Raw genomic sequence first — 57671 nt, forward strand, 5'->3', positions numbered from 1 at the left:
ACGAGATAAAATATCTCTTGTTTGATTTTGCGAACAAAATCAATTTACTCACTCGTTGTTCAGTTTTCAAAGATCAATCATTTCCGGCCATATCAACGCCCGGATTAATAATATATCATACTTCGACGATTCATGCTACTGGTAAATAATACCTCGTAGGTAATCCTTTGAATTTTTGAAGTCCATCTAACTATTACATCACAGCCTATCTTACGGCCGGATACATAATATATCATTTAAATTTGCTGATTACTACAGGTAAATTACACCAATTAATAACCAAGTTATCAAAATCAGTTCTATTACTGTACTGCTTATACTTTCGAATTTGTTTTTCTTCATTAAGGGTACCGTGAATCTTTGACCATATCTACTGCATCCGATAAATGCTTTTCATGAATAGCAGTTAGATATCTTGTGACGACTTTTTGGGCATCATGCTCTTGATCAACAGTAGCGTCGAAAGTAGCCTGGTATTTGGCCGACCGACACACAAACATAAGCCATATCTACTATATGATGCATCCCCTTTCCATTAATACTGAAACGTTCCAATAATTATTTATACACATTTGGGGACGTGAAATAGACTAATTCATTCTCGTTCCTATAAGCATGCTTTTAGGAACGAGAATGAATTGTAATTTTTTACATTATTGAGGTATCGCCAGCAAACACGGTTTTCAACGTTAAGGAGCCTTATATGAATTTCGTGAATCCGCCTTTAATAATGGATACTAACCCACATCATTTAAGGCAGATTTATTGATCCAATCGGCCTCAGCTGCTAAGTTGGTCCTACTAGACCTAACATAAAATAAAAAAGGCTGCCACGGCAACCTTTTTGTTTCAACTAATGTACCCGTTAGCGTATCAGTGCGCATTTTAAAATTATTTGAAATACCTTTTAATAGCATTCGAATAAAAGATTTTATCCGTAGCTTTTTCATCAAACAAACGCTGAAATCAATTGGTTGTTCGCACATACTCAAAAAGTCTTTTCGCTCTTGAATATTATTCTAAGATATCTGCTCCATCATAAACACTCACTATTCCACTCTATAAGGCTTGTAGAAGGTACGAATTTCTTGGGCTAAAAGCTCTGGCTCTTCCATGGCCGTAAAATGTCCACCACGAGCCATGGTAGTCCAGCGAGTTATATTTAAATTACGTACTGCCCAGTCTTTTGGTGGTAATACTATATCTGCTGGGAATAATGCAACCCCAGTTGGTACTTTTATATAGCCTAATGACGGCAGAGAATGTGAATTTTCGTAATACATCTGCGTTGACGATCCGATTGTGTTAGTAAGCCAATAAACCATGATATGCGTAATGAGTTCATCTTCGCTAAATCTTTGACGGAGGTCACCTCCACAATCACTCCAAGCTCGGAATTTTTCAATAATCCAACCGGCTAAGCCTGCTGGTGAATCAGAAAGTCCATACGCAAGAGTCTGTGGACGTGTCGATTGTATCGACATGTACCCTCCCTCTAGAGAAAGCCATTCTAATGCTCTTTTCTTGTATTGAAGTTCTTCCTCTGAAAGTTTTACCTGCTCATGGGACGTAAGTAGATCTCTTATGATACCAATATCTGTTAGGTGAATCCCGAATAAAAGTTCAGGATGATTCGATGCCAGATATCTCGTAACTCCGGAACCTATATCCCCACCTGCTGCAGCAAACTTATCGTATCCTAATTCTTTTGTCATTAATTTAGCCCACATCTCGGAAACCTGATAATTGTTGACACCAGGATGGTCAGGAGAGCTAGAGAACGCAAAACCAGGTAATGAAGGGACAATGACATCGAAAGAATCCTTAGGATCACCTCCATAGCTAGCTGGATCTGTAAGAAGAGGAATAATCTTCTGATATCTAAGGTAACTATCTGGCCATCCGTGGGTTAGAATAATGGGCATGGGATTGGGACCCTTTCCGTACTCATGAACAAAGTGCACATCAATTCCATTGATGTTGCAGCGAAACTGGGAAAAACGGTTTAACTGAGATTCTTGTTCGCGCCAATCATACTGTTCTCGCCAATACGAAACAAGGGATTTTAAATAAGTTAAATCAACACCTCGATCCCAGCCTGAGTTTTCCAATTGATCCGGCCAGCGGATGTGGTGTAATCTTCTTTTCAAATCATCAAGGACTTCATCTGCAATGTGAATATGAAAACGTTCAACGGACATTATATTTCTCCTCCTTTTTTGCGCACATCTTAATGATATCCCTTGAACTGCTGTGGTACTATGCTAAAAATCGGGCATCTTTTTCGCCGTGGAGGACTTTAGTAACCTTCCTTATCCTCAACGTTTTACAATTATCTTAATTACTTCATCCTTTTGTTATGGTTTCCAATTTCTCAACACCATATCACTTTCCGAAGCGCAAGGTTATTTTCCAACTGGTCCGAGAATACAAACAGGTCTTTCGCTGTTTCAACGCGATCCTCTCTTTTTAAGCGTTCCCCATGTAACCGAAAAAGCATATCCAATTTTATTTGAATGGTTTTTAGACTAATGCAAATGGCATCCGATTTTCTGAATCAGCTGTGCCTCTATTTATTTATCGAGATTACTTCGTCACGCTATCTTGCCTTTAGTACAACATGGTCGATCCATGCCGGTAGCCGTGTCTTAGTTGTTTATTAAGCTATCGTGTCCCGTTAGATCAATTCAAATTTTGCCCGGACCAGACTTACCCGGGCTTATCACTAAGGGAGGCATGTTTTGGGTTAATGAATGGACAAATCGGAAATAATTCACTCATACCGTCTAAAGGAGGGAACAAATTCATGAATTTTAATGATAATCTATCAGAGCAGAATGCATATTTGAAAGAGCTGAATGCCTTATTTATCCCATTGGACGGAATGGAGAATCTAGACCGCATAGTTAAGGCCATCGGAGATGCAGATATTGTGCTGCTTGGCGAGGCGAGCCATGGGACGTCTGATTTTTACCGAGTTCGGGCCGAGCTTTCGAAGAAGCTAATTGCAAGCAAGGGATTTAACATTATCGGCGTGGAAGGAGACTGGCCCTCTGCTTATCGATTGAACCGGTATGTTAAAGGAATGAAGGGGGCCGATTCTTCGGCAACCGATGCACTGGGTGATTTTACTCGCTGGCCGACCTGGATGTGGGCGAATACGGATATTCGTGATTTCGCTGAGTGGCTGAAGGATTACAATGAGGTGAATCAAGGGGGCGGCAGTGGCTGTCCCAAGGTTGGATTTTATGGCATCGATATGTACTCGTTATGGGAATCGATGGAGGCAATCATCGGTTATTTGGAGGAGACCAAGTCTCCCCAGCTGGAACAGGCCCGCAGGACATATGCCTGTTTTGATCCATATAGCAGGGACCATCAAACCTATGGCATTGCGGCAGGATTGCTCTCGGAGAGCTGTGAGAAAGAAGTGGTTGAGCTACTGAAGCAGATTCAGAGCCGGCGCATGGCGTATCCGGGAAGTGAGGAAGAGCTGAATGCGGAGGTGAACATGCTCGTCACTTCCAGTTCGGAGGCCTATTATCGTACGATGGTCCAGGGAGGCCCGCAGTCCTGGAATATACGGGACAGGCATATGGTTGAATCACTGAAGCGAATCATGTCCTATTACGGCGCCTCGGCAAAGGCCATTGTCTGGGAGCATAATACGCATATCGGTGATGCGCGGGCAACGGATATGATGGCTGATGGCATGGTCAATGTGGGTCAGCTGCTGCGGGAGGATCCAGAACATCGTGTGTTTGCCGTTGGCTTCGGGACCTATCAGGGCGAGGTACTGGCCGGAAGAGCTTGGGGAGCTCCGGTTGAGAAAATGACCGTGCCGCCCGGACAGCCAGGAAGCTGGGAGTATTGCATGCACCGGGCGGGAGGCGGCCGGAATGGCGTGGTAATGCTCTCCGATGCATCTTCCATGCTGCATACGGTCATTGGCCACCGTGCCATCGGTGTTGTATATGAGCCTGCTCATGAGCGATTCGGCAATTACGTGCCTTCCAGCATGGCGGATCGTTATGATGCGTTTGTTCATCTCGACCGGACCATCTCCCTTCAGCCACTGCCTATCCTTCAGCCGGTTGCAACGGATGCTTTATTTTCAGAATAACAGCTCGCAAGAACCGTCTGTGGGAGGCAGGGTAGCTGGGTATAGTTTACCGTCAGGCTCCGGATTATAATTATAAAACTGGCTCCAATATAAAACAGCGGCAGGCTCGGACTTTGTTTTTATCAGTCTGAGCCTTGGTGAAAAACGTTATCTTCTTTTGATGGACGGTACGTCAATTCAACTGCTCCCGAATGTAAGGTCTTGGTATAGACGTGCTTAAGGGACATCGTGTTGATGTTATCTGTAAACAAACGCTTTCCACTCACCCATATAAACGGAAAGATCATGATCCGAATCTCGTCGACGAGATCATGCTTCATCAGCTTCCTAACTAACTCGCCGCTTCCAAGCACCAAGATGTTACTTCCGGGTTGCTCTTTGAGGTTCAAAACTTCTTCCTTGAGATCCCCTTGAGACGAGGGTTGTGTTCCAATTCATCTGGTGTTGCGTTTTCCTTCTTTAAAATGATTCGAGCAAAGAATCCAGTTTCAGAAGTGAAAACTTCTTATCACCCCATTATAATACTTTGATTCAAGAGATACCCAATTTATTCACGTATGGTTCCTGTGACAAAACTGTCGGATACTAGTTGCTAGTTCTTCCGCATGAGTAAGGACAAGCATATGATCAGCTCCTTTGATTTCGGCAAACCTAATCTCAGGTACACGCTTGAAGTGCTCGGCGATATTATACATATCCGGCCATTCTATGGTTCCTTGTATAAATAACGTACTCGCTGCAATGTTCTCTAAACGTTCAATCAAAGGCGGCTCTGGCCAAAGGACATCAAAGCTCCTCCACTCGGTAAATACCCTTGTCATGTAGTGAGTATGCATTTCACTCAGAAATCTCCGGTGGGGGCTAGCCATCGTAGCCCGATAGATCGGTCCGGCTAAAGACAACTCTACAAGTTTTGAAATATCGGGAGCGGCCGCATTCACCGATGCTATATAATTGGTAAATTCTTGCGAATATGCAAATCCCGTTAATGAAGGGGCAATCACCACTAGCCGCTCAAGCATAGAAGGATATGATAACGCAAAATCAGTCGCGACTTGCCCACCGATGGAATGACCAACAAGTGTGACAAGATCCAGTCCGAGATATTCGAGAAGTTTGCGCAAATCCTCCACAAGTGAAGTCGGCTCTTGCATAGCAGGCGAGCGGCCGGTTCCTCGACCATCGAAGGTAATGACCTTGAATGATTTTGCCAATTCAGGCACCATATATCTCCATACCCTTGAGTCGACACCTCCCGAGTGAATCATGACTATAGGGACTCCATTCCCTTCGATTTCGTAAAAAAGTTCCACCTTGTTCCCCTCCCCAGTGAGGTAATATTTTCTTGATTAGCATTTTAATCATGACTGAACATACAGTCTATATTAAAAAAGATATCCACATCGAAAAAAATAATATCTCATTGAATGCCGCGTGATTTGCGGCTTGGAGAGCTACTTTGCGTAAATCAAAAGTTCTTAAACACCAAAATCCTTGAGCGGGTAAAACTTACATTGATATGAAGTCACTTTGAATAACTGCCTTTTAGTTGAATAGCGGCGGATATCAAAAGCGAATTCTTCGCTATTACGTGCTAAAAAAATCGGTGATAAAGTTCTCTTTTCTGTAATGTACTCCAGTACTAGTTAATCTATCATTATTTTATATGACAATAACATCAACTTTATAAATGCTTCTTTTGATTTTTATGCTTAGTAATTGAGTTGAAGATACATATTTCCTGTCTTGATGATTAATACAAGTACATCACATTTACAAAGGACAAAAGACAGACAGAAGATTATAAATTCACTAACAATTTAGGGTAAACGTAACCTAATTGAAACCGCCCATCCAATAACCGGATGGGCGGTTTTTACATACTACTTTCCTGCTCCTTTATCACCTGCTCAACCCCCAACAGAATCAGCTTCAATCCGAACTCAAACGCTCCGTCGGTCCCCATCAGCTCGAACAGCCCGTTCGTGAACATCCTCCGGAATAGTCCCACTTCTGTCTCGCTCATGGAATTCAGAAGGTGAATCATCTCCTCACCCGGAAGCGCTCCCTGGTCCTTGAGGATAGCGGAGACATTACGCTCATGCTGATAATCGTCTAGGACGAAGTAGGAGACATAGTTCACAAGTGTAGTAACCACTTGTATTTTCTGCTCTTGCTCAAGCGGCGTCGACTCCACGCAGAGCAGCATACGGTTGGTGAACCGGATGATGTCCGGTTCGTGGGGCAGCGTCATCATCATGAGCTGCGTGGAGCAGGGGTACCGGTAGAGCACACTCCGCATCGTTACCGCAAGCCCCGTCAGCTGCTCCTTCCAGTCCCCCTCGGAATGAAACTCCTCCAGAATAATTTTCGATACCTGGTTGGCCAAGCGCTGATAGAGATTCTGCTTGCTCTTGAAGTACCAGTACAAAGAGGGAGCCTGAATCCCTAGCCGGTCGGCCAATCGTCTCATACTGAATTTCTCGATACCCTCCTCTCCAAGAAGCTCCCACGAGGCTTCCAAAATCTTATCCTCCGAAATTTGAGGCTGCTTTTTTTTCATCGGTATCCGCCCTTTTATCTAACAGTGTAAGTTTATGCTTTACAGGTTCATAGGTTCATGATATCATCTAACACTGTAAGGCACAACCTAACACTGTTAGACTGAAGGACAAAATAAATAAAGAAAGTAGTGACTCGCATGGATGCAGAAAACCTCCATTACTTTGAAAAAGCACCGGTCGCAAAAGCCGTAGCTCACTTCGCTGTACCGATGATGCTAGGTACGTCAATGAATGTCATCTATTCCATCTTAAATGCCTATTTCCTTGGTACACTGGGCAATACTGCCATGTTAACCGCACTCGCACTAACCTTGCCGTTATTCGCGATCATTATGGCACTAGGCAACTTGATAGGCATGGGTAGTGGCACATTCATCTCCCGTTTGCTGGGAGAAAAAAAATATGACGATGTGAAGCATGTGTCTTCATTCGCCTTTTACAGCAGTTTAGTTCTCGGTCTTATCGTGATGGCGGTCGGTCTCCCGTTGATCGATCCAATCGTTCATGGCCTCGGGGCAACAACTAGCTCCTTCGGATTCACGAAGGACTATGTCACGATTATGCTTATTGGTTCACCATTCGTCGTATTATTCTTCACGCTGGAGAATATTGTGCGCTCCGAGGGTGCAGCAATCACGTCGATGATCGGTATGATTCTCAGTGTTGTCGTGAATATTATTCTCGACGCGCTAGTCATCTTCGTCTTCCATTGGGGCGTGATCGGCGTTGCGTCTGCTACGGTCATCTCTAACTTGGTTGCGAGTGCATTCTACGCCTTCTATATGGGATATAAGAGCCAATTCTTAACTGTCTCCGTAAAATGGTTTAAAGCTACCGCGGATATTCTGAGCAATGTATTCAAAATCGGAGTTCCCGTCTTTGTTATGAGTATCTTCTTGGGTGCAATGTCGCTCATCTTTAACCATTTTCTTGTCGATTATGGGGATCAGGCCGTAGCGGCTTACGGAATTTCATCACGCCTATTGCAATTTCCTGAGTTTATTCTGATGGGCTTATGCGAGGGAGTTGTGCCATTGATTGCCTTCTCTTTTACAGCAAATAAATTACGCATGAAACATACCATTGGATTTACAATCAAAGCTATTGTGACGTTAGCAATCGTGTTCGGTGTTATCGTCTATCTGATTTCCGACCACTTAATTGGTTTATTTACGAGTGACCCACAATTAATTGAAATGGGTAGCTACATTCTACATGTGACGTTCTTATCCTTATTCATTACAGGAATGACCTCGCTGTTTACCGGTATCTTTCAAGCAACAGCGCAAGGAACCGCCGCGTTTATTATGTCAGTTATTCAAGGAGTTACTCTGATTCCTGTGTTGTATATTGCTAATCGAATGAACGGATTCCACGGGGTGGTCTGGTCGCTTGTCATTTCGGATGCCGTTGCGTTCCTTGTTGGTGCCATCATGCTGTATGTTCTGCGGACCAAATTGCAGCCGGATTTGGATAATTTAGTACAGTAGAAAACATATAACATGCAAGAAGGCAGGATAAGGACACTCCCCGACCTTGTCTTCTCGGTGGGGTAGAACTGTATTAACCTAAACTGCCCGTTAGTTTAACCTTCATTTGTAGTGCCTTATTCCGACTATTCTCTACGAGCTATACGAAACCCTTGATCGGGACCAAAGCCATTCGCATCGAACTTACCTCGGAAAGATATCTCGTTGTTGCTGACGTTGCCGGACATATCGTAAATTCCTAACTCGTTGGGTTTCCGGGTACCGATCGATTTTGTATTATTATTGTTGCTCTCTATGATAGGCCAGTTCCAGTCTCCAGATAAGTATTTGTCTCCGACGTTTTTCCAATACCATGCGACCTCGTCGGCATTATTGCTTCCGCTGTATGTGTAGCCCTTGCTCGCCTGACCTCTGCCTGCTGCATATTCCCACTTTACTTCTGTAGGCAATCCGTAACTATCAGCCCCCTCGTTGATCGTTACTGTCCATTTTATATTATCGTTATCATTCTTATTGTCGCTATTAAAATAAACATTAATAGCTTTCTCATGGATAGATATCCTTTAAGCTGATAGGAAAAATAGTAGGCCGTGATGGCCTGCAACTCGCTTCCGGGCAATGTCAAAGGTCGTTTTGTCTGATGGGAAACGACCTTTGACGTATCCGGATTAACGATAGAACTGAAGGGGAACGTCCTTCCGTTTGCCTCCAGTGTTTAGGGACCAATGTTTCCTCTATAATCGATTCATTTAAACCCTATCTATCAGACAGCTCTCAAAACCCGCTTATCCCGTGAGACAGTCCCAACCGCGCCTGTTCGTTGAACAGCTTGCAGTTGAGTGGTTACCACACCGTTACGTTAGAGCTCCCGCTACTCTGATACCCCTCTGTCGCCAACACCTGGTAAGACCAGTTACTTCCCAGATTCATTCCTTTGCTCGCCCATGCTTTCACGTGGTTGCTGAAAGTGATTGTGGAGTTGCCCCCGGTCGGTCTCTTCGACTGTCGAACACTCCAGTACTGAATAAACGTCGTTTTTTCGCCTTCAATGGAAGGTGCGTCGTATCGCATTGTTGTGTAGATATCATATGTGCCCCCATCACTGGTCACCGTACCTTTATACGTTCCGGTAGGTCGATAAGTACCCCAGCTATCAACGACGTAATATTCGATGAGTGAGTTTCTCGTCCACCCGTAGAGAGCCAAATATCCATTACCGGACGGCGCCCAGACACCGGCATTGTAGTTGATCGTTCTGTTTGGCGATCCAGTAGTCCAGCCTTTGCCGACAACAAAATTCCCGGTATCCTTCCATGTTACGCTGTAATTACCGCCCGATCCATTAACAGCATTGACCGTCCCACCGCCATCGGTCCAATTTTGCCAATAGTCTGTCGCTGCACTTGAGGTTGTTGCAAACAACCCAAAACTCATGGAAGCTGCAAGAACTACCGTCATCATTTTCTTACTAAAATTAAACATACTCTACCTCCTAAAATTTTGTGTTTGTCCCATACACTTGCTTGTTGGTTGATTCTCTTTGCAGTATATCACCTATGCGTTCCATATTCCGTATTTTTTTACTTTAACCTCCTTTCTGAGTGAGATTATAAAATAATAGCGTTTGCATATAAACCTAGCAAATTAAAGCTTTAACTCTATTATGTTTAGCTTTCTTTGAATTTTATAGAATAATTCCAGTATTACAGCGATGTGAAGCAACACCCGGCAGCGTAGTGGCGCCTCATGTACATTTTCAACTCAGCTTATATACTAAAAAAACTTTATGCAAATAACGCATAAATATCAATATGCATCCATCACATGCTGTAAAATGTGCTTGGGTGATTAGCAGTGCATAATGGGAATTCTCGATTCACGTGAGGACAAACACTTAACTTTTCATAGGAGGTATGATAAAAAATGATTTTGGAGGATATGTATTATGGGAATTGGCGTCCTAGTGAACAGATAAATTCAACCGACCCTGAATCTCAAAAAGTGAATCAAAAAATTAGTGATCTCATGGAGATGTTGAAAAGCAAATTACCAGCAGCATTCATTCACGGGTATCGGGCGGGGGCATTAACGATGATTGAAGTATTTAGCGAGGACAAAGAAATTGTTGATCGTAATAGATAGATAATGGAGGAGTTATGGTGGTGAGCCCGCTACGCATGCAGATTGTTCTTCCGATCGCTGTTATCCCTAGATTTCTCCTCAGTAGAATATAAACTTAAAGGTAAAATCCAGGGATAGCTGAACGAATGGAGGGGCTGCCTAGCCTCTTCCTGCGCCCAGCGCATTCATCAAGAACTCATAAATTTCCAGTTCGTTGATTTTATCGCCATCTGTCACTATGTTATGCTGAACTTGCAGTCCGTTCTTGAACACGGTGAACATCCGAGCTGTCCTGTCCGCATCGATTGAAACAGGGATAGCTCCATTCTGCTGTCCGACTTCGATCCACGTTTTGGCAGTGAGGATAGATGCTTCGTGATAACGTTTCAGAATGCCAGCCACGGCGGGCTTATCCTGTTGGCTGAGTAGATAAATAAAAATCAGGCTAGCAGCGCTGTCCCCACTACCGATGTTACGAAGCCGTTCGGTTAAGGTGTTAAGCGGGGATTTGATTCCTTCTGGTCCTGCGGGAGTCCGGGCGACAGATTCAAAAAAGCGCTGATTGGTTTTTTCCATTCCCGCCTCCAGAATCATACCGAACAATTCATCTTTGCTTTTGACATAATGGTAAATGGCTCCTTTAGTCAGTCCGCTGCGATCCGCAATATCCTGTAGTGTCGTCGCCCGACAGCCTTTCTCCATAATCATCTTTTCGGCAATCTCAAGCAGCTTTTTTAGACTGTCATTCATCGCTTTGTCTTGCATAATCTCTTACCTCCCGTTTGTCTGTCTTTTTATTCGTTTAATGAAACCTATATTCCACCAGATCGTCAAACCAATAAGCCCGTAGGTGAAGAACGGCGATACGACCAGAAAGGTCGGTATGGACAGCGAATATACCAGCACTACTTTGATGAAGGCTTCCAGCAGCAGGCTGAGTCCCCACACCGCCGTTATTAGGCGGAAGTTAAAGCGATAGCGCGGAAGTTTCTCCCATTTATCGTTCATCTGAGGATTATGGCCTGTGAATCTTTCGGCAAAATAATAAATTAATGGTCGACCAAAGAGCAGCGAACCTAGAAACACCAACCCCATAATACCGGTCACATAAGACTCCCGTAGCAGAATGAAGCGTTCGTCACCGCCCAAGAGAACGGCCACGACGCCAAGAATCAGACCAAGAAAGATAAAGCCAGAGAACACATCTGCTTTGCGCGTCCTTATAAGATTGTAGAGCGAGTCGCATAGTGGTACAAGAGCAGCGATAGACAGAGCCACCACACTGCTCGTATGCGGAATTAGCAGGCGATAAGCCAAATAAGGCAATACGATATTAATGATTAGCGTAAAGATGATTTCGTTGCGAGATTTATTCATGATCGACTCTTCCTCTCATCATTCAAAACCTACCTTCGGTAGGTATCTTTCATTCTACATACCTTCGGTAGGTATGTAAAGATTAAAAATAATAATCTGTATACGAACCTCAATCTACATATTGCCCAAATGTGGCTACACAGTTCGCATACTCTATAACTACAAAAAGGAGATGGCGTTTGCCATCTCCCTTGCTTTTATTCTTCCCTCATACTTCCTGCTTAAAAACATATTGCTCACGGACACACACTCTAACAAGCAACTATATTTTTAATCCCCCACCCGATTCAAAAACACCTTCGTCCGCTCCAGCTGAGGATTGCCAAAAATCTGCTCTGGTGTACCGGATTCTGCAATTTCGCCATTATCCATAAAAATGACACGATCCGCCACATCTCTCGCAAAGTTCATCTCGTGGGTCACGATGACCATCGTCATATGTTCCTCAGCCAGCTTTTTGATAACTCGCAGCACCTCACCCGTCAGCTCGGGATCAAGGGCCGAGGTCGGCTCATCAAACAGTAAAATATCAGGGTTCATCATCATTGCCCGGGCAATCGCCACGCGCTGCTTCTGCCCTCCCGACAGTCGGGATGGATACGCATCTGCTTTATCTGCCAAACCGACTTTAGCCAGCAACTCAGCGCTTTGGCGACGTAGCTCAGCCTTGCTCACCTTCTTCACCAGCTTCGGAGCCAGCTCCAGATTATCCTGCACCGTCAAGTGAGGGAACAGATTAAAATGCTGGAACACCATGCCCATACCGGTGGTAATGCCCTTAATGTCACCTGCCGGAGCGTACTGACCGTTTTCCACCAGTGCTTTATCATGAATGCGGATCGTCCCGCCCGTCACATCTTCCAAGTGTACCAAACTACGGAGCATGGTACTTTTTCCTGAACCTGAAGGACCGATGACGGCTACAACCTCGCCCGCTTTAACGTTAAAGCTCACTCTTTTCAGAACGTCGAGCTTGCCGAACGATTTTTTCAAATCGGTTACTTCTATTGCATTAGTATTCATATCCCGACATTCCTTTTACTCGAATTTAAAACGTTTTTCCAGCGCCCTGAAGAATAGCGTCAGCACCAAAGCTAACAACAAATAAATAACCGCCGCTACAACGTAAGGTACAATCGAGAAATCACGGTTTACAGCCGTATTGGCAAAATGCAGCAGTTCCGGTACCGCTACTGCATACAGTAGTGCCGTATCTTTTACCAGTGTTGTCGCTTCATTGGTCACCGCAGGCAAAGCAATCCGTACCATTTGCGGCACAATGACTCTAATCAGCGTCTGCGACTTGCTCAAGCCCAGCACTTGCGAAGCCTCGTATTGCCCTTTATCAATCGACAACATTCCGCCTCTAAAAATTTCTGCAAAATAAGCCGCATAATTCAGTACAAATGCCAGTACCGCAGCCGTTGTCCGGTCCAAGACCAGATACTCCCCAATGACAGGCAACATCGGCAGACCAAAACAAAAGAACAATAATTGCAGCAATAGCGGCGTACCACGTATAACATAAATGTACGTATGCATCAGCCAGGCGATTGGCTTAATCCGGCTTTTGGCCAGCAACGTAACGATAAAACCCAATGGAATAGACAAGATGAGCGTGATGAAAAATAAAATAACCGTCATCTGTGCCCCTTCAAACATAGGCTTCATAATTCGTAAAATATATTCCATACTCATGACCTTCGACTCCTAAACCCTTAGTTCAATACACTACATATTAATTTAATACTTTATCTTCACCAAACCACTTTTTCGAAATTTCAGCAGCTTTTCCGTTCTTGTGCAGCTCATCCAAAGCAGATTGCAGCTGCGTCAACAGCTCTTCATTTCCTTTTTTCACGCCGATGCCGTATTCCTCAGGGGCCAATGATTCATCAAGCAGCTTATACGTCCCTTGTTCCTTCGACATATAATACTTGGCAACGACTTCATCAATGACAACCGCATCCAGACGTCCGGTTTTCAAGTCCGTCAAAGCCAGAACATTATCCGGGTACTCGGACACAGGCTTCAATTTACTTTTGATCGGATTCGCATCCAATGCATCGGCTGCTGAAGACAGCGTCTGGAGTCCGACCGTTTTGCCCGTCAGATCAGCCAGCTTGGAAAGACTGGAAGTAGCCGGAATGACAATCACCTGACTGTTTTTCAGATATGGCTTTGTGAACAGCACTTTTTCCTTACGCTCATCCGTAATGGTGTATCCATTCCAAATGAGATCAATACGTCCGCTGTTCAGCTCGGATTCTTTGGCAGACCAGTCAATCGGCTGAAATTCCACCTGTTTACCCATTTGTTCCCCGGCCGCTTTCGCATAATCAATATCAAAGCCGGTCAGCTCGTTATTTTCATCTCTAAAGCCCATCGGGGCGAATTTATCATCAATTCCAATAATCAATTTACTGTCATCCTTACCGCCGGAACATCCGGCCAACACGATCATCATCAATCCAATCAACATCGTAAACATGGCTGCTTTTCTCATCTTATTCCCCTCCAACAATGGTGACCCCCGTATCCAAGAACAGGTGGCAAACGCTTTAGTTCGTTAACACGTTATCAGAGTATCATCATAACATACCGCAGGATACTCGTCGAGAGGAATAAGCGGAATCTTAGCCTTATATAAATGGAAAACCTGTGACGAAAATTTGACCTGTGTTCTATAATGTAAAACCTTACCTTGACATGTCACCTAAACCGTCTTATCATTTCCTAGTATTCTTATACACTTTTATTTATTTAAAATTTTCAGCAGCAATAGTATGTAAATCAGCTCGACAGACAGGAGAAATAAAGCCCCATGTACATTTTAAAACGTCTCTTTACGATGTTCATTACGTTGTGGATTATCGTCACTTTAACGTTTATCATCATGCATATCATTCCGGGTGATCCGTTCTCGAACGATTCCAAAACCATTCCGGAAGCGGTATTGCAAAACATGCGTGCCAGATACAATCTGGACAAGCCGCTCGCTGTGCAGTATGTGTTGTATCTCAAAAATCTGCTAGTGCTGGACATGGGCCCGTCTATTCAATCGAAAACGACGGACGTCAATATGCTCATTGCCCGAGGTTTTCCACCTTCTGCATTGCTGGGTATTCAATCCATCGTGGTCGCAATTATTGCCGGTATTTCGCTCGGAACGCTGGCTGCTCTACACCATAATCGACCACTGGATTATATCTCGATGTTTATCGCGATTGTTGGTATTTCCGTACCCAGCTTCATATTGGCACCGCTGTTAATCAAGTATGTTGCCGTCCAATGGCATCTGCTTCCGGTCGCCTCATGGGGAACCTGGCAGCATACGGTGCTCCCGTCGCTGGCTCTCGCTGTTTCACCGCTTGCTGTTATCGCCCGCTTTATGCGAACGAGTATGCTGGAGGTCATGCATGAGGAGTACATACGCACTGCCAAAGCGAAAGGGTTGTCCTCTTGGGCAGTAGTCCTTCGTCACGGATTACGTAATGCGTTGATTCCGGTGCTTTCCTTTATCGGACCGCTATTCGCTTCCGTCATTACAGGTACCTTTGTCGTTGAAAAAATATTCGCCATTCCCGGCATCGGTAAATACTTCGTAGATAGTATCTTTAACCGGGATTATCCTGTGATTATGGGGACGACCATTTTCTACAGTGCCATTCTAGTCGTCACTTTATTTTTAATTGATATATCCTATCGCCTTGTCGATCCACGAATCAAATTAGTCAGCAAAGGAGATTAACATGAAAGCAGCATCTACTGTCGAAAAGGACAGCCTGTTCAGTCTTGTAGATCGTAGCCAGATCCCCACCCCCACGTTGACCAGACCCAAAGAATCACCCTGGCGAGATCGGCTACGCAGACTTTTTAACAACAAGCTTGCTCTGTTGGGGCTTTCCCTACTAATCATGATTATTGTGCTGGCGATTGTGGGACCTTCCATGGTTCCCTATGCACCCAGTGATCAATCCCTTTTGAAAACGAATCTCTCTCCTTCGAAAGAGCATTGGTTTGGCACGGATGATCTGGGGAGGGACGTATGGGCACGGACATGGGCCGGAGCTAGAATTTCACTCATGATCGGCTTTGCCGCTGCCGCCATTGATTTGGTACTTGGTATTCTCGTCGGCTGCATTGCTGGCTATTGTGCTGGGCACGGCAAAACAGGCGACAGGATCGACAGCATTCTCATGCGTATTATTGAAATTTTGTATAGCATTCCTTATCTGCTGGTCATCATTCTGCTGCTCGTCATTATGAAGCCGGGACTGCTAACGATGATTATTGCATTATCCATTACTGGCTGGGTCGGTATGGCCCGTGTAGTGCGTGGGCAAATCTTACAGCTGAAGCAGCAAGAATATGTGTTAGCAGCCCGTAGCTTGGGGACATCTCATTCACGTATTATCTTCAGGCATTTGCTACCAAACGCAGCGGCAATCATTATCGTAAATTTGACGTTTACTATTCCGTCGGCTATTTTTGCCGAATCATTCCTGAGCTTTCTCGGTCTGGGGATTCAGTCTCCTTCGGCCAGCTGGGGGACGATGGCTAACGATTCACTTGGCGTTATTTTAAGCGGTCAATGGTGGCGCCTATTTTTCCCCGGGCTGATGATATCGCTCACCATGCTGGCGTTCAATACACTTGGAGACGGGCTTCAGGATGCACTTGACCCGCGCTCACAACATTAACAATGTAGAGATCGAAATTGGACAAGGAGGGGTGTCACCATGATCCGCAGCTTCTTGCCTAACCGCAGGAAAAACGGCAATTCCTTTATCGAAGTGCGCACACGCGGCATACCTGCGGGAAAGGAGGATGAATAACCCCCGGTACGGTGTACCTTATTTTTGGCATAACTAATCACAGTAATGGAGGAAAACCACAATGAAAAAAATGCATTGGATGACGATTATCTTACTTTTGGCCGTAACGGCTTTGGCTGGATGCTCTGGCACTACGGACAAAACAGCAAGCAACGACCCGTCCGCTGCGCCTCAAGCAGATATCCCGCAAGAAATTACTGCCAATCTGGCAGGTGGAGAGCCTTATACGCTAGACCCTGCTTTCGCATCAGATACAACGTCCTACTTTGTGATTGATAACTTGTACGAAGGGCTGTATACATACGATAAGGCCGGTAAAATCGTAGAAGGCGCTGCCAGCAAAGTAGACGTATCTCCTGACGGTAAAACCTACACCTTTACGATCCGTGACGGCGCAAAATGGTCGAATGGTGACCCACTGACAGCTAAGGATTTTGAATACTCCTGGAAACGGGTACTGAATCCGAAAACAGCTGCCTACGATCCTTCTGCCCTCTACTACATCAAAGGTGCCGAAGCGTACAACACAGGCAAAGGTAAAATTGAAGACGTGGGTGTTACAGCCAAAGATGATAAAACTCTGGTAGTTGAACTGAAATCACCGCTGAGCTTCTTCCCAACGATCGCAGTGGGTCATGCCTATCTGCCAGTAAACCAATCGGTTGTTGAGAAAAATGACAAATGGGCAGCAGAAGCGGGCACAATGGTCGGCAACGGTGCATATGTAGCCAAGGAATGGAAACATAACGAGCAGATTACGCTGGCGAAAAATGATCAATTCTGGAACAAAGGTGCCATTACAATGGCAACGATTAATTTTAAAATGGTTCAAGACTCCACAACTTATTATCAAATGTACAAAACGGGCGATCTGGATCTGATTTTGAGTCTTCCCGTAGATACCCTGGATCAGGAAAAGAGCAACAAGGAATTCCTGTCGCATCCATCTTTCAGTGTGTATACCTATTCTTTTAACGTAAAACAAAAGCCGTTTGACAATAAAAAAATCAGACAGGCCATTGCCTACGCGATTGACCGCGAAGCACTGGCTACCAGCGTAACCAAAGGTGGCGAAACTCCGGCTTACGGTTATGTTCCATACGGAACAACAACGCCATCCGGCAAGGACTTCCGTGATGAAGCACCGAAAAAATACTATGAGTTTGACGCTGCGAAAGCGAAACAATTGCTGGCCGAAGGTCTGAAAGAAGAAGGTTTGACCCAGCTGCCACCGATCACCTTTAAATACAACACTTCGGACAAGCATAAAAAAGTAGCTGAAGCGATTCAGGAAATGCTGAAAACGAACCTGGGCGTTGCAGTGACGCTGGAGAATCAGGAATGGAAAACGTACATTGATACCTTTAAACAGAAGAACTTCCAGATCGCTCGTATGGGCTGGGAAGGAAACTTCCTGGATCCACTCGGCGTATTGGGGCATTATACTTCCAAAAATTCGAACAACTTTACCAACTGGAGCAACCCGGAGTATGACAAACTGATTGAATCCTCAACCTTTGAGCTTGATCCGGCAAAACGCTTTGAACAGCTCCACCAGGCAGAAGACGTATTGATGGAAGATCTGCCGATTATTCCGATCCAGTTCTCTGCGGACACCGCATTAATCAGTCCTAAGATTCAAGGTATCGTATTTGATGCTCGTTCGAACCCAGACCTGCGCTTTGCGAAACGGGTCGAAAAATAATGATTTTACGTTTCGGGCTCACTGCCCTGATTGTCGGTACTTTAGGATTTCTGTACGCCATCCCCCATCTCTTGTATGGTCGTGAAAACATGGCTACTGCAAATCTGCTATTCCTGTTGGGGTTGCTGGGCTTGGTGATCGGTGCAATCTTCCACGTTCTGCAAAGCGGTTTTCTAACCCTCTTCCTGCGGGGATTTGCAGACATCAGACAGTTGTTCATTCGTCAATCCAAGGCATTACGGGAGGAAAATGAACGTTTGCGTTCCGATGAATCTCTGTCAGCCTGGAAAACATCCATGTTCCGCCACCTCAAGGTATATACTTCGGGGTGCGGGGCGGGGCTTATCCTTTGCTCGATGATATTAATGGGGATAAGTTAGGGTGGTATGAGAAGCTTTCTTGCGGTTGATGGGCGCTACGCGTGCAGATTGTTCTTCCGATCGCTTCGCTTCTTCAGAACAATTCTGCCCGCTCCGCTGGCAACCGCCGTAGAGCTTCTATACGTTTTAGAGGTGTGTAAAGAAAAGAGAGAGTTTCGCAAAGCGTTTGCTAGCGGAACTCTCTCTTTTTGCATTTTTTATATATTAAGCTTTGAGAAGGGCTCATAGTACAACACTTAGTAGCCTTAATAAATCTGCTTTTCCTTCGCTTCCTGTAACCATGATGGGAACTCGTTAAGCAATAGTTCGTACAATTCATTGTCTTCCATAGATTCGATATCTTGAATTTGGAAGAAGTTAGCGTTATCTACCACACGGCCCTCTATATTGTCCAGCTTCTTTAATACGCCAAAATCGGATTCACCCACACCGATAAATTGCCAGAAAATCGGCTCTCCTGACGAATCAATGACTGCGTTGTCGATATTATCTCCTTTTCCACGCTTCACACCGCCATCATTAATAAAAATAACAAAGGCCGGATCAGAAGAGGGTTCTTCCTTGGTGTATTTGGCGATAACATCGCGCATCACAGGTGGCTCATCATTACGACCGAACTTGGGCAAATAATCATTGGACAAAATATGTTTTTCAACATAGTTGTCAACGTCATTTTCGGTAACGGACGGCAAACGCGAAAAACGGTGATCATACACCCATACGTCCAGTACACCATCATCATCCAAAGAACTCGCAACTGCAACAATTCGTTCCAACACCTTTTGAACAGTACCATTTTTGTACAAGCTTCTCATAGATCCTGAAATATCGAGCACCAATCCAACTCTTGCAGTTACATTTGTTAGATTCTTTTTAGTCAGTACCAGTTGCGCATTCTTTTTAAGTAAAGAAATACTGCTCATGTTCCCCACGCTCCTCTATGATGTATACCCTAGCCCGTCTAGTCTACCATCTGCGTCGTTCGTCGCCTCTCAGGGGAAAGTCGCTCAATTCTCCGAGTTGGTCATGTGCAGCCTTATAAATGCGAAGAATAGCTTGTACCTTGTTAAAATCATTGTCTTCCGGGCCGAATCCTTCCATATACATTTTTTGAATGATGTTTTGGAAGAAATCTATACGCTCGCGGACGGAATCCTGCTCTATTTGCAGTACCTCTTCAAAGCTGTGTGTCTCAGCAAAATCAGACAGCTCATCAAATTCCTGTTCCTGATATCGATCTCCCCGAGTTTCGGGATTGAGATCAATAGAGGTACGCAGGGTTGATAATAAAATATTTTCGCGCGCCAGCATGACATGAAAATCTTTGTTCTTAAACAGATCCGTAACGATCAGACGGCACATTTCCTTGTTCTGCAGTAGAATCCCGTCAAAAGGATGCAGCGTCCACACACCGTAGTTAAAAAATAAATTAAAATTGAAGCTACTGCTTCCATACTGATATACAATGTTAATTTTCGATTCGTCGATGATTTCAAATGAAAATTCCAGCATGCATTCTCCTTTGGGATTCCAATATTTAACTCTATCCTATCAGAAAATGCATGATTTTCAATAAAAAAATTTATTTCACAGAATCATTTAACTCCACAATTGAATCTGCTTTTTCGCTACTGGCAGCTACGAGTAAATAGACAATCACACACCCTAAAATAAAGGACATCATACGCTCGCTCTCTCCTTTTGTCATTCGCTTTTTAAGAGTTTATGCACGAGAATGCTATGTATGTTCATCATGTCCTTTATTAGCTGCTGCCAAACCAAAAAAAGACGCCTTTCGGAGTCATCCTGGCGTCTTTTTCATAGATTGGGTCTATTATTCTACATTGTCATCAGTTCAAAAACGAGCTTAGACCCTCAGAGGAATTGCTATCCTTCAGCGGTTTGGATGGTTCTTTCCCTTCGATCCCCAGACGTTGGCTAAGGTTGGCATTGATTGCTGTCATTTTACTTGTATAATCGTGGCAGCTTTCAATAATCCGACGGTTTGATTTTTCAGACAGATCCAAAGCAGATACCAAATCACCAATCGCCTGATTCACAGCCTCCAGTGACATAGAAGGCTTGCTAAGCAAATCTGTCGTTCTCTCGGTCGTCGTTTTGAGAAGCTTCGCATTTTCCTTGAATTGATCTTCAATCGTACGGTTGGTCGCATCGACGGCTGAAATGATTTTATCCTGATCCGCCAGCGCCATCGCGATCATAGCCGATACAGTGATCAGATTCGATGTTTTATCAATCGCATTATTTACAGAATCAATCAGTTTATCATTGTTATCATTAATAATATCCGTTGCTGCAATCGCCTGATTGTATAATAAAATCATTTCAGTCATCGACTGCGTACGAGTAACCACCTTGCGTAATCCCCGCTCCAAATGAGGCTTACGGTTTTCGTTTTCCGGCTTGGCAATCTCGGTCTCAAACAGTTCTTTCAAGCGATTACCAAAGGCAATCTTCGTCTGTAAATTGTAGATTTCTTCAATGGAAGCCTTCTTCAACTGTCTCATGCTGACGATGTTTTCTTCCAGATTATCCTTACCATCTCTCAAGGCAGTAATGATTTTCTCGATGTTCGTCTTCACCGACTGATACTTGTAAATGTAGTTTTTTAACGGGCTTTTACGCAGAAGCTTGCCAAAAAAGCTCATATTTTTGCTCTGCTGGAGCGTTTCGCATTCATCACGTAGCTTTAAGATCATATTGGATACCTCAGCCCGATCACCGGACATGAGGTCGTTTACCGGACGATCCAGCATTTTAAGGGTCTGCCCCGCACGTTCCTGCGTTTTAACCCCCAGCTTACCGATATCATCCATTAAAGTATCCAGGCTCATGACATCGCTTTGTGATACCTTCTGAATCAGCTGTGAAGCCTCCTCAGTCACCTTTTGTTCATCTTCTTTTTTCAATTCAGCCCATGGGGTCGCCATACGCTACCTCCTATTCTGAAAACAACTGTTACCCAAATCTAATCGTTGTTATTCAGAGCAGCTATTCTGCTACTTTTTTATTTTCTCAAAAAATCGCCTACAATTCGGAACTGCTATATCGCTGGTGAATAAGCTCCGCTTTGCTCTGTAATTCCAGCAGATCCTTGTGCTCCACCGTGGACACAATTACCGATATTTTGCTGTCCACATCCCGTAATCCGTTTAATAACGTCCTCCGGTTGGTCCGCTTCGCATCGCCGCTGAGCCGAAGAAACGGATTAATCAGTCCGTTCAAATCCTTCAAAATCAATCTCCGAACCGTATGATTCACTTCGCTGTTGTTCAGTTCATGCAAAAGCGGAATGACCCGCTGCAAACGTGCAAATAGAGCCAGCGCCTTCTCGACAATCTCGTTATCAAGCGTATCCTTCTGTCCCTCGGAGATCACCATGTCCTCCAGGACCTCCAAATACTCCATCACCTGAGCAAATTCACTGCTCACCTGATCTGGTTGACGTACTTGTCCTGTCATAGACTCCGGTCGAACGGTAGCTTCCTTTTCATGCTGCTGTGTCTCACCGACCTGCTCCTGCACCACCGGAATCACGGAACCGGTCAGATTGGGGCGAGGATGGCGAACGGCCATGATGGCACTGTATCCTCCCAAACCAATGATCGGAATCGCCAAACACACAAACAGTGGCAACCAAAAACTTAGTAAAAGCGCAATCAGGTAGCTAACCACAGCAATCGTGGCACCCCACATTTTTGACGTCATAGCTTGTACCTCCTGACGTAAACCCTTACCATATTGTAGAAAACAATATTTGTGTGTGTCAATGTACGGATTTACGAATGGTGATTGGCTGCTCGATATGACTGGCTAAAATGTCGTATTGCGGATGAAGTGAACCGATCTCATGACCCAAAGCCGATTTCACCGCTAGATAAGGAAAATTGATACCAGACAAACATGATACATGAAGTCCTCCGGACATCCGCGGATTGATCTCTAGCAACTTGGCATGCTCGCCGTTATATTTTACCTGAATGTTATAATTGTACGGAATGTGATACGCCTCAGCGACCTTCTGTGCCACCTCCAACAGCTCGGGATGCTGCTCCAGCAGCCGTAATCGTCCTCCTGCCTTCCTACGCGGAACCGCCGCTAGCAGTTTTCCGTTCCGGTCAGCCAGGCAGTCAATACTGTATTCGTATCCCTCCAGCAGCTCCATCACCATCAGATTGGGAAATGATTCTGTGGATGACAATACGCGATGTGCCTCCTCGAACGAAATATGATTCAGCGCATGGCCGAACAGCTCCTCCAGCGGATTACGTTCATTGTTGATGATACGAAAGCCCATCCCGCCTTCTGCATTACATGGCTTGAAGCATACCTTATGCCCAAGTGCTATTAACGACTCATAAGCCTGTTTAAACTGCTCGGCATTGCTGGCAATGGCATAGTCGGGAATCGTGACAATGTCCTTTTGACGAATGGATTCATAAAACAGATCCTTTTCCATCAGTTGCTCCAGCAGTTCGGTATCTTGGCATACCATTACTTTTGTCCCAATATCATCGAACAAATAAAGATGCTTGCTAATATCGAGCATATTCCACCGTGGGATAAAGACATCAATTTCGTGCCGCCTGCAAAAATCAGCGCAAAACCGTGTGTACTCCACACCACTGGTGCGGGGCTCTACTTCAGCTACATCACTGGCCTGTAGCGCCATGTGCTGCGGATCTGAGTGTGTCGCATAGATCTCGAACGGAATACCGTCCTCATTGTTACGAATAGCATTCATATAATGATACGCCACTGAAAACCAGCGGTTAAAATACACCTTAACCTTCTTCACAGAGCCACGTCCCCTATCTATTCTGAAAATGAAGTTTGAGCTGCGAACACACTCTGGTGTATTGCGTGAACATACGCCATGATTTCGTCCGCTGCATAAACCCCCGACACTTCTGTAAAACGGTAATTGACCTCCAGCTTATCCCGCAGCTGTTCCCGATACAATTCACCATGACGCGGAGCAATCGCATAATCGGCATAGTCCAGCAAACAACGGTCTAGCAAAGAGTCACCGGACGCAACCACGGCCCCTCCATTCGTGAGATTGCGGATGTGCTCCACGGCTGCCTGTTTATTCACGGCCGCAGGTACCAGATACACCTTACGACCTTGAATGGATACCTCCCAGCCCATTTCACGCATGATTCGCGCTTTCTCCAGCACCTGTTCCAGCGGCATACGATCCCGTTCAATCATGAAAGCATAGAATAACTCGTCGCAAAAGCGTTCGTTTACGACCCAGTCTTCATGCAGCACCTGTCCGAACACCTGACGTGCTTCTTCCGCATGAGCACCATCACGGCGTACTTGTTCGTGAATACGCCGATTCCACTCTCGATCCACCTCGCCTCCGACGATGATGTTTCCACCATTACTTGTCACGGCATATGCGGGAACCAACTCCGTCTGAAACACGGTGATTCGTCTATACTGTTCTATCGTCCGAGTCGTCACGGGCATAAACATCACATCTTCAGGCAGTGTCTTTAGCCATTGCAGGGCTTGTTCAGAAATAAAAGCCGACGTTGCCCCGTCTATCTGTTCCGCAGGCAACAGCCCAGGGGACTCCAGCGGCACGCCAAGCGAACGTTTGGAATAAATCAGTGTCTGATCCAAGTCACTTGCGTAGATCATTCTTGTCCCCCCTTGAGCGGCTTGATAATTCCGCAGCAGGAATAAGTCAATCCTTCAAATACCTCTACAGGCACTCCACGGTCCTTGGCCAGCAGCATAATGTGCTGGAGATTCGGATTATCTTCGCGGTCAATCAGAATTTTCCACGGCACCCTGCGCAGCAGTACACGAGTCGTCTCCCCCACTCCGGGCTTGACCAGATTGATATCCCGAATACCAAATGCCTGCTGAATCGCCTCTATATCCCGCAAGCCCTGCCATGTCACCGCAGGCGGATTCAATGTCATTTGTTCTGCATATGCAACTGCCGTTTCAGCCACGTCTTGAAAGTACCCGGATATCGTATCCACAAACGTATTAGACTGATCCACTGACCGCCATGATTCATAAAATTTGGCTCCATGGAAATCGTCCGGGCCTATAAGATCATCGCGTAATACCGTCCGACTCATCAAACCGGATACAGTCGAATTCAGACAAGCACTTGGGATTAAATAATCTTCTCGTGTACCGAAGGTCTCCGAACATCTGCCCGGATCGGCCAACACCGCCAGATCATCATTTAGACGCAACCCGTAATCCGCGTTCATCTCACGACAGGCCTCAATCAATACCTGACGAATCGCCCCTTTCCCCGTCCAGCCATCGACAAACTGAAGTTCAATCCCCAGCCCATGCTGCTGTAAAATGTATAAAATCGCATTCCGGTCAATGCCTTTGCCACGAATAATAGAAATGCTGTAATGCGGCAAGGATACGCTATACTTCCAGTCAATATAACGCTTGATCAGGATACCAATGGGCGTCCCTGCTCTAGCCAGAGAAACAATCGCCGTGTTCAGGCCTCTTTTTCTGACAATCATCTCAGCCACAGAAGCTGCCGCTAATGCAACCTTTTTGGCAGATTGGGCAAGCGTTTCGTGAAACAGTGCAATATACTCTGCTGTGGGCTCGTATTCCACTGGCAGCATTTCTGAATAATGGACTCCCGACTGAATTGCCTCTTCACGATCCTCCGTCCCTTTTTCCAACGTAACCCGGCTCAAATCCTTCAATAAAAAAGTGACATCCGAGGCAGGATAACTGCCCAGCGGTTCGGGCGGATGAATGTTCTTCTGCTGTATTTGCTCCATAAGTGCTTGCTTCATATCCGCGCTCCTTTACTCTCCTGTCTAGCTAAACCGTTAAAATAAACGACATGCACTTTATCGCAGCCCAGACGGGTCAAAGCTTCCTGCATGGGTTTCATCCGCCCTGGGTCTGACTCCCTTTCCATCAAAACGAATATTTCGTCATACTGACCGGGGTCTACATTATAAATAAAATTGCGTACCGTACTGTCCTCAGGCGAAGGATATGTCACACCACAAGCGACGCCATACCCTTCTTCTCGGTGGGGATACACCGGGCTGCGTGTCGTCGATTGAAAATATACATCCGGGCCTAACTCTGCTGCAATCCGCATTGGAATGTACATGAATTCCCCCGTGCCCATAACCAGCGTGCGTTGCCCAGAACGAAGTTGGTTCAGTCGTTCAGCTGCACGCGTGATTTCTGCATCCAATGCTGAATTGTCAGCGGATTGTAGACCAAAACGGCCTGTATATTTTAGATAAGGAGCTGTATTGGCATACCCGTCTGTTGACATGGAATTGTGTACTACTCGCTCAAAAGCGGAAGTATCCTTTTCAAAACGGTGGTCAATTATTCCAGAAACGTCTTTATTAACCTCTGCCATGCTAGTGGCTGCATGTTCTGAGTGCCCAGCCTGTCCGGCATATGCTACGTGATCTAGGATCGGTACACCCTGTACCTCAATCTTTCCTTTGAGCAAGCTTAAAGGCGTAATCGTAATGCCTAGCTCTGCCTCCAGGTCAGTGAAAGCCTGCTCGTCGCTGTCTGTCCGCCAATCCAATAACGAAGCAATCACATACTGTTTACGCGGAAAATGCTCCTGAATATCCCGTATGATATTAAGCGTTGTTTTTCCCGTCGTAATTTCATCATCTACCAGCACAATCGGGCCATCTCCCGCAAAAGCATCTTCATCCAGTGCATAGCAACGATGATCAACAGCGTGCGAATGCTCTTCTTCAAACCGAATAATAGGCCGAAGGCCCGGAATATCCTCTCGCGTCGTATGAATATACGAGGCTCCGTCGTCAAACAACCGATACATGCTGTGTCCCAGTGCTGTAGCCGTCTCGGCAAAACCAACAAACTTGATCGGCTCCGTAAAAGCAAAAGCTAAACGCTCATCCATCAACTTTCGGTAGGCCTCTTTCGCATAGTCCGGGTCAAGAAGTCCTCTCACGGCCTCTCCTATCAGTTCATCCATCTGTTGTCCCGCTTGTGGGACAAGCTCCTTATATAGTAGAATCGCCAGCGCCGCACCACTGAGCTGAGAGGTGTATGGGTTTACCGGAATATGCTTGCCCAGCACCTTGCTGACAAATAAAAACGAACGCTTTTTATTGACCCGTGCCGCCATCGCAAACAGCTTGTCCACAGGAAGGCGGAATGGATTATGTGTCTCCGTAATTTTAACGCTGAACTGCTCCAGAATTGGCAGCAGATGTGTTTTCGTGGTTGGGTAAGAGACTGACAAAATGTTGTTGTTCATGTAACACCCCGTATACTTTTGATCTATTGATAATACGATGAGCCCAATTCAAATGCGGCTTAATTTCATTCATTTTGTTGGCATAGGTACTTTTGAATACACCCAGACTACCGTCGTTACGCTCCACAATTTCAAGTGCATCCATATACTCTTCATGTGTCACCGCATACATGGCCTGTACCGGTTTAATATGGGAGGGATGGATAATCGTTTTGCCAATAATCCCATTCTCTTTGTCCATCATAACTTCTCGAATCAGTCCGTCTACGGCATCTGAGATGAAGTCCATCCGCAAGTGTCGTCCCGGCTTTCCAAGTGCATCTTCGAAAGGAGACACTCTTAATTGAGGTTTAAAAACCCGCTCTCGGTGAGAAAAATATTCCCACACAGGACCGGAAATGACATAATTTGAGCCCACGCGTCCAAACAAGTTAATAATATCTGCGATGCAATCCCGAATGACGGCAATTTCATAAATCGTAATATCCGGGCTGCGTCTCAGTCCATATAGGCTGGAGAAATCGGTTGCCCCAATTCGTACATTGAGCACATATTCCTGGTACTCGTCCAAAATTTCCTTAATCGACAGCAGCTCATTCCAGCGGGTTTCCCGATAAATAATTTTGGAGCTTTCAAGAATCGGTAATCCATACAGCACAGGCATGTCGCTTGCGTTTCCTGCCCCTGTATACATACTCCGGTTATATTCAGCAATGAGTGCAAAATACGCCCGTCCATTATCCGAAGAGAACTTGGGTAAGACAAAGCCCGTGAGCAGCGACAAAGATTCACCCAAACCGTTCAGTAGTCGTTCCAACTGCTCCACAGAGCGCACACGCACAAATAACAAAGGTAATTGCTGTTCACTCATCATCCCCGTCCGTACATAGGACAATAGTTGAAGCAGCTGCTGTGCCAGCGATTGTTCTGCCTGTCCGACCTGCTGATCCCCTATAGCATCCTCCAGATCCAGAATGACCGTTGTTAGTCCTTCATGTTTTCCATTTTTGATCTCTTCTGCTACTTCCGAGCGGGTCGCTGGCATGTACAAAGCCGCTCCTATCGCATAAGCCAATATACTTTTGGGAGAACGGTTATGAAACTCCAACGGTGGAGTATAAAAGATCGCTTCTACTTCCTCAGAGGTTAAATCATTAAAATATTTCAGGGCCCTTCCCCTCCTCTTGCTCTTTCTTGCCTGACTGAAGCCCTGTGCTTCGGGTATAAAAGAAATCCCCCCTTAGTTTCAGGAGGGATTTCGCTATACTTTGTACATTAAGCCTCTTTGTCGGCCTTTTTCTTTCTTTTCGCCGAGCTGATAACCATTGTGCCTACAAAGACAGCAATCAAAATGCCGAAGAATAAAACCTGCGACATATGAAAGCCAAAAGCAGCAGCCAGCATTTTACCCCCGATAATGGCGATCATAATAAAGGCTGTCTGTTCCAGTTCCGGAAATTTATCAATGAGCTTGAGGAACACTTGAGCAACACCACGCATCATCAGAACGCCGAGAATACCACCCAGGAACAGAACCCATACTTTCTCACTCACACCGAAAGCGGCAATGACGCTGTCAATACTGAAGGCAATATCCATCAGTTCGACCATTAATACGGTTTTCCAAAAAGATGTAGGTTTATTTTTCACTTCTCCATCACCTTCGGACTTGAATAAGCCCTTATAAGCGATATAGAGCAGATAAGCCGCACCCAGTACCTTAATTAGGGTGAACTTAATCAGGAATGTACCCAAGCCGATAGCCAGGAACCTGAATATATACGCACCCAAAATCCCGTAAAATAAGGCTCTCTTCTGTTGTTCCTTAGGTAAGTGTTTAACCATAACTGCGAGAACCAAGGCGTTATCCGCCGATAAAAGTCCTTCCAGCAAAATGAGAGTTCCTATAATCCCCCAACTCACTGGATCAGTAAGCGTAGCTACAACATCACTCCATGAAAAGAAATGGCCGTAGTTTTCGCTGATATTTTTAAACAAATCATTCAACATGAAAAGAGTGCCTCCGATAATTCAATTTATTTGCTACCCTGCGACCAGCGCATGCCCCAGTTATATGCCCGATCCAACTCACGATGACCGCCATAGAACTGCACGAGTCTTTCAATGCTGAACGTTTCATCGTTTACATTTTGAATCATGGCAATTGCACACATCCCTTTGCGATTGTCATGTTCATTCATGTGAACGATAATGTCCGGCCCATCCTTCTGGTACAGCGTGACTACCCCGTCCGCTTGTGACCAGTTCGTGACTCCTTCATAGATGAAGGTAAACACCAAAATTCGCTTAATTTCAGAAATTTTAGCACCATTAATGCGAAGATTTTCCCCTGTTTTCACAGAGCCTGTACGGTCGTCGCCATCCAGAGCAATGTACGGGAAGCGATTTAGAGAACCGAAAACTTCCCCGAGCGCCTGCACAACGCCTTTATCCCCGTTCTTCATCTCATACAAGCAGCCCAGATCCAGATCGACACCCTTGGAACCGCGATTGAAAAAGCCCTTGCTTTGCTGCACCTGATTCCAGTTCAGATTGATCAGGATTTCACCCAATCCGCCTGAGCCTTTTTTCAGGTTAATGGTATCGCCCTTCTTCTTCAGCTCAATTTTCCGCAAATTCAGATTCACTGGTGTTGCAGATGGCTCTGGCTTCGGAGCAGGTGGTACTGGTGGCGGCGTTGGTGCTGGTCGAGGCGCTGGAGACGGAGGTGTAGGCACTGGCGTGGGAGGAGACGGATTATTTTCCACTTCAATCCCAAAATTAACGCACAACGCATCCAATCCACCGGAAAAACCTGCGCCAATCGCGTTGAATTTCCATTCCCCGTTATGACGATACAATTCACCAATGACAATCGCCGTTTCCACTGTAAATCCACTGTCCAAATTAAACCGCAAAACCTCTCCGCTAACCGGATGAGCAAAACGAATGAACCCACCTTGAACCTGTCCAAAATTTTGCCGTTTCTGATCCGCATCATAAATCGTCAGCGTAAACGCAATCTTCTCGATATTTGCAGGAATTCGCGTCAGATCAAGGGCAAATTGCTTTTTGTCACCGGACTGTTGTCCGTCTGAATAGGTGATAAAGGGCGTGGTCGGATTGTTATAAAAAATTAAGTCCTCATCGCCCGATACTTTTCCTCCAGAACCCAGCAAAAATGCCGAAGTATCCAGCTCCAGAGACGCTGGGGACTCCCAGCCAATCCCTACGTTGACATGGGTCAGGCCCGGATTTGTTTTCGTCAAATCCGCCTTCTGTCCCTTTACTACGATAACAGCCATGATTGTGTCACCTTTCTGTCGGTTTGTCATGTGTCAGCGTACGCTAATGTAATAGCTTAAAAAGAAAGGGTAGCGCCCTATGGACACCACCCCAAGTGGATATTATTGAGCGTCCAAGCCATAGTTTTTAGCAAGCGCACCCAATCCACCAGCAAAGCCACTACCGATAGCCTGGAATTTCCAGTCCGCATTCTGACGGTAAAATTCACAGAATACGACGGCCGTTTCGGTGGAGAAATCTTCTCCCAAATCGTAGCGCAGCACTTCACGATCCGTTGCCGCATCTACCACACGTACAAAAGCATTGGACACTTGACCAAAGTTTTGCGCGCGAGCCTCGTAATCATAAATGGTAACCGTGATCCCGATACGGTGGATGTTCGCAGGAATCTTCGAGAAATCAACGATGATTTGCTCGTCATCCCCATCGCCCTCACCTGTGCGGTTATCGCCCGTATGAGTAACCGATCCTGCTCCGCCTGTCGGGTTGTTGTAAAATACAAAATCATCCGCTGCTTTGGCTTTACCGTCTTCATAAAGTAGGAAAGCCGAAGCATCTAGGTCAAAGTCAGCGCCACCACTGTATTTATTCGTATCCCATCCAAGACCTACAACAACACGAGTCAAGCCGGGATTCGTTTTGGTCAGATCAATACGTTGTCCTTTGGAAAGGCTAATGGTCATTCCGCATACCCGCTTTCGTTGTATAGATTTTTTATGCCAAACCGTAATCGCGTGTCAGTCCTGCAAGACCATCTTGGTAGCCGCTACCAATGGCATTGAACTTCCACTCACCGCTATGACGATACAGTTCGCCTACAACAACGCCTGTTTCGATCGAGAAATCTTCTCCCAGATCAAAGCGGATCAATTCTTCATTGTTTGCTTCGTTTACGATACGAGCATAAGCACGGGACACTTGTCCAAAGTTTTGGCTGCGTTCTTGTGCTTCATAGATTGTAATCGTAAAAGCGATCTTTTCAACGTTAGCTGGCACGCTACCCAAATCAATTTTAATTTGCTCGTCATCTCCGTCGCCATCACCTGTGCGGTTATCCCCTGTATGAACGACAGAACCGTTCTCATTTTGTGGGTTATTAAAAAAGACAAAGTTCTTATCGGATTCTACTTTACCTTCCGCATTAGCCAAAAATACGGATACGTCCAGGTCAAAATCTTTTCCGCCATCATATTTGTTTGTGTCCCAACCGAGACCAACCATAATTTTGGACAAACCTGGATTTGTTTTCGTCAAATCAATTTTTTGACCTTTGGATAAGTTAATTGCCATGAGTAAGAACCCCTTTTCACATTAAGTTTTGTATGAGCAACTAAAATTACATATAACGCTGAGCCAGCACATCAATATGTACGGCATGGGTTCCTTCACCGATTGCAGCAAACTTCCATTCGTTGTTATGACGATAGAGTTCTCCACAGACCAGTGCGGTCAGCCCCTCATAATTATCAGATAAATTAAACGTCACCAGTTCCTTGGAATTAGCACCATCCAGAATGCGGATATACGCCTTCTCGATCATGCCGAAATCCTGTTTCCGGTTTACGCAATCATATATATTCACAACAACAAGCACTTTGTCGACATTGGCAGGAATACGTGCCAGGTCAATCGCAATTTGTTCATCATCACCGTCGCCTTGTCCAGTCAGATTATCACCGGAATGAACGACTGAGCCGCATGGGCTTTTTTTATTATGGAAACATATTACATTGTCCGACTGAGTCAGTTTCCCGTTTGCGTCCAGCAAAATGGCAGAAGCATCACAATCAATGTTCGGTTGCTTCTTGATGCCAAAAAATCCTTTGGACTGCACTGGGTCCCATCCCAATCCAGCTATAACCTTGGTTAGTCCTGTGTTGCCTTTGGTCAAATCAACTTTCTGGCCCTTGACCAGATTAATTACAGCCACTGATTAACACACCTCCCTTCCGTAAAATTTACAGACTAAATTCAGACGGATTCAAACCAAGCGCGCCACAAATCTCAGCAACAATTCGCTGTTCATTGGCATCAAAGTCACCATCAGCTGCGCCAATAGCGCTACATACGCCAACGACGAGTCGGCCTACTTCAGGCTTGCCATTCAATTTACCAATCGCTTTCAGTGCTTCCTGTTTGCCGATTTCAGGTGAAAACTCAAAGTTCGCTACATAGTGATTGAAACGGTTGATGACCTCCCCCATATCAAACACTTTCAATTCTTCACTGATATTTATGTATCCGGCCATTTTTGTTTTCTCTTCTGGACTAATCGTACCGTCAGCAAAAGCTACTAATGCACAACCTGCAACAACAGCTTCCATAAAATCTTTATTCTTAAATTTTTTAACTTGGTCTCCAAGTCCTTTTTTAGTTGTATTCAGCCAATTTTTAAATGTACTCATGGTTACCTCCACAATTACGTATTTGAGTAAAATGCATCCTAGTTAATTTCTTCCTTTACTATAACCTGAATTACGATCTTTTTCTACAATAATATACAAAAATACGGTAAATACGATCTATTTATTATTGGTATCCTCTCTATCTTTAGCCCTATTTTCTACATAAAAGGCCCTCTTCTATCATCCATCATTTGGTACCCCAATTGCAAGTCTGTGAAATGGTAGAGTTGATAAATTAAAACCATTCCTTTTTTTGTAATATCTTCGAATGTTGCTTGAACGAGGAGGTTTCAATTATTTTAGTACGAAAAATTAATGTCCCTTTTACTTCATTCCAGTTGTGACCCGCAGAGTACGTAAAATAAGGGCTCGCCTTGAAAACTCATATCTTTTTCAATAGACCATATGTAGCCATAATATCCGTTAGAAACTGGATTGAAGCCAAAAACTTAAACCCAGTAGCAGTAGACTTTCTGATAAACTCCTGAATTTTCAATATTTTTGTAAGAGGACTTATATTATTCGAGAAATTTACCGATAGCTTATTCTTCACACTGTAAACTATATCTTCTAAGTGAAAAAATCAGTCAACTTGCCTTAGTAACTACGTTTGGTATAATCATAGAATTGTCACACAAAGCACTCTTACAGGGGGAATTCGCATTGGTATTATTACTTTCTAAAACACACAATTACATTGAAGAATATGTGTCCTTTCTCCAGATCGAAAAGAATGTATCTCCTAAAACAATTAAAGCTTATCTTTCAGATTTAAATTTGCTCTGCACATGGTTCAAAGAAAATTCCCTTGAAAATATTGACGACAAGAATCTTCGTAGCTATTTTCAAACCTTTAGCGATTCCAATACTTTAAAAGACACCACCATTAAAAGAAAATATATTTCTATTAAAGCTTTTTTTTTATTTTTAACTCAAAAAGAGTGGATTGATCATTCTCCTTTAATTAACTTCGGAAAAAAATTCAAAACTGCAAAACGTATTCCAAAAACATTGCCTGTAGACGAACTTGAACGATTAATACATTCCCCTCAGCTTCATAGGCAAACATTAAAGACTCCTTTTAGTACAAGATTATCTATTAGAAATGATGCAATTATAGATTTATTATTTTCAACCGGAATTAGGATTGGAGAGCTAGTACAAATTCAAATTGAAGATATTGACCTTAATAGCAGGGTTGTAGTGATTTTGGGAAAGGGACGCAAGGAAAGGCTCCTATATTTATCAAGTCAAGAGCTAATAAATAAGATTACCAGTTGGCTGAATGTAAGAGATTTATTCTGCCCTCAAACTGAGGCTCTTTTCGTAAATAAATACGGTAAATCACTCTCTATCTATGGCATTGAAGATATCTTTACTAAATATAGATCCTTGTCAAATATCAACCAGAAAGCTACACCACACTACTTGCGACACTCCTTTGCAACACAACTTTTAGAAAATGGTGCCGATTTACGCGCAGTCCAAGAAATTCTGGGCCATTCTAATGTAAGTACTACAGAAATTTATACAGAAGTCTCTGTAAGAAGAAAGAAAGATGTTCTCTCCAATTTCAATCCGCGAAACCGATTTAAGACCCCCGAATAACTATAAATTATTTGGGGGTCTTTAGTATGAAAGAGGTAAAAAAATTAATTGAAACTATGAACTTAAAAAAGGAAATTATTCAACAAAGATATGAAATTATTCTATTAAATAATTCTCGCTCAAAAACAAGAATTATTAATAATCAACCTTTTGAATATTCTGAGAATAATGAATTCTTCTCAGATGAAGAATGTTCAGAAATTTTAGATGGATTGCAATCGGCAAATTTCTTTGTAAAACCGCACTTTAATGAAATAAATTTTATTCTAGACACACTGAACGAAGCATTTTATAAAAATAACAAATTTGTATATAACCTATCTCGTAATGGGAATTTCATTGGTAAAAAATCTCTAATTCCAGCTTTTTGCGACTTATTATCAATTCCATACACAGGGTCAAATGCTTTAGTTACTTCCTTTTGCCGTGCAAAATATATGTACACTAAATATCTTGAATTGCATGGCATTCGTACTCCGAAGAGTTGGGTATATACTTCTGATGACCAATGGCTTAATCATGAAAAGCCGAATTTTGGGACTAGAATTGTAATAAAACCCCTACACGAATCTGCTAGTATTGGTCTTGATACTTCTTCAATCTGCTATTTTACTAAAGATACTGAAAATAAGTTTAAAGAAAGTAAAAAAGCCTCGCTTTTGTTACAAGAATTCATTGATGGTTATGAGTGCGAAGTCCCTTTATTTATTGGAGATGATATATATGTTTTAGACCCTGTGGGTATTTCTATGGATAATAAAAAAAATTTAGGATCAAATATTATAACTTATGAACGCTCCTTTACAGATGACTATGATTTTTATGCTTTGAATAGAGTTTTTAGCAAGTCTATTATTAATACTATTAAAGAGAGTTCTAAAAAGGCCGCTATACTCTTGGGGCTGAGTAATTATGGTAGAATTGATTATAGAATTGATACTAAAGGAACCCCATATTTGATGGATATTGCTACCTCACCGTACACAACAAAGCATAGTTCTTTTGCTTTTGCTTTCAAGGAACTGGATGTGGATTATGAATATATATACTCTACTATTATTGCCCTTGCCTATACACAATTTAAATAAATATCAGCCTATTTTAAATATATATTATTTTATCTATTCAAAACAAATGAGACTGAAAGATGTTCCTTCTTCCAGTCTCTACCTCAAATTTAGATTAAATTGAAGAGAATTGTAAATCAGAGAATAGAAAAAGTCGACAATAAAATTTACATGCTTCATCTTCTGGCCTAACATTTGAATAAACCCAGTTATCTAGCTCTAAGGCATTTAAACACATCCTTTGTTGAATTAACTTACTTAATGCTTCATTTCTTTTTTTGATTTTTCGCGCATTTTTTTTATAAAAATTAGGAAAACAACTTACTAACTCATTAAGATATTCTTCTGCCTTTATCCACGATTGTTGCATAATAGATAAAGCTAAATTTATATTTGCAATGTGATATTTATAGAAGCTATCATCATTATCTAGGAGTATAGTACGATTTAGAATATCAAGCAGCGAGTAACATTCATCATAATCACCTTTTATAGCATAAAGATTTATTAAATTGATAAAAATAATAGCATTGCTCTCTCTTGAAAATTCGGTTGCTATTTCTTTGAATTGTTCAATGGCTTCATTAAGAACAGATTCATTCAATACATCTAATTTACGATAATTACTTAGGAAACACGCCAAAGCTAAGTTATTATATATCTTCTCTTTTGACGGAAAATTCAAATAGTTATTTTCACGAATAAGCTGTATACATTTTTTTAAGTTTAATATGGCAGGTTCATATTTTCCCAAAACAATTTGAACACCAGAATGATTACAAAGCGACAAATAATATTGAAAATAATTCCTTTTATTTTCAAAGTAAACAACACTTTCCTGAGTGAATGCCTCTGCAAGAACCTCTGATTCAAAAAGACATGCTTTACGTGAAATCACATTTCCAATATATACAAAGTAAGGATTATTATAATTTTCACTTATGAAGCTACGTAATTCTTTTACTATCTTAGCGCTTTCCTCAAAATTATCTAATTTATTTGAATACGTAGAAAATAGAGTGAACGCACTCTTGCACCATTGTTCCTTTTCATGTTTTTTCAAACTGTCTAGTGCTAAGCTCAGTTCTTCAGCATAGCGTTTAACATTATCAGTGTTTAGATTCAGCATTAAAGAAATAACAAGTCTCATGCGGTTAGTTTCTGATGCCAATAATAAGTGACCGTTTCCAGTAATTGTTGATAATTCTTTATTAGCTTCCTCGTACTCTTCTTGCAAGTATAGTTCGTATACATTTTTTAAAGATAAAAAGTTTTCATACTGTTTCCTTATTTCAAACGAATTACAATCATCAACAATATTTTTAAGCAGTTCGTGAATTTTTTCAAGTTCAGTACTTGCAACTGTAGTTTCGATACTTCTGAAGTAGGCTAAAGCGTACAGTCCAACTATTTCATTTGCATATTTGTTGCATTTATTACTATCGGATAAAGACAAATGTAGCGCTCTAGTTAGATATTTTTCAGGGAAGTTGAGCTGTAGATATTTAGAGTACTCAAGGTGATATCTAGTACGATTGCGATCTAATTTTTCATAAAATATATCTTTAATAAATTCATTGGAAAAAGTAAAATCGAATCCTTCTTTGAGAATTGAGCGGTCGCATGATTCATATAATAAAGTTTCTATATCTTTTTTCCCTTCGCAAAGATATTTCACTTCTTCAAACGTAAAATGACCATTTAAAATAGAAGATATTTGTAGTACTTCTGAAAAATCTTTTTTTCTCTCTCCAAAATCGATCAATAAATAATCAAGGAGTTTTTTAATATCGAAAGAATCTCTTTCATTGGATAGCTTACCTGTTTTCGAATAATAAAATCCTTCCATAAAAATTTTTATAAAATCTAAATTTCCATTTGTAAAGGACATAATTGTATCAACATCTGCTTTGGTTAAATTAGGGTTATAGAGATTCATAAGTCTTAAGTATTCCTTTAATTCCTCTTTAGTTGGAAGAGAAATTAATATTTCTGCACTACTTGAATTTAACTCCTTGATATCAATATATTCTGAAACACTATCTCTTTCATTATCAGTCACCATCAAAATCCTTAAATTTTTCTGAGGTAGTAATTTTTTAGTCGATCTTTTGAGGGTTCGTAAAAAATCTTGAGAGGTTGTGTCCCAATACTGAAAACTGTCAGCTACTATAAGGAGATTAGTAGATGAATCTTTACTAAGATCTTGGATTACAAAGCTGAACTTAGGATCTACCAATGGTTTTTTTTGAAAAACACCAATAATGCCCAAACTAAATAGCTCAGAAATTTTAAACCCTGCATTTACATTCACCCCAGTAAATTCTAATATAGGTCGTTTGAAAGAATCCGAAAGAGTGATTGTAGAATAAGGTTCTACTGAATGTCTATCTCCTTTTATATAATAAATGCTCCAATCCTGATATTCATCTTGAATTTTTGAAATGTAGCTTTCTAAAATAGTTGTTTTTCCTGCACCTGATGGACCGTGAAGGTGCAGGAAGGTCTCATTTCCCGGAAAAAAGGATTGCTCTATTTTTTTCTGTATGTCTAATTGTTTTTTTGAAAGCATCCACAAGACCCCCAAATAATTTATAGTTATTTAGTCAAACTTTAAAACAGTGTAACGTTTTTGGAGTATTGCCTAAGTAAAAATAATCTCTACACAGCTTTACGATAAAATAATTACATGTCTAATTATATATATCGGAATTCAGAAAAAATTGGTAAACAAAAAAATCTACAGACTTCTCCAGCTAGCGAGTTGACAGTTTCCAACTGCCGCTCACCTGTTCCAGAAAAAAGACTGTAGATTTTATAGATACTCCTATTCACGTTATTATCGTTAACAGCTCACGACCTAGTTATAATCCTCCCAATAGCGATACTCCATTTCATTCTCACCTTTGGTGACAACGACCATATTTTCAATATGTCCCGTTTCTTTATTCGTTCGGTAGATCATGGTACGGGTTTCGCCCTCATCGGGTACAGAGAAGAGTACTTTGTCACTGAGCATGCCGCCACCAATGCCGACGACGTGTTCCCCCCAGCCGGAGGCTGCGCCAGAACCGATGCCCGAACCTGCTCCACTAACACCAGCCCCGCGCGACAAAATAAGACCTATTCCATATCCGGTGACGGTCTGGGCCGTTTTACCTAGAGCGTGCTCTCCGGCGGATTGGGTATGCTTTTGGACCCAGTAATCGTATTTATCCGTATTTTGCTCGTAACTCACAACATTCCCTTTTTTATCTATAGATATATCCGTCTTGCTTCCGTCTTTACCTGTCAGTTCGGTGACGGCGACAAGGGAATCTGATGTGATCTTAGAGGTCTCTGCTGTATTGTAATCTGTACGGGTAACCGAGTCTTCATATTGCAGCTGCAGGACATTCATCTGATCGTGAATTTTCTGCATAACCTGCTTGTCGCCGATGGCCTCGGCGTTTTTCAGTAGTTCCTCATATTGATGATATTTATCCGCGTCTGCCTGATCCCATTCGTCTATGTTTTTTGGCTGCTTGGCAATTTCTCCACCATGATCTCCAGCCTCTGCACTGCCTGCCAGCGCTGCGCTAGCGTTCATTGCCGCTGCTAGGGCTGTCCAGAAGCCACGTGTGCTTTCACCATCCGTATTTCTAAACTTCGAAGCGATGCTTTTCAGCTCAATTTCAATGGATTGAACCTTATGTAATACCGAAGAAAGTGTATATTTAGCCGTACGATAGTCATTATAAAAACGATTCCTCTCCATACCATCCCACTGGCTGTGAAGGCGGTTCATTGTGCTATCCAGGCCGTTTAACTGGTTATACAGTGTGCCGTGGGCATTGGCAAATTGGGAGGCCACGTTGTCCAGCTGCTCCGGTGTGACTTGGATTTTTGTCATGGTGATCACATCCCATCTAAGAAAATAGGAGATAGAAATTATATTTTACAGTAATCCTTATTTCATATTGTAAGCTATAGAGGTCGGACATTCATGAGGATTTATACGTATTTGTGTATTCAGAAGCAGTTCCTTTGATATAATGAATCCATATGAGTTCATTTCGACAATACATTATTGAAAGTCAGGTGTATGGACATGTCAGACAAAAAAATTATCTTTTTTGATATCGACGGTACGTTACTGGACGATGACAAGAAAATGCCGTTAACGGCAGAAAAGGCCGTCTTTGCTTTGAAAGATCTGGGACATGAGGTGGCCATCGCAACAGGCCGTGCGCCTTTTATGTTCAAAGATATCCGCGAGCAGTTAGAAATTGATTCCTACGTTAGCTTTAATGGGCAATATGTCGTGCTTCGCGGGGAAGTGGTCGCTACCAATCCGCTGAACAGAGAAGCGTTGCAAGCGATGACCGATCTGGCTCTCACACATAATCATGCTCTCGTATATATGGATCATATGGATATGAAGGCCAATATCCCTAACGATGAGCTTGTGGAGAGATCGGTCCAAACGCTTAAGGCCAAGATTTCAGTTGGATACGATCCACTCTATTTCCAGGGAAGAGATATTTATCAGACGCTGTTGATGTGTACAGCAGAAGAAGAGCCTTTCTATGAAGCGGTATTCAAAGCGTTTGACTTTGTGCGCTGGCATCCGAGTTCTGTGGACGTTGTTCCTCATTCTGGCTCCAAAGCGAAGGGCATCCGCGAAATTACGTCCAGACTGGGTATTGCCGATGAAAATCAATACGCCTTTGGCGATGGCTTAAATGATGTGGAGATGCTGACAGCTATACATAACAGCGTCGCGATGGGCAACGGCTGTGATGAAGCCAAAGCCGCAGCTAAAATGGTCACAAAACGCGCAGATGAAGACGGTATTTTGTACGGACTGCAAAAACTTGGTTTGTTAAGCTAACAGGATTGCTGATAGACTGGACATGTTTTGGAAAAAATAAAGTCTGTTTAAAGACTTACATATGAGAAAATAGGAGGTTGTCCTTAAATATGGAGACGGAAGGCTTACGCAATGTCGAACAGCTAGCCATGAAGAAGTACAAAATTTACAAGCAGAGCCTACTCCGGTATTTGGCACGTTCCATGCTGGCGAGTATGTTCATCGGGTTCGGCGTTATTGTAGCCTTCAAGACGGGCAACTTTTTTTACATGGAGCATTCTCCATTCACTTATCCCATGGCGGCACTCACGTTCGGAGCGGCCATCATTCTGATCGCATACGGCGGCGGGGATTTGTTTACAGGTAACACCTTCTATTACACTTATGCTGCGCTCCGTAAAAAGCTGCGCTGGGGGCAGGTGCTTCGATTATGGGCTGCCAGCTATGGCGGTAATTTGCTGGGTGCGGGGGTATTTGCACTCCTTATTTACTTGACCGGGCTGTTTGACTCCTCCAGCGTGAACAGCTTTCTACTGAGTGTGGTTGAGCATAAAATGGAAGCGCCTGCAATGCAGCTATTCTTCCGAGCTATTTTGTGTAATTGGCTGGTCTGTCTTGCCTTTTTTGTTCCAATGTTTATGAAGGAAAATGGCGCAAAGATGTTTGCCATGATGCTGTTTGTGTTCTGCTTTTTCATTTCGGGATATGAGCATAGTGTGGCTAATATGTGTACTTTCGCCATTGCGCTCGTGCTGGATCATCCGGGTACGGTTTCTGTCGCTGGTGTGATCCATAATCTCGTTCCGGTCACGCTCGGAAATCTGGTTGGCGGCGTGCTGCTTATGGGGGTTATGTACTATTCGGTGAATCTCCCGTTTTTAGACGAGGAAGAACACTAAAAAAAGAAGCCGTGGGACTTAGGTTCCACGGCTTGTTTGCGTTATTTTAGTAATAGAGCAGGTGCTTTCTTGCCTCTTATCCTTCTTGAGCAGGAAAATGGATAAATTCCTCCAACTCCTTGAACAGCTTCTTGGGATTAACATTGTCAGGTACAACCAGAGTTAGCGGTTCATCCAGCTTCAGCACATACATGCCTAAAATGGATTTGGCATCTGCCATGCCGCTTTTGCCATGAATCCAGATATCATAGGTATAATTCGAAACGATTTGATTGATTTTTTCAATATCCTTAACGTCTTTTACCTTGATGGGTGTCATCATTGCACAGCACTCCCCTGCATTGAATTGGGGCTTACGAAACAAGCCTTAACATCACTTTACCCTATATGAAGCTTGTTGCAAAATCTTAATTTAGAAAATGACATGCGGCGCGGAGCTGATTTTCCAGTAGCTGCCGACCTTTTCAAAATTCACGGTGATTTTCGCATTCGCCTGCTTGGTTTCTGCCGGATAAGGCACGGTCAGCAGATAGCTGCGCTTCACCGGAGTCATGGTCACCATTTTCGCCGTAGCCCGGTTGAACTCTAGCAAATTGCCACCATCTGCGTTCAACTGAGCTAGTCTGCCGTTAATTTCAACGAAAAATTTACCGACAAATTGCTCACTGGCCTGTTTGGTATAGGCCTGCGTCAAATAGTTGATCAATTTGGTCTTTGTACCGATGTCCTCTGACAAATAGCGATAGCTTTTACCGTTCAACTGGAACGCTTGGCCCAACGATTTGCCACCGCTAATGGCATACTGATAACGAGACTGCGCCTCCAGCACAAGCGGAACCGCACTCTCGTGGTTCAGCTTGTCCAGCTGCGTCGGTTTCACGCTGGAAGCCGCGGCTGCTGGCGCCGAAGTGGACGGCTGTTGCGGCTTAGACGGCTTCACAGTCGACGGTACGGACGGAGCAGCCGCTGGCGCTACCGATGTAGATGGACGCTGTGCTGGTGCAGACGGAGCTACTGGTGTAGCGGCTTTGGCAGAACCTGCGGCTGCGGCCGGGGTCGAGGCGGCTGGAACCGACGGCGCTTGCGCCGGGGCTGGCGTCGTAGCCGACGCAGACGCTGCTGGTGCTGGCACCTGAGCCGGGGCGGATGCGGACGGACTGGCCACGTTCGGTTGCGTCGCTTCCGCTGGAGCGGTCACGACGGGCGCGGCAGCGGCGGCCTGCGCCACGCTCATAAGTGTGGCCGCAATGCATAGTGCGGATAGCTTCGTATTTATTTTCATACTCATATACACCTCCATAATCATATGTCTGCATAAACTGCACACGTCTCTATTATAAGAATTTCACTTCTCGATTGGGTTGCTAAATTGTTTCTTTTTGCCTTTTTTTGTTCATTCTGCACGAAGTTTGTCCGTATTTGCCGGGGACGGTTGTTCTGACTGTTTCAACTGCTTTGCCTCCATCTCTTCCAAGGATAGCGACAGTTGCTTAACAGATCGGTCCAGCTCCTCCAATCTGCGACTCAAAGTGACGAGGATGTATTTTAACAGAATTAGACTTAATGCAGCAGGGAATCCGACATTAGTTACGAGCTCGATCATGCCTTCAGTCGTTAAAGAACTCACAGATTCCGCCTCCTTTTTCATACATATGTTCCACCAATAAGAACTAACGTTCCCGTTTTTTATGGAAATCATACTATCTTGTGGGCTGTCATGGCAAAAAGAGCTCCAATTAGCTTGGAGCCCTCTCTGTTTTTGTTCATTCTACCTGCTTTCAGACCACTACCGAACGACATATCAAGGAGTATATATATTCGGCTGCTGGGGCTTGGACATCCCTTCTCCCAGATAAAATCCGGTGTGCGGCGGCTGATTATAAGCTACGTTCTGCCAAACAACACTCAGGCGATACACTGGATCATGCATAAGCGTATAGAATCGATGTTCTGACTCGTATGGTGTTGTGTAGATACGCAGCGCCGAATTATCACTTTTGCGCCAAATGACTTCCTCACGCCAGTCACCGAACAGATCGGCCTGCAAGGACGGCGTTCCTTTGGTTCCGTTATTGGAACTCGTTCCTGTTGCCGTAAGCAAGTTGGAAGTAGTGGAGTTCATATAGTTCCACTTGTCTATTTTTCCAGCGCTTGATGAGGTATGATCCAGCAGTTCACGGAAGAGATCCCCATCCCACCAGATGCCAAAATTAATGGAAGACGGTAGCGTGTTGGTAATGAGCTGCCCCTTAGCTGAACGCAAACCAATACCCGGTGCCCACTGCTCGTTCCCTCTGGTCCGCGGGTCAATGTCTGCCGACATGCCTCTTCCAGTATCCTTGCCTGTATTTACGCCCCATAAAATATTTCCATTACGCGGGTCGTACATGGCAGCTCCGTAGGTGGCATTTTTGTCCTCGTTCACCTTGAACACTTCATAACCTGAACGGTCGGGGTCCAGATCGCCAACATGAAGTGCATCTCCATGTCCCATCCCCGTGTTAGCCAGCTTCGCTCCGTTATCGTCTACAACCAGTGAGCCATACACGATCTCATCCTTATCATCTCCATCCACATCCGCCACGCTCAAACTGTGGTTCCCCTGTCCAGCCGTTCCAGCATTGGTGGAGCTGTTGCTGTCAAAGGTCCAGCGTCGGCTCAGGTTGCCGTTCCGCCAATCATATGCGACCAGAACGGTGCGGGTGTAATAACCACGTGCCATCACAATGCTGGGTCTCACGCCATCCAGATAAGCAACCCCGGCGAGAAAACGATCTACACGGTTACCATAATTATCTCCCCAGCTCGATACCGTTCCGCGCGGTGGCACATAGTCAATCGTACTAAGAGCCTTGCCTGTATCACCTGAGAATACAGTTAGAAACTCGGGACCTTTCAAAATATATCCGCTCGTGTTTCGATGATCAGCCGAAGCGTCCCCAATCTTCACACCTGCACCATCTACCGTGCCGTCTGCTGTTTTACATACGATCTCTGCTTTGCCATCTCCATCAAAATCGTAGACGAGAAATTGTGTGTAGTGGGCTCCAGCCCGTATGTTACGTCCCAGGTCGATCCGCCATTTGCGTGTTCCATCCAGCTCATATCCGTCCAAAAATACATTTCCCGTATAACCGGATTGCGAATTATCCTTGGCATTGGAAGGGTCCCATTTTAACACAATCTCATACTCGCCATCTCCATCGAGATCCCCTACGCTGGCATCATTGGCGTGGTACGTGTAGTTCACATTATCCGGGGTTGTGCCTCCCGAGGGCTGCTGGATCGGAACATCTAGATAGTTGTTGTTCCATACCTTCACCGCAGGAGAAGCGGCCTGCTCTGCTCCATTGACCACGGCACGAACGGTATACGAAGATGAGGTCGTACCTGCCTTGTCCAAAAAGTTGGTTCTCGATGTAATCGGCGCATCGTTCACCTTGCTTGTCCCTCTGTACAAATTAAAGCCGACCGAATCCGCTTCCGTGCCCAGCAAGCGCCAGCTCACCAGTACACCCTCAGGCACCTTAACAGCGACGGCTCCACGGTTTAGCTTTTCCATTTGCCTCGTAGAGGCAGCAGAGACCTGGCTATCCATCGGGGTGACCACTCCACTCAACATGACACCGAGACAGAGCAACGCAGTATACCGAAACCTTTTGTTCATCTGAATCATTAGCTCCTTTCATGGTTTGTATTTTCAATAAATTTATTTTATGTGACTGATAAGTTATTGTTGTTTAAATTCTATGATAGCGCTTACATCAATGTAAAGGGACGAATACGTCCTTTTTGTTCAAAAATCCGGGCTAATGCTTTAAAAATCAGAGGTCCATGAATAATCTTTCTTCATCCGCGATGCTCTGGATATCCTCCGAGCTGATGCTGATATACTGATAGCCCTCTGCCTGTTGTTTTTTCAATGCAAGTTCCTTCATAAAACGTGGGCTGCCCTCTCCGGCATCCTCATCGTAAACAAGCAATAAACCGTCTGTTTTGCGGAAAAGGAGTTCATCCCGTGCCTTGAGTTGCCATATTCCCTGATAGGGCTGACGACTAACTACTCCCACATAGTCAACTTCGGCACAAATCTGCTGAAAATATTCCTTTTTGTCCTCTTTCCATTTCTCTTCCATATTTTGATAAGCCATCATAATAGAGCATTTCAGGTGGGGATATTGCTGTTTTAGTGCAGTAACGACCTCACAGGCCCACAAATCCACCCCGTATTGACCGGGGGTAATCACCCATTCTAGCCCTTCTTCAATCAGGGGAATAAGCCTGCCTGCAATCGCCTTTTTAATATATGGAATGCCTTCGTGCTTCTGACTGAAAATATTCAGTTCATGGGCACGATAGCCCGAAACGAGCAAGTTTTTCATCTTCTCAACGTCCTTCTCCGATTATCATAAAGGTTATTGTACCACTTCAGAGCAACCCACTAAACACTTCGTTTTTTGGAGGAACGAATTGAATATAACGCAAAAAACGAACCTCTTCCAATTGGGCTGGATCAGGTTCGTCTTTTAGAGTTTGGTACTAGTTCTGAATGGATGGTTTACCCATCGCTATTATCCTTTTCCATTCCATATCACTCCTCAGACGATTTTATGCGGACATCTTTAATTCTAATGTTGCTACTAAATATACCGGCATCACTGCTTAGCTTGAATGACGGGTAACTAGGGTCTGCCTCAAGCCGCATTCTGCTATCGAACTGCTGCTCCTGCTGGCGATCTACCCAAAAAGAATAAGGCTCAGACTGAACTACTTTATCAGTTGCATTCGGCGTAGTGACAACCAAGATGACAAGTACGCCATTGCATCCGCAATCCTCGGTGTCATAAAACAACTTGAACATTCCCGGTCGTCCTGAAAGGGCCATTTCTAGCCTTTCAACGGACAAGGAATCCAATTCTAAATGTATGCTCATGAGATGAATTCTCTCCTTTGTAAATGAGATGTTTGGAACCGTCAGCTCCATAAAGACTAAATTTTAACTATGTGTTCATTATAGTCATGTTTTTGTATGTGTCTATGTGACTGCACTCACTGCTATCAATGAACTTTTACCTAAAAAAGGAAACCCGATTACACCGGGTCACCTCCGTCATCGCTCACCCTATCTAAACTAACATTCTAGCCACAACTCTATCCTTTGTAAAAAGGGTTATGACCTGTGCCTTTGCCCGATGGCATCGCCCCAGGCACCCCGTCCGCTTCCAGCAGCGGACGGACAATGAGCTTCACCGGCCATTCCCTGCTCTCGAATACCGCTTGGAACAGCTCGGCCCGGTCAGCTTCGGGAAGCGCCATCACCCGTAGCGCTTCCTTCCACGCCTGCTCGGTAATATCCCATAACTTCGCTTCCGGAATAGGATACACCTCGCTTAGCGCTTCCATAATTGCAGCCAGGTTCACCTGCGTGCCCAGCGACTGCACGTAGAAGATCAGCTTGCGGATCGTCTCATTATACAAGCTGTTCGAGTATCCTGGCCGGATATGATAACCTGGGTCCGCAATGCCGTGTTTGTCCAGATACGGCTGATGCAAACGTACGGAGTCGTGGTCACGGAATAACAGGCCGTTCACCTGTCCGTCCTGCAAGACCACGCAGCAGTTCTGACCGTGAATTTCGGGTACAACGCCTACCTTGAACAACCGCATCACCACATCATAGAATAACGCCGTCAGATCGGTGTAGAATCCCATGACCTCTTCACTGGTTAATTCTCTGCCCAGCAGGTCGGATAACATATGGCGACCTTCCAGCGTCACCCCAAGCGCAGCCATGGGAATGACCTGCACACCTTCTTCCAGCAACTTTGGCGGATAGATGCGAATCTGGGCGGCCAGATGGCGAGGATGATCATCGAACAATCCCATGGATTCCGGCATGTATCCCCACCAGTTCCGTTCCTCGCAGAGCCACACTTTACCTGTGAGCGATTCATCACAGGCCACCGCCTGTCGTAACATCTTCTCCCCAGCTAGACCATTCAGCAGCTTCACCACCGGGAGATAGCGGGCGGCCCCGAGAGACAACACACTAACCGGAAGCTTGAGCATCTGTGTGGATTCCTCCATCGGAGCCATCGAGCGCAGGGACGATGTCGCCTGCACCTCTCCTAATTCGATATCCAGTACAATGAGGATGCCGTCCGCGATCTCTCCAGTAAAACACGGCAAGATAATATGCTCCATCTGCCATGGATGTACTGGCATGGGCATGTATTCTTGCAGATTCAGGCCTTTCCGGGCCAATTCTGCTTCCAGCCTGCTCCGCTGTTCTTCATCCAGTACATCCAGTGTGGACAGCCCCTCCTCACATCCCTGTTGTACCGCATCCCAACGCACCGCCACCCATCGCAGCGGGATCTTCTTCCTGAATTCCGCTGCATACCGGGCCACATCCGCTTCTGTGAATCCCACCTTGGCCTTGGAGGTGGGGTGAAATGGACGATCTCGCAGCGCTGCAACCTGCTCTCCCTTGATAAACCAATCGTAGGCATTGAACGGAACTTGTTCTCCCAGCCCTTGCACCTGCTGGAGTCCCAGTGCCAATTGCTCGGTGGCTATTTCCACGCCTGCCAAGAATTCCGCAACCCCGGGATGCGCGTATGCTTCATCGGAAAGCGTCATCCGAAGCACAGCCTGTCCTACGACTGCTGGAGATTCAAGAAGCTCCCAGCCTCCATCCGGTGTCTCTCCATAGACAGGTGAACCTTGTACCCATTGATATCCCTGCCTTTTTCCTGCTTCCACCAGAAACAAAATCCCTTTCAGATGCAGCATAAGCTGTCCACTATGCCTACCTGTTCCATTCTCATCCTGCTTATCCTTGCCTGCGACATTGCCGTCGAGTCCGTCAGCTATTCCTCGTCCGCTCTGCGGAGGACCTCCATTACCATCCCCCAGAAACATTCGGCGGAACGGTTCTGGTGAAGTAGAGAGTTCAATGAACGGATGCCCTTCCAGCGGAAGTAATTGCTCGGCCAGAAATGCATTGATCAGATCCTCCATAATCCGGCGCTCAGCGTCTTGTAGACTGGCACGCTTCATCACTGTTGACATGGTTGTCGTCCTCCGTCAAATAATGGAATGCCGGGTGCGGATGACCCAGAAAATCATGATGCGAGATGGTCCAGCAATAGGCTCCCGACTTCTCGAACACAACAATATCGCCTACACGTAGCCGCTCTACTTCCGCATCTGAATGCATACGATCCTTGGGTGTGCATAGTTCTCCGACCACGTGAACTTTGTTGTCCCGTACCTCTGGTCTTGCAAACGAATGCCCCCAACGGTCCGTAGACATAATGTGAAATGGATGGTTGTGTCCCCATGATGCGGGCAGACGATTATGATGTGTACCTCCTCTTAACACGGCAAAATGCTGACCATGCGATGTTTTGATATCCGTAACCTCTGCCGCATAATAACCGTGGTCAGCGACAAGCATGCGACCCGGCTCGAAATACAACTGTATGCCGCGTGAAGCAAGGCGCCCTCTAGCTTCACTTCGCTCAATCAGGGATGTGAACAGGGACCAGTCGAACCCGGGGCTACCATCATATGTGACACCAAACCCGCCTCCAGCGTTAATTACTTCAAGATGCAGGTCATATGTCTGCTGCCACATCTCCGCCTTTTGCAAATACAGCTCGATCATCTCGGCATGCAGTCTTGCGTCCACATTGTTCGATAACGAGTGAAAATGAAATCCGCATAAACGCACCGTACCCGCACCTTCCTCACGAATGACCCGGACTGCTTCCTCCACGTTCTCCTCATCCATGCCGAATGGACTCGGACCACCGCCCATTACAATCCGGGTCCGTGGCAATGTGCTACTTCTCAGATTGATCCGCAGCAGAATGCGGACTTCCTCTCCTCTCCTTGTAGCAATGGCGATGACACGCCGCAGTTCCAGCAGGCTCTCCACATGAATAAAACGCACCTGATGCTCGATAGCCTGCTTCAACTCATTCTCTTTTTTCCCCGGACCGCCAAACAGGATTGGAACCTCACTACTTACGCTCCTCACCTTAAGCAACTCGCCAATGGAAGCTACCTCGAACCCGTGAACCCAGGGCAGCAAAGCCTCAATAATTCGAGAATCGGGATTGGCCTTTATGGCATAGAACAGCCGTATGCCTCCAGGCAGCGTGTGCAGCATGTGACGGACCTGCTCCTGAATACCAGCCAGATCGTAAACATAAGCACATACCGGGTCTTCACTATCTTTTTGCAGTTCATGGATCATAGTCCATACGCTTGATTTCATATCAGTCCACCCGCATTTCCATAGTCATTCCGTTTCTGTTCGTACGCCCGAAAAGCCGTATTCCGGTCATCGCCCAACACGTATATGTATCCCCCCCGTTCCGCCCACAGCGCCATGCCTTCCTTGCTTCTGGCCACCGTTGCATACGGTACCTGGCACTGCTTCGCGGCTTCATGTAATGCACCTAGCGAACGTTGCACGTCTGGATGTTCCGTCTGCCACGGTACGCCAAGTGATTGCGACAGGTCTGCCGCCCCCTCCAATACCCAGCTCACCTGGGGATGAGATAGAATGCTCGCACTTTGCCGGACGCCCTCCACACTTTCGATCATCGGTACAACCATCACCTGTTCATTCGCTTCCTGAATATACCCAGTGAGTGGATACTTGCCGAATACCCCCGGTCGCCCACTGTTCAGGCTCCGCATGCCAAGCGGATGATAATACGCATGACGAACCGCTTCCTCCACCTGCTCCCGCTGTTCCACATGAGGTATGACGATGCCTTGTGCGCCGCAATCCAATACCTTTAGAATCTCTACTCGCTCTACCTTTGAGATGCGTACCAGCGGGGTCATCCCTGCCAGTTCCGCAGCACGAACCAGCTCTTCCACCGATTCCATATTCGTTGCGGCATGTTCCAGGTCGATAATTACAAAATCATACTCCGCATGTCCAATCATCTCGATGATGACCGGATGCGGGATAGAGACAAAAAGGCCGAACACCGGCTGTTTACGTTCAATTTTCTCCTTCAGCTTGTTGGTTCTCATCCGAAAATGTCCTTCGCCAACTTCAGCGGGTTGCTGACCTTACGGAAATACAACTCCCCGTCCCCATACAGGCGGCGCTTGGTCATCTCTTCAATCAGCGCATCCTCAGCAAAAAGATCAAACCACTCGAACCGCTCCTCATACTCTGGATGCTCCCGCTGGTAGTCCATAATCGTAGCCGCGCACAGTTGCCAGAACGCTTCTTCCGACAGACCGAACTTCTCCAGCGTCAGCGCAATATCCGTCATGCAGATAAAAAAGAACGCATCATACGTATAGTCCCGGACTTCCGACACATCACTTGCGTAGATAAAGGAATACCGATTGAACTTGTGATGGGTCTCCGGTTCGGGGTGCAGCTTCGGGGCTCTTTCTGGGTTCAGCAACTTCTCGGGTACATAGCGGACACCATCGTGAAGATCCTTGATGATGATCCGTTTCGGCAGATCATTTTCCAGCACCAGAATGATATTCTGGGCATGCGATTCCAGCGCAATGCCGTGTGCATAGAGCAGATGAATAATGGGCAGCGATACCGTTCGAACGAGGGCTTCACTCCACTTCTGAATGCCATGACGCTCAACTGCACTCTGGATAAACGGTACCCCGTTCGACTGTACTAGCATAAGTGCATTTAAGGGCCAAGCTGTCTCGCCTTCTTGCAGATGAACAGATACATTTTCACGCCAGATCGCCCCGATTGTGCCATACGCTCGTTCATACTGGATTGCAGGCAAGTTCTCGTACCGGAGCGAGAGTCCCATGATTTCTTTCAGAATGGCAAACTGTTCCCGTTGCAGCAACTCATCCTCCCGAATGAGTGCTTCCAGCCAGTCGCTGATCAGCGGTGCGTTCTGGGTCGTGTGTTGTGCGAGAATACGTGTACTGGACGTATTGGTAATACTCAGTGCCAGCTTGAGATAAGGCGCTTCTGGATTCATTCGGTTCGACAGGGAACGAATGGACTGCTGGGCGCGATAAGCTGATGCCGAAGGGCCGAGAAAAACGATATCTCTGTTCATTCGTTGTCGGGCAAACACCGATTCCAGCTGGTGTTCCCATTGCCATGGATGAACAGGAATGAATATATAGCGATTCCCCTCAGTGTCTTCCGACTGAAGCACCCGATCAAATCGGCTGATATCCGCCTCTGTGAGATGTTGTCTCACCAACTGTTCTGACGTGTAGCCTGTGGAGAGAGCCGTTTGCACAAGTCCTTCTTTCACGGCAATCCAGTATACGGTCACATCCGAGTTAAACTCTGGACCGTAAGCAAGATTGTCTTTTAGGGTGAAGCCAAGCCTCGACTTGTAGCTTGGATGGTAGAGATGACCGTCGCTCATATGGCTTTCGAGGGCATCATAGTGTCGGTCTTTATCCGGAATCTTCTCAGGCAGCAAAGCCCGGCACTGACTGTCCTTCGCCATCGTCTCCAGCAATTCCTGAATGAAGGCCGTCACATTCGCACCCTCCAGAAGGTTCAGTACCATTTCCTCCAGAAACAGATCCAGATCGGTGCAGGGCACGCCCTCTCTTCGAATCGAGCCCTTCACCACCTTCACTCGGCCAAATGAAAACTTCTGCTCCGCCTCACAGCTGTATGTCACAGCCTGCCCTGACGTATTCCGCCCCACAGTGCGCCATTCGTTCCCATCCACCTTATAGTCAAGGATACCCTCGAACCACATGGCTTCCAGCGTCTGCCGCATGATCCGTTCCTGTACATCCGTGTATACTGCCGTCTTGTGACCTTTCTCAGCCCTGTACCCTATGAACCCCACGCCACTTCACTCCCTATTCGGTTCATTATATTGCTCACCGGCACATACGCCGGGGTCTGACTGATCCCCTTGAGACAGCTCACCAGATTTTGTTTCGCCAGAAAACTGTCCGCGGTCAGCAAATGCTGCACATATACGTTTCCAGTTCGGTCTAGTTCCTTCACCAGCACTTCGCGGACCTTTGTCCAGAAATGCTCCTCCGGTACGTTCACATCCCTTGCCATCGCATGAATGAGGGAACCCAAATGATTGATGATAAAGTAATAGGATGTCCTCGCCCAAGCCTTGTCCCGTGGATAAAACAACAATCTAGAGGGATCGGTATCCACCTCATGCATCAGCTCCTCATCGACACTGACTCCTTCCAAGTCACGCACGATAAATGCCTCAGGCATTCCGTCTCTTAGCGTCACGAGAGTATTTTGCAAATGAGCTTCAAAGTGAATGCCTCGCTCTCCGGCCGCTCGTACAATGGGCAGCAAAGACAAGGTCAGATAACGTGCAAACCAGTGCTCGGCTTCAGCACGTACGCCACCCAGCATCGTCATGAGTCGTGATTGCATTCCCGGCAAGGGAGCTTCTACCAGACTCGACAGGACATAAGTACATTCCGGGTCAAACTCAATCGGTCTGTATGCGACAGTAAACAAACTCGTTAATTCTTCCTCCTGAAAATCACAAGTGGCTACACCTGTCTCATAGGCAATCTGCGTATGCTGATCTGCACCGAAGCAATTCTGCTGCCTGACGTACCTGGAGGCGTCCAGCGTCCTTCGCATCTGCTCCGCACTATTGGTGCGAATCATGTTGGTAATCTGTATGTTCAGCGACAGCTTGATATTGCAATTTAGCTCTGGAATATAGACGGTGCGTACCGAGGAGGTTGGGTAGGCCTTCGGTCCACAGCTGCCTATCGGAATGAGTTTCTTGTCCAGAATATACTGCTGGACCTCGGACAAGCTCAACACGTACGTATACTGCCAGGGATGGACAGGCAGCAGTTCATACTCATCCCCATGCTCACCGCACTCCGCTTCCCAAGCTTGTTCCACATGCCCGTGCAGGCTGGCATGCAGATTGATCCTGGTGGGATCATCTACCCATTCCTGCCTGTATACATCCTTCCTAACAGCAACGTAACAGAGTTGGAACGAGGTACGCAGTTCCGGGCTGTACATCCGTACGTCGTGTTCAGTGAAACCTTTGGAGTTTTTTGGAAACGGGTGAAAGGGATGACCATACACCAGAGACTGTTCGGAAGTACAGTAATCATACATGCCAAGTCCAGCAGCCTGCTCGATATACAGCACAAGATTATTCACGCTGTTATCTACCTTTTCCACAAAATCACGCACAGCAGCCGCACGGGTCAACCCACCTTGCTCATGCCGACTGTTTCCATACGCCGTGTCTTCACTCAGCTCCCGGGTGATCCAGCGAACCAGGTCCTGATAATGCACCGCTTGCCCGTGAAGCTGTTGTATGTTTCGGTACTCATGCTCACCCATAGCCGAGTAATACGCTAATTGTCCGGTTATCGTCACCCCGCTGGCCTGAAAAGCAACTGCGTACGTCATCGCATCTGGATTAATCCGAATGTCGCCCTCCTTCTCCACCGCAAGCTCCCGGAGATAACAATTGAGCAGCAGCTTACAAGAGTGTATATTCGCCTGCTGCTCTGCTTCAGACCTGAGCCTGTTTTCCATCTCGAACAATGTTGCCAACCTTCTTTCGGGTTATAAATAAAACGAGGGACAAGGTCAACAGGATGGCACAGCAGAGAGCCTACTAATCTCTTTCAGTGCCGCCCATCAGGCCATATTCGCTGGTGTTCCGCCCCCGGCAAGTCTTTAGCAGGCCTATCATCCAGAGATCTACACTGCTGACCAGCAGCAGAATACTGATGGATGCCACCGCTTGCGGCGGGTGGGCACACACATTCGAATGTACCGACCACACCATAGGAGCGAGAACAAAGTAAGCGGGACATTGAGCCATAACAGGCAATGAATTGCCCTTATTCTGCAATCGACTTTTCGAAATGATGTTCCATTTGAAAAAGATATTCCAGGTACAATCGGACGACATCACGTGTGGTCCCCCCAAAGGGAAAGACATGGTGCGTCAGGTCCGGCAATGCGTTGACTTCCAGAATGCCTCCCTGATCTGCTGTCAGCGGCTGGCCGATATCCCCACAACGGATATCAATGCCAGCCACATCAATCTGGAGAGCTTCTGCGGCTTTAATTGCCATTTGTGCATTATCAGGAAAAATCGCTTCCGTACAGTCCACATAAAACTCACTGATGTTTCCAGCGGCCGAATTGCGAAGATCATATAGCTCGATCTCTCTTCCTGCCGCAGGTACCTCCTCCAGCGTGATTCCCTGTCCAAGCAGAACCTTTCGCAAAGGCTCTGCGTCTTCATCAATCTTGGGAAAGGCCTCGAACTTCCCTATACGGGTATGCTGGATTCGCTGCCGATTCAAGATTCGAATCAACGCCCGGATGGTTGAGGTGCCGTCCCCTTCTACAAAGACAGGCCGATACTCATTTACTGCTGCCACTTCCCCGTTAATGATCAGTACCCTATAATCCAAACCCGTTATGAATTGCTGTAGCATGATGCTGTTACTATGGGTACCCGCCCGGGCAATAGCCGCTTCCAGTTCCTCGTTTGTTCGAACGTCCAGTGTCACACCTGCACTGCCGCTTGCGTCCAGCGGCTTCACTACAACGGAACGATGCAGTTTCAGAAACTGCGCTGCCTTGTCACCCATTGCCTTGATAACGATAAACGGCGGCACAGGCATTCCCCGCTCATGCAGTAGCATATTACATACCTGCTTGTTCTTAGCGAGCAGTCCAGCGATCAAGGGTAGACGATGCGATCTGGTTTTATTAATGACTCTGCGCTTGTCCCCATAGGACAATTCCAGAAAATCTTCACATTCTGCGAGAAGTGGCTCGCAGGTCATTCCCATTTCTCTTGCTTTGCTTATGATGAGTCGGTTTTGCAGATTATGAATTCCTTTCGGAAACAATGAAAATCCTCCCCGACCGAATGAAGGCGTTCGCTCCTGGTTGTGCTTTCATCGGATTGATTTGATGGAAACTATATTGATAATGATTATCAGTTTCAAACAAAATCTATTTTATGGCAATTTCATTCACCTTGTCAATAATAAGCTTTTTAGGAAAAAAAAGATGTTTTTGCAGGGAGAGAATCCCCAAATGAAGGAATGTTCATGGAACAATGAGCACAACAAATAAGGCAAGCTCTGAATTTCGTTATGTCATAAGCTTGCCTGTGCTATTCGCTGTATTGAGATGCAATGAAGTATAGGCTGGGGATGTGGATGATAATCATCGGTATTAATGCTTTAATTTGGGGCAGGTGGGGCAGTAATCTTCTGGATCATCTGCGGCGAGATAATAGAAACAACAAGTTTTGCGTACACGAATAGGTGTATCTGAGACAGCTGTTGCCCGTTTGGGCGTATTAAACTGCTTGAGCGGGTTACGGGATTCACCAAAGAGATGCGCAGGTGCATCACAAATTAGATAATGGAAGTCCTCTTCGACACGCTGCTTTTCTTCAGGCGTGGCTCCTTCGGCAAACTTGTTCTCATAGAGCCAGTATACGTAAATGGCCGTGTTCTCCCACAGGACTGAACGGGAAATCCGGGTTGCCTTGGACAGCGATTGCCATACCTTAGCCAGATTGCCGGCGAACATCTGTTCAATCACCTGATCTCTCCATACGCCACGCTGATCCGCCTCTGGTGAGGTCGTCTGCCAATCGGTCAGCCGAGCCTTGGGAAGCCATGCCTCTCCCTGATAACTGGATTCAATCGTGCCGTTGGCAATCTCATAATTCAGGCCTTTGTTGAAGCGTGACATGGCATAGAGACCCGAAGCTGTGATCAAGTAAGCATATCGTTTAGCAAAGAGCGATACAGTAGCCGTTTCGGAGTCCGTCTCAAAGATGCCTCTCACCCCTTGCAAATAGTTAAGGCTTTTGGACGGGTCCAGCAAGTCCGTAAATGGCATCGAAAATGTACGATCTGTCGAAGGCTCCCAGGTCAGACGGTATTCGGCAGCTAAGGCCTGCATCTCTTGATCATCAAGCCAAGTGGCTGTAGCGTGTGGTTTCATTTAACTTCCTTCCCTTCCCGTGCGGAATGCACATGGGTGTGCCAAACAGCGGATCAACCGCAATGTCGCACTCCATCTGGAAGACCGCGCGGACCATGTCCTGCGTAACAATGTCTTCCGGTTTTCCTTCCGCGTAGATGGACTTATTGTGGACAGCCACAATATGGTGAGCATAGCGACACGCAAGATTCAGATCATGAAGCACCATCACTATGGTGCGCCCCTCCTGTTCATTCAAATCGAACAGCAGATCCAGAATATCAATCTGATGGGTCATATCCAGATAAGTCGTTGGTTCATCCAGCAGCAGGGTTTCTGTTCCCTGTGCGAGTGTCATCGCAATCCAGGCGCGCTGGCGTTGTCCGCCAGATAATGCGTCCACGGGCCGATCAGCCAGAGCAGTCAGATGTGTGGATTCCAGCGCAAGCCTGACCATGCGTTCGTCCTCACAGGACCACTGTTTCAGCCATGTCTGGTGTGGGTACCGCCCTTGCCGAACCAGTTGGTTTACCGTCAGTCCCTCTGGAGCAGAAGGACCTTGTGGCAGAATGGACATGCGTCTTGAAATTTCCTTGGTAGGCAACTTCGCAATCTCCTCGCCATCCAGCAGTACCGAGCCTGAACTGGACTTCAGCAGTCGCGCCATCGTTCGCAGCAAGGTGGACTTCCCGCAACCGTTGCTGCCAATCAGGACAGTAGTTTTCCCCTTGGGAATAGTCAGGTTCAAATTCTCAATAATAGGCTCTGCGCCATAGGCGATCGTAAGGTCCTTGGCTTCCAGAATACTCACAGCATTCTCCTCCTCAAAACTGATTTCGATTCTTGAACAACAGATACAAGAAAAACGGTGCTCCTACCCCGGCGGTAAATACCCCTGCCGGAACATCGAGCGGCAGAAATACCGTACGGGCAATCAGATCAGCAGCAAACACAAGCAGGGCACCGACCAGTCCCGAAACGATGAGCATGCTGCCAAACATGCGCCCTACCAGCTTCCGGGCAATATGCGGCGCAATCAGACCGACAAAACCAATCGTCCCCGCGACAGCTACAGCAGCCCCGGCCAGCAGTACACTGCACAGTAGCAGCGCTGAACGATGACGCTGTACAGTGACCCCCAGCCCGGTGGCCAGATCATCCCCGAATTCCTGTGCGTTCAGACTGCGGGCAAACCAGATCGCCACCGGAAGCACGATTACAATCACCGGGATGATCGTTCTAACATCGGTCCACGATGCGCCATACACACTCCCCGTCAGCCAGATATACGCCTGACCAGCCGTATAGAATGGACTAAGGATCAGTATGAAGGTCGTCCCGGCCCCCGTAATGGCTGACACTCCGATTCCAATCAACACCAGCCGAATCGGGCTAACTCCTTTTTTCCAGGCAAGAAGATAGATGATGATTGCGGTAATCATCGCCCCCATAATGGCAAACAACGGCAACAGCTTGATACTGATGGTTCCACCCAGCAGGGTGACAAAACCTACAGCGGCAACGGCAGCTCCTCCCGTTATCCCGATCACATCCGGTGAAGCGAGCGGATTACGGATAATCCCCTGCAATAGGGCACCGGACATGCCTAGTGCTGCACCCACAAGCAACGATAACAGCACACGCGGCAGCCTTAGCGTCAACA

General features: G+C 45.5%; 55 protein-coding genes and 1 pseudogene (1 of these 56 running past the window's edge). 11 read left to right on the forward strand and 45 right to left on the reverse strand.

Annotated elements, in window-relative coordinates:
* Positions 1-341: 341 nt before the first annotated feature.
* Positions 342-500, reverse strand: a complete 159-nt coding sequence (locus ACL9RM_RS19020; protein WP_250267553.1) for a hypothetical protein — start codon at positions 498-500, stop codon at positions 342-344.
* Between the two features lie 549 nt (positions 501-1049).
* Positions 1050-2201 carry an epoxide hydrolase family protein gene (locus ACL9RM_RS19025; protein WP_069291225.1) on the reverse strand — a complete coding sequence of 384 codons (1152 nt, stop codon included), beginning with the start codon at positions 2199-2201 and terminating at the stop codon, positions 1050-1052.
* 605 nt (positions 2202-2806) lie between these two features.
* On the opposite strand from ACL9RM_RS19025, the gene ACL9RM_RS19030 reads away from it, so the two are divergent.
* Positions 2807-4123: an erythromycin esterase family protein gene (locus tag ACL9RM_RS19030; protein ID WP_250267552.1), complete on the forward strand. Its 1317-nt coding sequence runs from the start codon at positions 2807-2809 to the stop codon at positions 4121-4123.
* A gap of 122 nt (positions 4124-4245) precedes the next feature.
* On the opposite strand, the gene ACL9RM_RS19035 is transcribed toward ACL9RM_RS19030, so the two are convergent.
* From ACL9RM_RS19035 to ACL9RM_RS19045, 3 genes are all read right to left on the reverse strand, one after another.
* Entirely contained in the window at positions 4246-4557 is a 312-nt protein-coding gene (locus ACL9RM_RS19035; protein WP_323873204.1) for a dihydrofolate reductase family protein, read from the reverse strand.
* A 117-nt stretch (positions 4558-4674) separates the two neighbouring features.
* Positions 4675-5436, reverse strand: a complete 762-nt coding sequence (locus ACL9RM_RS19040) for an alpha/beta fold hydrolase (RefSeq protein WP_250267550.1) — start codon at positions 5434-5436, stop codon at positions 4675-4677.
* A gap of 563 nt (positions 5437-5999) precedes the next feature.
* Complete coding sequence (locus tag ACL9RM_RS19045; protein WP_061831738.1) at positions 6000-6686, reverse strand: TetR/AcrR family transcriptional regulator; 687 nt, start codon at positions 6684-6686, stop codon at positions 6000-6002.
* A gap of 138 nt (positions 6687-6824) precedes the next feature.
* Between ACL9RM_RS19045 and ACL9RM_RS19050 the strand changes: the two genes are divergently transcribed.
* Positions 6825-8177, forward strand: a complete 1353-nt coding sequence (locus ACL9RM_RS19050; protein ID WP_250259269.1) for an MATE family efflux transporter — start codon at positions 6825-6827, stop codon at positions 8175-8177.
* A gap of 125 nt (positions 8178-8302) precedes the next feature.
* On the opposite strand, the pseudogene ACL9RM_RS19055 reads toward ACL9RM_RS19050, so the two are convergent.
* Together ACL9RM_RS19055 and ACL9RM_RS19060 are read right to left on the reverse strand one after the other, a co-directional pair.
* Positions 8303-8701, reverse strand: a pseudogene (locus tag ACL9RM_RS19055) (SUMF1/EgtB/PvdO family nonheme iron enzyme); the annotation flags it as partial.
* Between the two features lie 319 nt (positions 8702-9020).
* Complete coding sequence (locus ACL9RM_RS19060; protein WP_061831741.1) at positions 9021-9659, reverse strand: glycoside hydrolase family 11 protein; 639 nt, start codon at positions 9657-9659, stop codon at positions 9021-9023.
* A 441-nt stretch (positions 9660-10100) separates the two neighbouring features.
* Here ACL9RM_RS19060 and ACL9RM_RS19065 point away from each other — a divergent pair, with 441 nt between their 5' ends.
* Positions 10101-10319, forward strand: coding sequence for a DUF6809 family protein (locus ACL9RM_RS19065; RefSeq protein ID WP_069291222.1), 219 nt, complete (start codon positions 10101-10103; stop codon positions 10317-10319).
* Between the two features lie 138 nt (positions 10320-10457).
* Here ACL9RM_RS19065 and ACL9RM_RS19070 read toward each other — a convergent pair whose 3' ends face one another.
* The 5 genes from ACL9RM_RS19070 to ACL9RM_RS19090 all read right to left on the reverse strand — a co-directional run bounded on the left by ACL9RM_RS19070 (position 10458) and on the right by ACL9RM_RS19090 (position 14181).
* A complete protein-coding gene (locus ACL9RM_RS19070) occupies positions 10458-11063 on the reverse strand; it encodes a TetR/AcrR family transcriptional regulator (protein WP_069291221.1) in 606 nt (201 codons plus the stop codon).
* A 6-nt stretch (positions 11064-11069) separates the two neighbouring features.
* Complete coding sequence (locus ACL9RM_RS19075; protein WP_250267549.1) at positions 11070-11675, reverse strand: VC0807 family protein; 606 nt, start codon at positions 11673-11675, stop codon at positions 11070-11072.
* A 270-nt stretch (positions 11676-11945) separates the two neighbouring features.
* The gene (locus tag ACL9RM_RS19080; RefSeq protein WP_023987213.1) at positions 11946-12698 is read right to left on the reverse strand and encodes an amino acid ABC transporter ATP-binding protein; all 753 of its coding nucleotides are present in this window, start codon (positions 12696-12698) and stop codon (positions 11946-11948) included.
* A 15-nt stretch (positions 12699-12713) separates the two neighbouring features.
* Positions 12714-13373 carry an amino acid ABC transporter permease gene (locus ACL9RM_RS19085; RefSeq protein WP_250267548.1) on the reverse strand — a complete coding sequence of 220 codons (660 nt, stop codon included), beginning with the start codon at positions 13371-13373 and terminating at the stop codon, positions 12714-12716.
* A gap of 40 nt (positions 13374-13413) precedes the next feature.
* Positions 13414-14181, reverse strand: coding sequence for an amino acid ABC transporter substrate-binding protein (locus tag ACL9RM_RS19090; protein ID WP_069291219.1), 768 nt, complete (start codon positions 14179-14181; stop codon positions 13414-13416).
* A gap of 318 nt (positions 14182-14499) precedes the next feature.
* Here ACL9RM_RS19090 and ACL9RM_RS19095 point away from each other — a divergent pair, with 318 nt between their 5' ends.
* From ACL9RM_RS19095 to ACL9RM_RS19110, 4 genes are all read left to right on the forward strand, one after another.
* The gene (locus ACL9RM_RS19095; RefSeq protein ID WP_061831744.1) at positions 14500-15426 is read left to right on the forward strand and encodes an ABC transporter permease; all 927 of its coding nucleotides are present in this window, start codon (positions 14500-14502) and stop codon (positions 15424-15426) included.
* Between the two features lies 1 nt (position 15427).
* Positions 15428-16378, forward strand: coding sequence for an ABC transporter permease (locus ACL9RM_RS19100; protein ID WP_250267547.1), 951 nt, complete (start codon positions 15428-15430; stop codon positions 16376-16378).
* A 196-nt stretch (positions 16379-16574) separates the two neighbouring features.
* A complete protein-coding gene (locus tag ACL9RM_RS19105) occupies positions 16575-18218 on the forward strand; it encodes a peptide ABC transporter substrate-binding protein (RefSeq protein ID WP_250267546.1) in 1644 nt (547 codons plus the stop codon).
* On the forward strand, positions 18218-18598 hold the full coding sequence (locus ACL9RM_RS19110; protein WP_250267545.1) for a DUF3899 domain-containing protein: 381 nt from the start codon (positions 18218-18220) through the stop codon (positions 18596-18598). Before ACL9RM_RS19105 ends, ACL9RM_RS19110 begins: the two co-directional genes overlap by 1 nt.
* A gap of 245 nt (positions 18599-18843) precedes the next feature.
* On the opposite strand, the gene ACL9RM_RS19115 is transcribed toward ACL9RM_RS19110, so the two are convergent.
* The 15 genes from ACL9RM_RS19115 to ACL9RM_RS19185 form a co-directional block, all read right to left on the reverse strand.
* Entirely contained in the window at positions 18844-19521 is a 678-nt protein-coding gene (locus ACL9RM_RS19115) for a vWA domain-containing protein (protein WP_061831748.1), read from the reverse strand.
* Between the two features lie 43 nt (positions 19522-19564).
* Positions 19565-20110, reverse strand: a complete 546-nt coding sequence (locus tag ACL9RM_RS19120) for a hypothetical protein (protein ID WP_061831749.1) — start codon at positions 20108-20110, stop codon at positions 19565-19567.
* A gap of 338 nt (positions 20111-20448) precedes the next feature.
* Positions 20449-21549 carry a toxic anion resistance protein gene (locus ACL9RM_RS19125; protein ID WP_061831750.1) on the reverse strand — a complete coding sequence of 367 codons (1101 nt, stop codon included), beginning with the start codon at positions 21547-21549 and terminating at the stop codon, positions 20449-20451.
* A 97-nt stretch (positions 21550-21646) separates the two neighbouring features.
* On the reverse strand, positions 21647-22327 hold the full coding sequence (locus tag ACL9RM_RS19130) for a hypothetical protein (protein WP_061831751.1): 681 nt from the start codon (positions 22325-22327) through the stop codon (positions 21647-21649).
* Positions 22328-22385: 58 nt separating this feature from the next.
* On the reverse strand, positions 22386-23417 hold the full coding sequence (locus tag ACL9RM_RS19135; protein WP_250267544.1) for an ATP-grasp domain-containing protein: 1032 nt from the start codon (positions 23415-23417) through the stop codon (positions 22386-22388).
* Positions 23418-23434: 17 nt separating this feature from the next.
* Positions 23435-24271 (reverse strand): HAD family hydrolase, encoded by an 837-nt coding sequence (locus ACL9RM_RS19140; protein WP_250267543.1) that lies wholly within the window; start codon positions 24269-24271, stop codon positions 23435-23437.
* Positions 24268-25419: a cysteine protease StiP family protein gene (locus ACL9RM_RS19145; protein WP_250267542.1), complete on the reverse strand. Its 1152-nt coding sequence runs from the start codon at positions 25417-25419 to the stop codon at positions 24268-24270. The genes ACL9RM_RS19140 and ACL9RM_RS19145 overlap by 4 nt, the downstream gene beginning before the upstream one ends.
* Positions 25416-26762 carry a phosphoribosyltransferase family protein gene (locus ACL9RM_RS19150; protein ID WP_250269012.1) on the reverse strand — a complete coding sequence of 449 codons (1347 nt, stop codon included), beginning with the start codon at positions 26760-26762 and terminating at the stop codon, positions 25416-25418. Before ACL9RM_RS19150 ends, ACL9RM_RS19145 begins: the two co-directional genes overlap by 4 nt.
* Before the next feature lie 52 nt (positions 26763-26814).
* Positions 26815-28002: an HpcH/HpaI aldolase/citrate lyase family protein gene (locus ACL9RM_RS19155; RefSeq protein WP_250267541.1), complete on the reverse strand. Its 1188-nt coding sequence runs from the start codon at positions 28000-28002 to the stop codon at positions 26815-26817.
* Between the two features lie 167 nt (positions 28003-28169).
* A complete protein-coding gene (locus ACL9RM_RS19160) occupies positions 28170-28904 on the reverse strand; it encodes a TerC family protein (RefSeq protein WP_023987196.1) in 735 nt (244 codons plus the stop codon).
* A gap of 26 nt (positions 28905-28930) precedes the next feature.
* Entirely contained in the window at positions 28931-30199 is a 1269-nt protein-coding gene (locus tag ACL9RM_RS19165; protein WP_061831756.1) for a TerD family protein, read from the reverse strand.
* Positions 30200-30301: 102 nt separating this feature from the next.
* Positions 30302-30883, reverse strand: a complete 582-nt coding sequence (locus tag ACL9RM_RS19170; protein WP_023987194.1) for a TerD family protein — start codon at positions 30881-30883, stop codon at positions 30302-30304.
* A 31-nt stretch (positions 30884-30914) separates the two neighbouring features.
* Positions 30915-31490, reverse strand: a complete 576-nt coding sequence (locus ACL9RM_RS19175; RefSeq protein WP_061831757.1) for a TerD family protein — start codon at positions 31488-31490, stop codon at positions 30915-30917.
* A gap of 46 nt (positions 31491-31536) precedes the next feature.
* Positions 31537-32130 carry a TerD family protein gene (locus ACL9RM_RS19180; protein WP_250267540.1) on the reverse strand — a complete coding sequence of 198 codons (594 nt, stop codon included), beginning with the start codon at positions 32128-32130 and terminating at the stop codon, positions 31537-31539.
* 28 nt (positions 32131-32158) lie between these two features.
* Positions 32159-32605 (reverse strand): tellurite resistance TerB family protein, encoded by a 447-nt coding sequence (locus ACL9RM_RS19185; RefSeq protein ID WP_250267539.1) that lies wholly within the window; start codon positions 32603-32605, stop codon positions 32159-32161.
* A 663-nt stretch (positions 32606-33268) separates the two neighbouring features.
* Here ACL9RM_RS19185 and ACL9RM_RS19190 point away from each other — a divergent pair.
* A complete protein-coding gene (locus tag ACL9RM_RS19190; protein ID WP_322162509.1) occupies positions 33269-34213 on the forward strand; it encodes a tyrosine-type recombinase/integrase in 945 nt (314 codons plus the stop codon).
* Positions 34214-34239: 26 nt separating this feature from the next.
* A complete protein-coding gene (locus tag ACL9RM_RS19195) occupies positions 34240-35301 on the forward strand; it encodes a hypothetical protein (RefSeq protein ID WP_250267538.1) in 1062 nt (353 codons plus the stop codon).
* 94 nt (positions 35302-35395) lie between these two features.
* Here ACL9RM_RS19195 and ACL9RM_RS19200 read toward each other — a convergent pair whose 3' ends face one another.
* Positions 35396-37852: an ATP-binding protein gene (locus ACL9RM_RS19200; protein ID WP_250267537.1), complete on the reverse strand. Its 2457-nt coding sequence runs from the start codon at positions 37850-37852 to the stop codon at positions 35396-35398.
* A gap of 288 nt (positions 37853-38140) precedes the next feature.
* The gene (locus ACL9RM_RS19205; RefSeq protein WP_250267536.1) at positions 38141-39172 is read right to left on the reverse strand and encodes a WXG100 family type VII secretion target; all 1032 of its coding nucleotides are present in this window, start codon (positions 39170-39172) and stop codon (positions 38141-38143) included.
* Positions 39173-39370: 198 nt separating this feature from the next.
* On the opposite strand from ACL9RM_RS19205, the gene ACL9RM_RS19210 reads away from it, so the two are divergent.
* Together ACL9RM_RS19210 and ACL9RM_RS19215 are read left to right on the forward strand one after the other, a co-directional pair.
* Positions 39371-40153 (forward strand): Cof-type HAD-IIB family hydrolase, encoded by a 783-nt coding sequence (locus ACL9RM_RS19210; RefSeq protein ID WP_165179406.1) that lies wholly within the window; start codon positions 39371-39373, stop codon positions 40151-40153.
* A gap of 89 nt (positions 40154-40242) precedes the next feature.
* Positions 40243-41031 (forward strand): formate/nitrite transporter family protein, encoded by a 789-nt coding sequence (locus ACL9RM_RS19215; protein ID WP_039272492.1) that lies wholly within the window; start codon positions 40243-40245, stop codon positions 41029-41031.
* A gap of 76 nt (positions 41032-41107) precedes the next feature.
* Here ACL9RM_RS19215 and ACL9RM_RS19220 read toward each other — a convergent pair whose 3' ends face one another.
* The 16 genes from ACL9RM_RS19220 to ACL9RM_RS19295 form a co-directional block, all read right to left on the reverse strand.
* On the reverse strand, positions 41108-41353 hold the full coding sequence (locus tag ACL9RM_RS19220) for an HPr family phosphocarrier protein (RefSeq protein WP_023987189.1): 246 nt from the start codon (positions 41351-41353) through the stop codon (positions 41108-41110).
* 90 nt (positions 41354-41443) lie between these two features.
* A complete protein-coding gene (locus tag ACL9RM_RS19225) occupies positions 41444-42313 on the reverse strand; it encodes a DL-endopeptidase inhibitor IseA family protein (RefSeq protein ID WP_323873203.1) in 870 nt (289 codons plus the stop codon).
* A 111-nt stretch (positions 42314-42424) separates the two neighbouring features.
* Positions 42425-42658, reverse strand: coding sequence for a hypothetical protein (locus ACL9RM_RS19230; RefSeq protein ID WP_023987187.1), 234 nt, complete (start codon positions 42656-42658; stop codon positions 42425-42427).
* A 174-nt stretch (positions 42659-42832) separates the two neighbouring features.
* A complete protein-coding gene (locus ACL9RM_RS19235) occupies positions 42833-44698 on the reverse strand; it encodes a rhamnogalacturonan lyase (protein ID WP_414126443.1) in 1866 nt (621 codons plus the stop codon).
* A gap of 157 nt (positions 44699-44855) precedes the next feature.
* On the reverse strand, positions 44856-45413 hold the full coding sequence (locus ACL9RM_RS19240) for an SLOG family protein (protein ID WP_039272489.1): 558 nt from the start codon (positions 45411-45413) through the stop codon (positions 44856-44858).
* A 209-nt stretch (positions 45414-45622) separates the two neighbouring features.
* Positions 45623-45964, reverse strand: a complete 342-nt coding sequence (locus tag ACL9RM_RS19245; RefSeq protein ID WP_069291208.1) for an iron-sulfur cluster biosynthesis family protein — start codon at positions 45962-45964, stop codon at positions 45623-45625.
* 218 nt (positions 45965-46182) lie between these two features.
* Positions 46183-48105, reverse strand: a complete 1923-nt coding sequence (locus ACL9RM_RS19250; RefSeq protein ID WP_250267534.1) for an IucA/IucC family protein — start codon at positions 48103-48105, stop codon at positions 46183-46185.
* Positions 48065-49318: a type III PLP-dependent enzyme gene (locus ACL9RM_RS19255; protein WP_250267533.1), complete on the reverse strand. Its 1254-nt coding sequence runs from the start codon at positions 49316-49318 to the stop codon at positions 48065-48067. Before ACL9RM_RS19255 ends, ACL9RM_RS19250 begins: the two co-directional genes overlap by 41 nt.
* Entirely contained in the window at positions 49315-50091 is a 777-nt protein-coding gene (locus ACL9RM_RS19260) for an HpcH/HpaI aldolase family protein (RefSeq protein WP_250259287.1), read from the reverse strand. The genes ACL9RM_RS19255 and ACL9RM_RS19260 overlap by 4 nt, the downstream gene beginning before the upstream one ends.
* Positions 50088-51872, reverse strand: coding sequence for an IucA/IucC family protein (locus tag ACL9RM_RS19265; protein ID WP_250259288.1), 1785 nt, complete (start codon positions 51870-51872; stop codon positions 50088-50090). The genes ACL9RM_RS19260 and ACL9RM_RS19265 overlap by 4 nt, the downstream gene beginning before the upstream one ends.
* Entirely contained in the window at positions 51860-53578 is a 1719-nt protein-coding gene (locus tag ACL9RM_RS19270; protein ID WP_250269009.1) for an IucA/IucC family protein, read from the reverse strand. Before ACL9RM_RS19270 ends, ACL9RM_RS19265 begins: the two co-directional genes overlap by 13 nt.
* Positions 53579-53660: 82 nt before the next feature.
* The gene (locus ACL9RM_RS19275) at positions 53661-53870 is read right to left on the reverse strand and encodes a hypothetical protein (protein ID WP_250267532.1); all 210 of its coding nucleotides are present in this window, start codon (positions 53868-53870) and stop codon (positions 53661-53663) included.
* Positions 53871-53889: 19 nt separating this feature from the next.
* Positions 53890-54915 carry an ATP-grasp domain-containing protein gene (locus ACL9RM_RS19280; protein ID WP_250267531.1) on the reverse strand — a complete coding sequence of 342 codons (1026 nt, stop codon included), beginning with the start codon at positions 54913-54915 and terminating at the stop codon, positions 53890-53892.
* Between the two features lie 331 nt (positions 54916-55246).
* Positions 55247-56029, reverse strand: a complete 783-nt coding sequence (locus tag ACL9RM_RS19285) for an IucA/IucC family C-terminal-domain containing protein (RefSeq protein WP_414126444.1) — start codon at positions 56027-56029, stop codon at positions 55247-55249.
* On the reverse strand, positions 55998-56819 hold the full coding sequence (locus ACL9RM_RS19290) for an ABC transporter ATP-binding protein (RefSeq protein WP_025722914.1): 822 nt from the start codon (positions 56817-56819) through the stop codon (positions 55998-56000). Before ACL9RM_RS19290 ends, ACL9RM_RS19285 begins: the two co-directional genes overlap by 32 nt.
* 13 nt (positions 56820-56832) lie before the next feature.
* Positions 56833-57671: the 3' portion of a FecCD family ABC transporter permease gene (locus ACL9RM_RS19295; protein WP_250267529.1), read on the reverse strand. 205 nt of this gene lie beyond the right edge of the window; 839 of the gene's 1044 nt are visible here — the last part of the coding sequence; its start codon lies beyond the right edge, outside the window; it ends in the stop codon at positions 56833-56835.

The sequence above is a fragment of the Paenibacillus sp. S29 genome, assembly GCF_049319765.1.
Taxonomy (GTDB): domain Bacteria; phylum Bacillota; class Bacilli; order Paenibacillales; family Paenibacillaceae; genus Paenibacillus; species Paenibacillus polymyxa_B.

What these genes read in the sequence shown, in the direction of transcription:
- ACL9RM_RS19020 (WP_250267553.1), bottom strand. Translation starts at nt 500, where the DNA reads ATGTTTGTGTGTCGGTCGGCCAAATACCAGGCTACTTTCGACGCTACT.
- ACL9RM_RS19025 (WP_069291225.1), bottom strand. Translation starts at nt 2,201, where the DNA reads ATGTCCGTTGAACGTTTTCATATTCACATTGCAGATGAAGTCCTTGAT.
- ACL9RM_RS19030 (WP_250267552.1), top strand. Translation starts at nt 2,807, where the DNA reads ATGAATTTTAATGATAATCTATCAGAGCAGAATGCATATTTGAAAGAG.
- ACL9RM_RS19045 (WP_061831738.1), bottom strand. Translation starts at nt 6,686, where the DNA reads ATGAAAAAAAAGCAGCCTCAAATTTCGGAGGATAAGATTTTGGAAGCC.
- ACL9RM_RS19050 (WP_250259269.1), top strand. Translation starts at nt 6,825, where the DNA reads ATGGATGCAGAAAACCTCCATTACTTTGAAAAAGCACCGGTCGCAAAA.
- ACL9RM_RS19060 (WP_061831741.1), bottom strand. Translation starts at nt 9,659, where the DNA reads ATGTTTAATTTTAGTAAGAAAATGATGACGGTAGTTCTTGCAGCTTCC.
- ACL9RM_RS19065 (WP_069291222.1), top strand. Translation starts at nt 10,101, where the DNA reads ATGATTTTGGAGGATATGTATTATGGGAATTGGCGTCCTAGTGAACAG.
- ACL9RM_RS19070 (WP_069291221.1), bottom strand. Translation starts at nt 11,063, where the DNA reads ATGCAAGACAAAGCGATGAATGACAGTCTAAAAAAGCTGCTTGAGATT.
- ACL9RM_RS19075 (WP_250267549.1), bottom strand. Translation starts at nt 11,675, where the DNA reads ATGAATAAATCTCGCAACGAAATCATCTTTACGCTAATCATTAATATC.
- ACL9RM_RS19080 (WP_023987213.1), bottom strand. Translation starts at nt 12,698, where the DNA reads ATGAATACTAATGCAATAGAAGTAACCGATTTGAAAAAATCGTTCGGC.
- ACL9RM_RS19085 (WP_250267548.1), bottom strand. Translation starts at nt 13,373, where the DNA reads ATGAGTATGGAATATATTTTACGAATTATGAAGCCTATGTTTGAAGGG.
- ACL9RM_RS19090 (WP_069291219.1), bottom strand. Translation starts at nt 14,181, where the DNA reads ATGAGAAAAGCAGCCATGTTTACGATGTTGATTGGATTGATGATGATC.
- ACL9RM_RS19095 (WP_061831744.1), top strand. Translation starts at nt 14,500, where the DNA reads ATGTACATTTTAAAACGTCTCTTTACGATGTTCATTACGTTGTGGATT.
- ACL9RM_RS19100 (WP_250267547.1), top strand. Translation starts at nt 15,428, where the DNA reads ATGAAAGCAGCATCTACTGTCGAAAAGGACAGCCTGTTCAGTCTTGTA.
- ACL9RM_RS19105 (WP_250267546.1), top strand. Translation starts at nt 16,575, where the DNA reads ATGAAAAAAATGCATTGGATGACGATTATCTTACTTTTGGCCGTAACG.
- ACL9RM_RS19110 (WP_250267545.1), top strand. Translation starts at nt 18,218, where the DNA reads ATGATTTTACGTTTCGGGCTCACTGCCCTGATTGTCGGTACTTTAGGA.
- ACL9RM_RS19115 (WP_061831748.1), bottom strand. Translation starts at nt 19,521, where the DNA reads ATGAGCAGTATTTCTTTACTTAAAAAGAATGCGCAACTGGTACTGACT.
- ACL9RM_RS19120 (WP_061831749.1), bottom strand. Translation starts at nt 20,110, where the DNA reads ATGCTGGAATTTTCATTTGAAATCATCGACGAATCGAAAATTAACATT.
- ACL9RM_RS19125 (WP_061831750.1), bottom strand. Translation starts at nt 21,549, where the DNA reads ATGGCGACCCCATGGGCTGAATTGAAAAAAGAAGATGAACAAAAGGTG.
- ACL9RM_RS19130 (WP_061831751.1), bottom strand. Translation starts at nt 22,327, where the DNA reads ATGACGTCAAAAATGTGGGGTGCCACGATTGCTGTGGTTAGCTACCTG.
- ACL9RM_RS19140 (WP_250267543.1), bottom strand. Translation starts at nt 24,271, where the DNA reads ATGATCTACGCAAGTGACTTGGATCAGACACTGATTTATTCCAAACGT.
- ACL9RM_RS19145 (WP_250267542.1), bottom strand. Translation starts at nt 25,419, where the DNA reads ATGAAGCAAGCACTTATGGAGCAAATACAGCAGAAGAACATTCATCCG.
- ACL9RM_RS19150 (WP_250269012.1), bottom strand. Translation starts at nt 26,762, where the DNA reads ATGGCGGCACGGGTCAATAAAAAGCGTTCGTTTTTATTTGTCAGCAAG.
- ACL9RM_RS19160 (WP_023987196.1), bottom strand. Translation starts at nt 28,904, where the DNA reads ATGTTGAATGATTTGTTTAAAAATATCAGCGAAAACTACGGCCATTTC.
- ACL9RM_RS19165 (WP_061831756.1), bottom strand. Translation starts at nt 30,199, where the DNA reads ATGGCTGTTATCGTAGTAAAGGGACAGAAGGCGGATTTGACGAAAACA.
- ACL9RM_RS19170 (WP_023987194.1), bottom strand. Translation starts at nt 30,883, where the DNA reads ATGACCATTAGCCTTTCCAAAGGACAACGTATTGATCTGACCAAAACG.
- ACL9RM_RS19175 (WP_061831757.1), bottom strand. Translation starts at nt 31,490, where the DNA reads ATGGCAATTAACTTATCCAAAGGTCAAAAAATTGATTTGACGAAAACA.
- ACL9RM_RS19185 (WP_250267539.1), bottom strand. Translation starts at nt 32,605, where the DNA reads ATGAGTACATTTAAAAATTGGCTGAATACAACTAAAAAAGGACTTGGA.
- ACL9RM_RS19195 (WP_250267538.1), top strand. Translation starts at nt 34,240, where the DNA reads ATGAAAGAGGTAAAAAAATTAATTGAAACTATGAACTTAAAAAAGGAA.
- ACL9RM_RS19200 (WP_250267537.1), bottom strand. Translation starts at nt 37,852, where the DNA reads ATGCTTTCAAAAAAACAATTAGACATACAGAAAAAAATAGAGCAATCC.
- ACL9RM_RS19205 (WP_250267536.1), bottom strand. Translation starts at nt 39,172, where the DNA reads ATGACAAAAATCCAAGTCACACCGGAGCAGCTGGACAACGTGGCCTCC.
- ACL9RM_RS19210 (WP_165179406.1), top strand. Translation starts at nt 39,371, where the DNA reads ATGTCAGACAAAAAAATTATCTTTTTTGATATCGACGGTACGTTACTG.
- ACL9RM_RS19215 (WP_039272492.1), top strand. Translation starts at nt 40,243, where the DNA reads ATGGAGACGGAAGGCTTACGCAATGTCGAACAGCTAGCCATGAAGAAG.
- ACL9RM_RS19220 (WP_023987189.1), bottom strand. Translation starts at nt 41,353, where the DNA reads ATGATGACACCCATCAAGGTAAAAGACGTTAAGGATATTGAAAAAATC.
- ACL9RM_RS19225 (WP_323873203.1), bottom strand. Translation starts at nt 42,313, where the DNA reads ATGAAAATAAATACGAAGCTATCCGCACTATGCATTGCGGCCACACTT.
- ACL9RM_RS19235 (WP_414126443.1), bottom strand. Translation starts at nt 44,698, where the DNA reads ATGAACAAAAGGTTTCGGTATACTGCGTTGCTCTGTCTCGGTGTCATG.
- ACL9RM_RS19240 (WP_039272489.1), bottom strand. Translation starts at nt 45,413, where the DNA reads ATGAAAAACTTGCTCGTTTCGGGCTATCGTGCCCATGAACTGAATATT.
- ACL9RM_RS19245 (WP_069291208.1), bottom strand. Translation starts at nt 45,964, where the DNA reads ATGAGCATACATTTAGAATTGGATTCCTTGTCCGTTGAAAGGCTAGAA.
- ACL9RM_RS19250 (WP_250267534.1), bottom strand. Translation starts at nt 48,105, where the DNA reads ATGTCAACAGTGATGAAGCGTGCCAGTCTACAAGACGCTGAGCGCCGG.
- ACL9RM_RS19255 (WP_250267533.1), bottom strand. Translation starts at nt 49,318, where the DNA reads ATGAAATCAAGCGTATGGACTATGATCCATGAACTGCAAAAAGATAGT.
- ACL9RM_RS19260 (WP_250259287.1), bottom strand. Translation starts at nt 50,091, where the DNA reads ATGAGAACCAACAAGCTGAAGGAGAAAATTGAACGTAAACAGCCGGTG.
- ACL9RM_RS19270 (WP_250269009.1), bottom strand. Translation starts at nt 53,578, where the DNA reads ATGGAAAACAGGCTCAGGTCTGAAGCAGAGCAGCAGGCGAATATACAC.
- ACL9RM_RS19275 (WP_250267532.1), bottom strand. Translation starts at nt 53,870, where the DNA reads ATGGCTCAATGTCCCGCTTACTTTGTTCTCGCTCCTATGGTGTGGTCG.
- ACL9RM_RS19285 (WP_414126444.1), bottom strand. Translation starts at nt 56,029, where the DNA reads ATGAAACCACACGCTACAGCCACTTGGCTTGATGATCAAGAGATGCAG.